The organism is Paenibacillus ehimensis NBRC 15659 (assembly GCF_004000785.1).
In the GTDB taxonomy this organism is placed as follows: Bacteria; Bacillota; Bacilli; order Paenibacillales; family NBRC-103111; genus Paenibacillus_G; species Paenibacillus_G ehimensis.
In genome coordinates, this window is sequence record NZ_BILX01000048.1 from 1 (window position 1) to 48,383 (window position 48,383).

General features: G+C 54.8%; 44 protein-coding genes. 38 read left to right on the plus strand and 6 right to left on the minus strand.

What is annotated here, in order from left to right; genetic code table 11:
- The 10 genes from PEH01S_RS22885 to PEH01S_RS22925 all read left to right on the plus strand — a co-directional run.
- The coding region (locus PEH01S_RS22885; RefSeq protein ID WP_174807162.1) for a D-aminoacyl-tRNA deacylase at positions 1-163 on the plus strand (163 nt) is incomplete at its 5' end.
- Between the two features lie 111 nt (positions 164-274).
- Complete coding sequence (locus PEH01S_RS34730) at positions 275-451, plus strand: hypothetical protein (RefSeq protein ID WP_161782260.1); 177 nt, start codon at positions 275-277, stop codon at positions 449-451.
- 198 nt (positions 452-649) lie between these two features.
- Positions 650-2,188, plus strand: coding sequence for a coproporphyrinogen III oxidase (locus tag PEH01S_RS22890; RefSeq protein ID WP_127488243.1), 1,539 nt, complete (start codon positions 650-652; stop codon positions 2,186-2,188).
- A 72-nt stretch (positions 2,189-2,260) separates the two neighbouring features.
- Positions 2,261-4,222, plus strand: a complete 1,962-nt coding sequence (locus PEH01S_RS22895) for an FAD-dependent oxidoreductase (RefSeq protein ID WP_127488245.1) — start codon at positions 2,261-2,263, stop codon at positions 4,220-4,222.
- 459 nt (positions 4,223-4,681) lie between these two features.
- The gene (gene hisS, locus PEH01S_RS22900) at positions 4,682-5,944 is read left to right on the plus strand and encodes a histidine--tRNA ligase (RefSeq protein ID WP_127488247.1); all 1,263 of its coding nucleotides are present in this window, start codon (positions 4,682-4,684) and stop codon (positions 5,942-5,944) included.
- Positions 5,945-5,985: 41 nt separating this feature from the next.
- Positions 5,986-7,773, plus strand: a complete 1,788-nt coding sequence (gene aspS / locus PEH01S_RS22905; protein WP_036714252.1) for an aspartate--tRNA ligase — start codon at positions 5,986-5,988, stop codon at positions 7,771-7,773.
- Positions 7,774-7,805: 32 nt separating this feature from the next.
- Entirely contained in the window at positions 7,806-8,558 is a 753-nt protein-coding gene (locus PEH01S_RS22910) for a tRNA threonylcarbamoyladenosine dehydratase (RefSeq protein ID WP_127488249.1), read from the plus strand.
- A gap of 138 nt (positions 8,559-8,696) precedes the next feature.
- The gene (locus PEH01S_RS22915) at positions 8,697-9,482 is read left to right on the plus strand and encodes a hypothetical protein (protein WP_025850288.1); all 786 of its coding nucleotides are present in this window, start codon (positions 8,697-8,699) and stop codon (positions 9,480-9,482) included.
- A gap of 3 nt (positions 9,483-9,485) precedes the next feature.
- Positions 9,486-9,950, plus strand: a complete 465-nt coding sequence (locus PEH01S_RS22920; protein WP_127488251.1) for a hypothetical protein — start codon at positions 9,486-9,488, stop codon at positions 9,948-9,950.
- A gap of 134 nt (positions 9,951-10,084) precedes the next feature.
- Complete coding sequence (locus PEH01S_RS22925) at positions 10,085-11,338, plus strand: replication-associated recombination protein A (protein WP_127488253.1); 1,254 nt, start codon at positions 10,085-10,087, stop codon at positions 11,336-11,338.
- Between the two features lie 59 nt (positions 11,339-11,397).
- Here the strand turns inward: PEH01S_RS22925 and PEH01S_RS22930 are convergent, their stop codons facing one another.
- Positions 11,398-12,078 (minus strand): sensor domain-containing protein, encoded by a 681-nt coding sequence (locus PEH01S_RS22930; RefSeq protein ID WP_246063043.1) that lies wholly within the window; start codon positions 12,076-12,078, stop codon positions 11,398-11,400.
- Between the two features lie 258 nt (positions 12,079-12,336).
- Between PEH01S_RS22930 and PEH01S_RS22935 the strand changes: the two genes are divergently transcribed.
- The 4 genes from PEH01S_RS22935 to PEH01S_RS22950 all read left to right on the plus strand — a co-directional run bounded on the left by PEH01S_RS22935 (position 12,337) and on the right by PEH01S_RS22950 (position 16,793).
- A complete protein-coding gene (locus PEH01S_RS22935; RefSeq protein WP_246063045.1) occupies positions 12,337-13,716 on the plus strand; it encodes a hemolysin family protein in 1,380 nt (459 codons plus the stop codon).
- A 148-nt stretch (positions 13,717-13,864) separates the two neighbouring features.
- On the plus strand, positions 13,865-14,491 hold the full coding sequence (locus tag PEH01S_RS22940; RefSeq protein ID WP_127488257.1) for a YhbD family protein: 627 nt from the start codon (positions 13,865-13,867) through the stop codon (positions 14,489-14,491).
- Positions 14,492-14,536: 45 nt separating this feature from the next.
- Positions 14,537-15,259 (plus strand): polymer-forming cytoskeletal protein, encoded by a 723-nt coding sequence (locus PEH01S_RS22945; protein WP_025850282.1) that lies wholly within the window; start codon positions 14,537-14,539, stop codon positions 15,257-15,259.
- Positions 15,240-16,793: an MDR family MFS transporter gene (locus tag PEH01S_RS22950; protein WP_025850281.1), complete on the plus strand. Its 1,554-nt coding sequence runs from the start codon at positions 15,240-15,242 to the stop codon at positions 16,791-16,793. The genes PEH01S_RS22945 and PEH01S_RS22950 overlap by 20 nt, the downstream gene beginning before the upstream one ends.
- A 115-nt stretch (positions 16,794-16,908) precedes the next feature.
- On the opposite strand, the gene mnmA is transcribed toward PEH01S_RS22950, so the two are convergent.
- Positions 16,909-18,000: a tRNA 2-thiouridine(34) synthase MnmA gene (gene mnmA, locus PEH01S_RS22955; protein ID WP_127488259.1), complete on the minus strand. Its 1,092-nt coding sequence runs from the start codon at positions 17,998-18,000 to the stop codon at positions 16,909-16,911.
- A gap of 174 nt (positions 18,001-18,174) precedes the next feature.
- Between mnmA and cymR the strand changes: the two genes are divergently transcribed.
- From cymR to PEH01S_RS23040, 17 genes are all read left to right on the plus strand, one after another.
- Positions 18,175-18,597 (plus strand): cysteine metabolism transcriptional regulator CymR, encoded by a 423-nt coding sequence (gene cymR / locus PEH01S_RS22960; RefSeq protein WP_025850279.1) that lies wholly within the window; start codon positions 18,175-18,177, stop codon positions 18,595-18,597.
- A 38-nt stretch (positions 18,598-18,635) separates the two neighbouring features.
- Positions 18,636-19,787 carry a cysteine desulfurase family protein gene (locus PEH01S_RS22965; protein ID WP_025850278.1) on the plus strand — a complete coding sequence of 384 codons (1,152 nt, stop codon included), beginning with the start codon at positions 18,636-18,638 and terminating at the stop codon, positions 19,785-19,787.
- A gap of 35 nt (positions 19,788-19,822) precedes the next feature.
- A complete protein-coding gene (locus PEH01S_RS22970; protein WP_127488261.1) occupies positions 19,823-20,344 on the plus strand; it encodes a PRC-barrel domain-containing protein in 522 nt (173 codons plus the stop codon).
- Between the two features lie 10 nt (positions 20,345-20,354).
- Entirely contained in the window at positions 20,355-20,552 is a 198-nt protein-coding gene (locus PEH01S_RS22975; protein WP_010497085.1) for a hypothetical protein, read from the plus strand.
- A gap of 193 nt (positions 20,553-20,745) precedes the next feature.
- Positions 20,746-21,816, plus strand: a complete 1,071-nt coding sequence (locus PEH01S_RS22980; protein ID WP_025850276.1) for an AI-2E family transporter — start codon at positions 20,746-20,748, stop codon at positions 21,814-21,816.
- 262 nt (positions 21,817-22,078) lie between these two features.
- Complete coding sequence (locus PEH01S_RS22985; protein ID WP_127488263.1) at positions 22,079-23,359, plus strand: ArsB/NhaD family transporter; 1,281 nt, start codon at positions 22,079-22,081, stop codon at positions 23,357-23,359.
- 32 nt (positions 23,360-23,391) lie between these two features.
- Positions 23,392-23,676: a hypothetical protein gene (locus PEH01S_RS22990; protein ID WP_025850274.1), complete on the plus strand. Its 285-nt coding sequence runs from the start codon at positions 23,392-23,394 to the stop codon at positions 23,674-23,676.
- A 386-nt stretch (positions 23,677-24,062) separates the two neighbouring features.
- A complete protein-coding gene (alaS, locus tag PEH01S_RS22995; protein WP_127488265.1) occupies positions 24,063-26,684 on the plus strand; it encodes an alanine--tRNA ligase in 2,622 nt (873 codons plus the stop codon).
- A gap of 77 nt (positions 26,685-26,761) precedes the next feature.
- Positions 26,762-27,025 (plus strand): IreB family regulatory phosphoprotein, encoded by a 264-nt coding sequence (locus tag PEH01S_RS23000; protein ID WP_025850272.1) that lies wholly within the window; start codon positions 26,762-26,764, stop codon positions 27,023-27,025.
- Positions 27,026-27,275: 250 nt separating this feature from the next.
- Positions 27,276-27,698, plus strand: a complete 423-nt coding sequence (ruvX, locus tag PEH01S_RS23005; RefSeq protein ID WP_025850271.1) for a Holliday junction resolvase RuvX — start codon at positions 27,276-27,278, stop codon at positions 27,696-27,698.
- Positions 27,699-27,704: 6 nt separating this feature from the next.
- Positions 27,705-28,031, plus strand: a complete 327-nt coding sequence (locus tag PEH01S_RS23010; protein WP_025850270.1) for a DUF1292 domain-containing protein — start codon at positions 27,705-27,707, stop codon at positions 28,029-28,031.
- Positions 28,032-28,100: 69 nt separating this feature from the next.
- Positions 28,101-28,397 carry a DUF1292 domain-containing protein gene (locus PEH01S_RS23015; protein ID WP_036689997.1) on the plus strand — a complete coding sequence of 99 codons (297 nt, stop codon included), beginning with the start codon at positions 28,101-28,103 and terminating at the stop codon, positions 28,395-28,397.
- Between the two features lie 85 nt (positions 28,398-28,482).
- Positions 28,483-29,541, plus strand: coding sequence for an endolytic transglycosylase MltG (mltG, locus tag PEH01S_RS23020; protein WP_174807163.1), 1,059 nt, complete (start codon positions 28,483-28,485; stop codon positions 29,539-29,541).
- A gap of 35 nt (positions 29,542-29,576) precedes the next feature.
- On the plus strand, positions 29,577-30,518 hold the full coding sequence (locus PEH01S_RS23025; protein WP_127488267.1) for a peptidase U32 family protein: 942 nt from the start codon (positions 29,577-29,579) through the stop codon (positions 30,516-30,518).
- Between the two features lie 33 nt (positions 30,519-30,551).
- On the plus strand, positions 30,552-31,841 hold the full coding sequence (locus tag PEH01S_RS23030) for a peptidase U32 family protein (protein ID WP_127488269.1): 1,290 nt from the start codon (positions 30,552-30,554) through the stop codon (positions 31,839-31,841).
- Positions 31,842-32,258: 417 nt separating this feature from the next.
- Positions 32,259-34,436 carry a methyl-accepting chemotaxis protein gene (locus PEH01S_RS23035; RefSeq protein WP_025850266.1) on the plus strand — a complete coding sequence of 726 codons (2,178 nt, stop codon included), beginning with the start codon at positions 32,259-32,261 and terminating at the stop codon, positions 34,434-34,436.
- Between the two features lie 117 nt (positions 34,437-34,553).
- Entirely contained in the window at positions 34,554-36,377 is a 1,824-nt protein-coding gene (locus tag PEH01S_RS23040) for a peptidoglycan D,D-transpeptidase FtsI family protein (protein ID WP_127488271.1), read from the plus strand.
- Between the two features lie 80 nt (positions 36,378-36,457).
- Here PEH01S_RS23040 and PEH01S_RS23045 read toward each other — a convergent pair whose 3' ends face one another.
- Both PEH01S_RS23045 and PEH01S_RS23050 read right to left on the minus strand, forming a co-directional pair.
- Positions 36,458-37,735, minus strand: coding sequence for an ATP-binding protein (locus tag PEH01S_RS23045; protein ID WP_246063044.1), 1,278 nt, complete (start codon positions 37,733-37,735; stop codon positions 36,458-36,460).
- Between the two features lie 138 nt (positions 37,736-37,873).
- Complete coding sequence (locus PEH01S_RS23050; RefSeq protein WP_127488273.1) at positions 37,874-38,947, minus strand: metallophosphoesterase family protein; 1,074 nt, start codon at positions 38,945-38,947, stop codon at positions 37,874-37,876.
- 213 nt (positions 38,948-39,160) lie between these two features.
- On the opposite strand from PEH01S_RS23050, the gene PEH01S_RS23055 reads away from it, so the two are divergent.
- From PEH01S_RS23055 to PEH01S_RS23065, 3 genes are all read left to right on the plus strand, one after another.
- The gene (locus tag PEH01S_RS23055; RefSeq protein ID WP_127488275.1) at positions 39,161-40,576 is read left to right on the plus strand and encodes a HEAT repeat domain-containing protein; all 1,416 of its coding nucleotides are present in this window, start codon (positions 39,161-39,163) and stop codon (positions 40,574-40,576) included.
- A 238-nt stretch (positions 40,577-40,814) separates the two neighbouring features.
- A complete protein-coding gene (locus PEH01S_RS23060) occupies positions 40,815-42,044 on the plus strand; it encodes a DUF2157 domain-containing protein (protein WP_127488277.1) in 1,230 nt (409 codons plus the stop codon).
- Positions 42,037-42,576: a GDYXXLXY domain-containing protein gene (locus tag PEH01S_RS23065; protein WP_025850260.1), complete on the plus strand. Its 540-nt coding sequence runs from the start codon at positions 42,037-42,039 to the stop codon at positions 42,574-42,576. Before PEH01S_RS23060 ends, PEH01S_RS23065 begins: the two co-directional genes overlap by 8 nt.
- Before the next feature lie 87 nt (positions 42,577-42,663).
- Here the strand turns inward: PEH01S_RS23065 and PEH01S_RS23070 are convergent, their stop codons facing one another.
- Entirely contained in the window at positions 42,664-43,548 is an 885-nt protein-coding gene (locus tag PEH01S_RS23070; RefSeq protein WP_036714247.1) for an RNA polymerase sigma-70 factor, read from the minus strand.
- A gap of 262 nt (positions 43,549-43,810) precedes the next feature.
- Here PEH01S_RS23070 and PEH01S_RS23075 point away from each other — a divergent pair, with 262 nt between their 5' ends.
- Positions 43,811-44,683, plus strand: a complete 873-nt coding sequence (locus tag PEH01S_RS23075) for a lipoyl protein ligase domain-containing protein (protein ID WP_127488279.1) — start codon at positions 43,811-43,813, stop codon at positions 44,681-44,683.
- Between the two features lie 15 nt (positions 44,684-44,698).
- On the opposite strand, the gene PEH01S_RS23080 is transcribed toward PEH01S_RS23075, so the two are convergent.
- Positions 44,699-45,427, minus strand: a complete 729-nt coding sequence (locus PEH01S_RS23080) for an alpha/beta hydrolase (RefSeq protein WP_025850257.1) — start codon at positions 45,425-45,427, stop codon at positions 44,699-44,701.
- A gap of 216 nt (positions 45,428-45,643) precedes the next feature.
- Here PEH01S_RS23080 and pdhA point away from each other — a divergent pair, with 216 nt between their 5' ends.
- The 3 genes from pdhA to PEH01S_RS23095 form a co-directional block, all read left to right on the plus strand.
- The gene (gene pdhA / locus PEH01S_RS23085; RefSeq protein ID WP_025850256.1) at positions 45,644-46,714 is read left to right on the plus strand and encodes a pyruvate dehydrogenase (acetyl-transferring) E1 component subunit alpha; all 1,071 of its coding nucleotides are present in this window, start codon (positions 45,644-45,646) and stop codon (positions 46,712-46,714) included.
- Between the two features lie 19 nt (positions 46,715-46,733).
- On the plus strand, positions 46,734-47,714 hold the full coding sequence (locus tag PEH01S_RS23090) for an alpha-ketoacid dehydrogenase subunit beta (protein ID WP_025850255.1): 981 nt from the start codon (positions 46,734-46,736) through the stop codon (positions 47,712-47,714).
- 34 nt (positions 47,715-47,748) lie between these two features.
- The coding region (locus PEH01S_RS23095) for a biotin/lipoyl-containing protein (RefSeq protein WP_174807164.1) at positions 47,749-48,383 on the plus strand (635 nt) is incomplete at its 3' end.

A 48,383-nucleotide genomic window follows, 5' to 3' on the forward strand; every position in this document is an offset into this window, starting at 1 on the left:
GGCCGCACGCCCCGAGCTAGCGGAGCCGCTCTACGAACGGTTTAACGGCATGCTGCGCGAAGCGGGTCTTCATGTGGAGACCGGGCGGTTCGGGGCAATGATGGACGTGTCGCTCGTCAACGACGGACCGGTCACGCTCATTGTCGAAAGCAAGCAGAGCTAACTTTGATACGAATAAGCAAGGCTCGGGCGGGGGACAATGAGAGATAAGACAGCCTGCGAAGATTTCATCTTGTGCGGCTGCTGTCCGACATCTAAGGAGCCTGGGCATATTATGTACAGATCGCCGAAAGAACAAAGCTTACTGATGCCGGAACTGCAACTTGTTTCCGGCGGTCTGGCAGAGGCGGCGGCACTGCAATCGTCCGGGATGGACGATACGGAAATCCGTGCCGATTTCTCTTCTTCCAGCGAGCAACTGAAGCGGACGGCGCGCAAATCGTTCCGCTGACCAAAAGACGGGTCGTTTTCGTGGATTGAGCGAAAGCGGCCCGTTTGTTTCATTAAGCGGCCAAATATGCTAAACTATTGCTAGTTTTGTTCCAATTTGAAACTTCTTGTGCGGCAGTCCCGTCTTAAAAGAGACGAAGCATTTGTTTCGGCATCCGGCGGCTGACTTGCACAGACGAATAACGGAGGATGGAAGGCATTGAAAATCGAATTCGAGCGTGTCGGTTTCGGTGAACAGGCCAATGAGCTGTTTCATATATGCAAGCTTTTTTTCGAAGAGGTCGAAGCGGTCTACGAGAGAACGGACGATGCGCGTCTGCATGTCCGCGTCGAGGTGGAAGCCGATGAAACAAAGCGTTTGATCAGGGCCAAGGTCCGACTGACCGACCGGGAGACGGGAGCCGCTTACGAAGCCGGGCATGAGCGGGCGATGGATGCACGGGACGCCGGACATAAACGCACCGTCAAGCGGTCGGTCGGTTATGGGCTGCTTCAGGTGCTTCGCGAGTATACCGGACTGGAGCAGGCATGGGGGATTTTGACCGGCGTGCGTCCGACCAAGCTGATGCATAACTTGATGATGAAACAATCGATCGAAAGCTGCAAGCAGACGCTGCGGGACGAGTATCTCGTCACCGAACCGAAAGTGGAATTGCTCGCCGGAATAGCCGAACGCCAGTTGAAAGTGATCCCTGATTTGTTCCGTTTGGACCGGGAAGTAAGCATTTATATCGGGATCCCGTTTTGTCCGACCAAGTGCGCTTACTGTACATTTCCGGCCTACGACATTCGGGGAAATAACGGGTCCGTTGAAGCGTTCCTGGAAGGACTGCACTATGAGATTCGCGAGATGGGCCGCTGGATGCGGGAAGCCGGAGTCGGCATCACGACGATTTACTGGGGCGGAGGAACGCCGACGAGCATTACGGCCGAGCAAATGGATGGGCTGTTCGTCACCATGCACGAATCGTTCCCGGCGATGGACCGTGTCCGCGAGCTGACCGTCGAGGCCGGTCGTCCGGATACGATTACCGAGGACAAGATCGAAGTCATGAAACGGTGGAAGGTCGACCGGATCAGTATTAACCCGCAAAGCTTCACGCAAGCGACGCTTGATGCGATCGGACGGCACCATACGGTGACGGAAACGATCGACAAGTTCAAGCTCGCCCGGAAACTTGGGCTGAACAACATCAACATGGATCTCATTATCGGACTGCCGAACGAAGGAATGGCCGAGCTGCAGAGGACGCTTGACCAGACGGCCGAGCTGCTGCCGGAATCGCTGACGGTTCATACGCTCTCCTTCAAACGCGCTTCCAAGATGACGAAGAACAAAAGCGAGTACGAGGTGGCGGAGCGGGACGAAATCGCCGAGATGATCCGCTCCGCCTCCGAGTGGACGGAGCGGCACGGGTACAAGCCGTATTACATGTACCGGCAGAAAAACATTTTGGGCAATCAGGAGAATGTCGGCTATTCGCTCGAAGGCTTTGAAAGTCTGTACAACATTCTGATGATGGAAGAGCGGCAGACAATCATTGGACTCGGCTGCGGCGCGGTAAGTAAAGTGCTTTATCCGAAGGTCGAGCATGAAGAGGGCTACGAGCAGCGCATCGAACGATTGCCGAATCCGAAGGAGCCATCCTTCTACAACGAGGCTTACCAAGAGTATGTCGACAAAAAAATCAGGCTGCTGAACGATGCGTACGGTGTTCAAGCCAGCCAGCCGTCATAAGGCGGCATAACGAATCATGCTTCGTTATTTTCAAATGATCGGGTTTTAATCATAACATGGCAGAGGTGTATTATGGCAGGGAAATCGAACTATTCCGGAGGCAGTGCAAAAGGCTACGTATTTGTAATCGCACTGATCGTTCTAATTGCGGCTGGCGCCGGAGCATGGCACTATTGGAAAGCAGGGGGGACGAAGGCCGGAACGGACAGCGGCCATCGAAAGGCCGCCCAGAAGCTGGCGGAAGTTAAAACGGTAAGTACTCCAAAAGACAGCTATGACGTGATTGTGGCCGGTACCGACCCCGAGGGAGTGGCGGCGGCCATTTCCGCGGCGCGCAACGGCCAGAAGACGCTGCTGGTAGACGGAAAAGACCGCGAAATCCTGGGCGGACTGATGACTATCGGCTGGTTGAACAGTCTGGACATGAACTATGAGCCGGACAAAGGAGTGCTCCATAAACGGGAAATGCTCAACAAGGGCATCTTTGCGGAGTGGTACGGCAAAATCGAAGGAGATTCGTTCGATGTCGTGACGGCGGCCAATGCCTTCAACGAGATGGTCGCTGCGGAGAACAATATCGACGTGCTGTTGAAAGTCAAATCGATGGAGCCGATCACTTCCCCTTCGGGAACGGTTTCCAAAATTACGGGCATGAAACTTACCTTGGCTGACGGCAGCGTCAAAACCGTCCAGACCAAGGCGCTCATCGATGCAACGCAGGATGCGGACATTGCGGCAGCCGCAGGAGTTCCTTATACGACGGGGCGCGAAGATCTCGGCGACAAGAAGGCGCGCATGGCCGTGACGCTCGTCTTCCGGTTGAAGAATGTTACGCCGGCCGTATGGGAGAAGGTCCGCAAGCGTCTGGATGGAGATAACGACGCCGGAACGGGCGCGAACGAAATGAGCGCTTGGGGCTATAAAGACATGAAGGATTATCCTGCGGTTAATAAAGATCGCGTGCGGATGCGGGGCTTGAACATCGGACGTCAGAACAACGACACGATGCTGATCAATGCACTGCAAATTTTCGGAATCGACGGAACTGACCCCAAATCGCGTGAAGAAGCATTTAAGCTCGGCAAGGACGAGCTTCCTAATATTGTGAAATACATGCAGGAAAAGTATCCCGAATTTGCCGGCATTGAGCTGGACGCAACAGCGCCGGAGCTGTATGTGCGCGAAACGCGTCACATCCAAGGCGAATACCGCCTTAGCATTATCGACGTGCTTGAAAACCGCGATCAATGGGACCGCATCGGTTTCGGCTCCTATCCGGTCGATATTCAGCGCATGTCCCCTGCGGACACCGGTGCGGTCGTGACCGTACCTCAACAATATGCGGTGCCGTTCCGCAGCATCGTCCCGCTCAAAGTGGACGGGCTGCTGGTCGTCGGCCGCGCGGCGAGCTTTGATTCGCTGCCGCACGGGACCGCACGCGTCATTCCGGTGGGCATGGCGGCCGCCGAAGCGGCCGGAGCGGCAGCGAAGATCGCGGCGGACTCCGGAATCACGTTCCGCCAAATGTCCGCCAATAAGGATGCCATTACGAAGCTTCAGGATACGTTGAATAATCAGGGCATGGTGCTGAAGCCGTTCAGCATTAAGGCGCAGCCGTTCATGGAGCATAAAGCGTACGAAGGATTGAAGGTAGCGGTCACGCTCGGTCTTGCAACGGGCGGATACGACAATAACTTTGCGCTGGACAGCAAGTCCAATCAGCAGCGGCTGGTCAACCTTCTCTTGGGAATGCGCAAATTCAAGCCCGAGGCGATGGCCGGGAACCCGGGAGAGGCGCTCGCCAAAGGCACCGATCCGAAGACGCTGCCGGTAACCTTGGATCAAGCGGCGCATATGATCGCCCTTCTGTTGAAGGTGGAAACGGCGCCGGAGCAAGCGCTGCAGACGCTGCAGAGCAAAGGATTGCTTAATGCTGCGACATTGGACGGCTTTGCGAACAAACAGGAGCTGACCAACGGCGACACGTATATGCTGATGAAAGACGTCTATAACGCGCTGAAGGCGGCAAAATAATCCGCATGGAAACTTGCAAGCATGCATATGTTTTTTCTTGACTTTGGATACCTTCGCGGGTAGAATAAATTCTAATTCCATGTCATATCTTATAGATCCGTTGATGGGACAAAGTAATTCGAACCTTGCGTATCCAGAGAGGGAAGCCCAGGCTGCAAGCTTCCTTATGCGAATCGGACGAACAGACCTCCCGGAGGACGAACGGGGAACCCCGGCCAGACGAAGGCGTTCATGCCGGTGCCGGATAGTAGTCGTTTGCGGCTGGCGGACGTTACCCGCTTGAAGAGTGTGAGCGAGTTATTTTGCGTAAAGCCGGGCCCGGCAGCGGAAGCTCGTTCGAATCGTGGGTGGTACCGCGGGAGACTTTTGGTTAAGTACAATCTCTCGTCCCTGAATTTGTTCAGGGGCGGGAGTTTTTTTATTTGTGCTGAAATGCGACAGAAAGGAGTCTGGGCTTACATGAGCATTCAAAAACCAAAGGGCACGCAGGACCTGCTGCCCGGCGAAATCGAGAAATGGCAGTACATTGAGGCGAAGGCCCGGGAGCTGTGTCTGCGTTTCAATTTTCGCGAGATCCGTACGCCGATGTTCGAGCACACGGAGCTGTTCCAGCGCGGCGTAGGAGAGACGACGGACATTGTCGAGAAGGAAATGTATACCTTCCTCGACAAAGGGGACCGCAGCATTTCGCTTCGTCCCGAAGGAACAGCGGGGGTCGTACGCTCTTATGTGGAAAACAAGCTGTACGGCGAACCCGATGTCAGCAAGCTATATTATATCGGTCCGATGTTCCGGTACGAGCAGCCGCAGGCCGGCCGTTACCGCCAGTTTCACCAGTTCGGCATCGAAGCGTTCGGTTCGGTGGACCCGAGTCTCGACGCGGAAGTGATTGCGCTGGGTTATACGTTTTATAAAGAGCTTGGACTAAAAGACGTCACGGTGGAAATCAACTCCGTCGGCAACCCGGCTGTAAGGGCCGTATACCGCGAGAAAATTCAGCAGTTTTTTGCTCCGGTGAAGGAGAAGCTGTGCAAGGACTGTCAGTCGCGGTACGACCGCAATCCGATGAGGATTCTCGACTGCAAGGTCGATCAGAAATACGGCGAAGGCGCACCGACCATCCTCGAATACCTGGATGAGGAATGCCGTACGCACTTCCAAGCGGTGCAGGAATATTTGACTGCGATGGAGATTCCGTTCCGTATTAATCCGCGGCTGGTCCGGGGGCTGGATTACTATACGCACACCGCGTTCGAGTACAAAGCGGCCGGTATCGGCGCGATCGATACGATCGGGGGCGGCGGACGATATAACGGCCTTGTCGGACAAATCGGCGGAACCGACCAACCGGGCGTCGGCTTCGGACTTGGGATGGAGCGAATTCTGCTTGTGCTTCAGGCGCAGGGGGTTGATATTCCGGCGGCTAAACCGTTGGATGTGTACTTGATCGGCCTCGGCGAAGCCGCAGAGCGAGAATGTGTGAAGCTGCTGCAAAATCTTCGTCTGGCGGGACTGTCCGCGGAAAAAGACTACTTGGGCCGTAAAATCAAAGCGAAAATGAAATCGGCCGACCGGTACAACGCGGCTTATGTCGCCATTCTTGGCGACGACGAGCTTGCGAAGGGCGAAATTACCTTGAAAACGATGGCTACCGGCGAACAAGAAACGCTGTCGCTCTCCGATCTCGTGCAGACGCTGCGCGAGCGGGCCGGGCAAGCTTAACGATAAACGATTTTTATCATACTTTGGAGGTAACGAACACCATGACGACGATGTTAAAAACGCATCATTGCGGCACTTTGAGCAAAGCTAATGTGGGACAGACGGTAACGCTGAACGGTTGGGTCCAGCGCCGCCGCGACCTTGGAGGGGTATTGTTCATCGATCTGCGCGACCGGAGCGGGATCGTGCAAATCGTCTTCAACCCGGCTTTTTCCGGCGAAGCGCTTGCAGTAGCCGACCGGGCACGCAACGAATACGTGCTCGCGGTACGCGGGGACGTCGTAGAACGGGATGCGGAGACCGTTAACCCGAACCTTCCGACCGGAGAGATCGAAGTTCGGATCACCGAGATCGAAATATTGAATGCCGCGAAAAATCCGCCGTTCTTCATCGAAGACGGGATCGAAATCGACGAATCGCTGCGCCTCAAGCACCGTTATCTCGACCTGCGCCGTCCGGAAATGCAGCGTACTTTAATGCTGCGCGCCAAAGCGGCCAAAGTATTCCGCGACTATTTGGACGAGAACGGCTTTGTCGAAGTGGAAACGCCGATTTTGATCAACAGCACGCCGGAAGGCGCACGCGATTACCTGGTGCCAAGCCGCGTTCACCCGGGCGAATTTTACGCGCTGCCGCAGTCGCCGCAAATCTTTAAGCAGCTGTTGATGGTAAGCGGCCTTGAGCGATACTACCAAATCGCCCGCTGCTTCCGCGACGAAGACTTGCGCGCCGACCGCCAGCCGGAATTTACGCAGGTGGACATTGAGACGTCGTTCCTGTCGCAGGATCAACTGCTCGAGATGATGGAGAAGCTCGTCGTACGCTTGTTTAAAGAAACGGCCGGCGTCGACATCGAAACGCCGTTCCAACGCATCAGCTACGCGGATGCGATGGGCAAATACGGCTCTGACAAGCCGGATCTTCGTTTCGGCCTGGAACTGCAGGACGTGTCGGACATTGTCGCGGAATCGGGCGTCCAAGTCTTTGCGAACGTCATCAAAAAGGGCGGTCAAGTGAAGGCGCTCAATGCCAAAGGCTGCGCCGCTTGGAGCCGCAAGGAAATCGACGATCTCGGCGTATTCGCCGCACGCTACGGGGCCAAAGGGCTGGCGTGGATGACGTACAAAGACGGCGAGCTGAAAGGGCCGATCGTGAAATTTTTCAACGAGCAGGAGCTGGAGCAGCTTAAGCAGCGTCTGGAAGCCGAGGAAGGCGACCTGCTGTTGTTCTCCGCCGATACGAAGAAGGTCGTTGCCGACGTGCTCGGAAACCTTCGTTTGAAAATCGGCCGTCAATTGGGACTTATCGACGACAGCAAATTCAAGTTCGCGTGGGTGATGGACTTCCCGCTGCTCAGCTACGACGAGGAAGCGAAGCGCTACGTGGCGGAGCATCATCCGTTCACGCGCCCGAAAGAAGAAGACATGCATTATTTCGACACCGACCCGGGCCAAATTCGTGCGCAGGCCTACGACCTTGTGCTGAACGGCTACGAAGTCGGCGGCGGCTCCATGCGGATCTATCAGCGTGAAGTACAAGAGAAAATGTTCGCTACGCTTGGTCTTTCCGAGGAAGAAGTGCAGGAGAAATTCGGCTACCTGCTGGAGGCTTTCGAATACGGTACGCCGCCTCACGGGGGTATCGCCTTCGGGTTCGACCGGCTCGTGATGCTGATTACCGGCCGCACCAACCTGCGCGAAACGATTGCCTTCCCGAAAACGGCCAGTGCAACGGACCTGTTAACGGGAGCTCCGGGTCCCGTGGATGCCAAGCAGCTTGAGGATCTATCCATTCGTTTGGCGCTCAAGCAGCCTTCGGCCAAAGCTTAAGACCCGAATAAGAGGAGAGTGGACAGTAAGCCATGCTGCATCAATTTTCCCGTACGGAGCTGGCGATCGGCCCGGAAGGGCTTGAGGTTATGAAAAATAGTACGGTGGCGGTTCTCGGCATCGGCGGCGTCGGTTCGATCGCCGCCGAAGCGTTGGCCCGCACCGGCGTCGGCCGGATCATCATGATCGACAAGGATGTGGTCGACATTACGAATGTGAACCGGCAAATTCATGCTTTGGTGACGACGGTCGGCCAGCCGAAGGCGGAGCTGATGAGAGACCGTATCCTGCAAATCAACCCGGAATGCGATGCCGTCGCCCTGCGCATGTTTTATACCGAAGAAACGTATGAGCAGCTGTTCGGTTATCCGCTGGATTATGTGGTGGACGCCTCCGATACGATCAGCTACAAAATCCATCTGATCAAGCAATGCCTGCAGCGTAAAATTCCGCTCATTTCCAGTATGGGCGCTGCCAACAAGATGGATCCGACCCGGTTCCAAGTGGCGGATATTTCCAAGACGACCGTTGATCCGATGGCGCGGGTGATTCGTCACAAGCTGCGGAAAGAAGGCATCAAGAAGGGCGTCAAAGTCGTTTTTTCGACGGAAGAGCCGATCAAGCCGCGGGTCGACGTCACACAGCGGATCGTGCCGGAGAATGCGCCTGAAATTCGTAAAGCGCAGCAACCGCCGGCCAGCAACGCGTTCGTTCCGCCCGTTGCCGGGCTGATCATGGTCAGCGTCGTTGTCCGTGACCTGCTGGCTAAGGCCGGACTGAAGTAGCGTAGTCAGCAGTTCAACATAAAGAAAGCATCCTTTGCAGCGAAAATGCGAAAAGGATGCTTTTTTTGTCATTTTTGGGGCAGGATAGAAAAAGGGAGCGTAAACGTTCTTTCATTCTTTTTAATCGGAGTGCAGACCATGGAACGAAGCCCAGCTACGGGAAACTACAGGCGTTATTTGGCTTATTTCGGAACCCTGAATATCAATATGCTGCATTTGCGCAAGCCTTGGGTGATCGCTTGGTGGTCGGCCGCGTTCCCGGGATTCGGACATTTGCTTCTTGGCAGCCAAATCAAAGGGTTTATCTTGATTTTGTGGGAAGTTGGGATCAATATGCAGTCGGGAATCAACAAATCGATGGTTTGCTCTTTTACGGGTCGGGCCGACCTGTCGAAGCAGATGCTGAATCCGCGTTGGGTGCTGCTGTATATTCCCGTCTATATTTATGCCATCTGGGACAGCTACCGCAAAACGATTGAGCTGAACAAGGAGTGGGTGCTGGCCGAGTGGGAGCATGCGCCCATTGTTTCCTTTAAAATGGGCGGTATGTCTTTGAATCATTTGGACAAAAGCTCGCCCTGGCTCGCTATGGCTTGGTCCATGCTCATGCCGGGGCTTGGACAGTTGTATCTCCGCCGCATTCCTGTCGGCTTTTTTCTGCTGGCCGGGTGGATTACCTTTATGTATCTCTCGGGTGTTGCGGAAATCGTGCTCGTCTCCTTGGAAGGAAATTACATCCAGGCGTGGCACTCGATTCATTCAGAGTGGGCCTTGTTTATGCCTTCTTTTTACTGCTTTGCGGCTTATGAGGCCTATGTGTATTCGGTCGAATACAACAAATTATTCGACAAAGCCCAGAAGCAGTGGCTGGAGCGCAGCTATGGAACGCTGCGTCCCAACTTCTGCCGGGCAACGGGACGGTAAAAGATGTACATCGTTGCGACTTTTCGGCATTCGTCAGAGCTGGAGCTGGCCATCTGCGAATTGGAGCGGCAAGGTATCCTTGCCGAAGCGATTGCTGCGGTTCCGCTCAGAGCAAATGGCCCGCAGGAGATACGGGTATTCGATACGATCCGCCGCTCGGACGGGATCAGCTTGCTGGACGGCCCCGCTGTAACCGGCACGATCGGTTCCGTACTGGGAGCGGCGCTGGGCTTCGGCTGGGCCATCGGTCCAATTTTCGGCGGTTTGCTCGGGCTTGCGTCAGGCGCCGCTCTTGGCTTTGCCTTGGATTGGCTCATTAACTTCAAGCGGCGAAAAAAACGCAAGCGGAGAGAACATGGCGCGGACGTCGTCATGATTGTAGAGTGCAGTCCTGATCAAGCATCGGAAGTCCGGCACATTATGGAGCGTTGGCTTGCCCTCGGAATTGGCCAGCTTGGGTCGGGCTGAGCCCCATACCTTTGTAAATCGTGCAAAGTGCTTTTATAATAAAAAGCATGGGTCATCTGTTCGCGGCACCTATAGCGGACTCTGGGGCCTGTGCTTTTTTTGCGAATATTCAGGATTGGCGGTCAGAGGAAACCATGGACTTATTCGATTACAACCGGACGAACGAATACAAGCCGCTGGCGGAAAGAATGCGCCCGCAAAATCTGGAGCAATTTTTCGGGCAGAAGCATTTGCTTGGCGAAGGCAAGGTGCTGCGCCGGCTCATCGAAACGGACAAGATCGGCTCCATGATTTTGCAAGGCCCGCCTTCCAGCGGCAAAACGACACTTGCCACGATCATCAGCGGAATGACGAGCTCGCATTTTGAGAAATTGAACGGCGTCTCGCTTTCGGTTTCGGATCTGCGGGAAGTCGCCCGAAAAGCGAAAGATAATCTAAAGCTCTACAATCAGCGGACAATTTTGTTCCTGGATGAAATCCATGCGCTCAAAAGCAACGTGCAGGAGTCGCTGCTGCCTATCGTCGAAGACGGAACCATTATCTTGATCGGTGCAACGACAGAAAGCATCGCACATGATATCATACCGCCTCTTGTCAGCCGCTGCCGCGTGTATCGGCTCGAGGCGCTGCAAAAGGACGACCTGGAGCAAATTCTTCGTCAGGCATTGGCGGACCCCGAAAGAGGGCTGGGCGGGGAGTATCAGATTTCAAAGGAAGCGATGGATTATTTATGCGACGTCTGCAACGGCGATGTGAGAAATGCCTTGATCGCCTTGGAAACGGCTGCCTATTCGCTGCACGATTCACAAACGATCGAGCTGCAGACGATTCAGGAATCGTTCGAGTCCCGGATCAATGCGATAACCCATACGGATTTTTACGACATGACATCCGCCTTTTGCAAGTCGCTCCGCGGCGGACAGACGGACGCGGCCATCTATTGGCTGGCGCGTATGCTGTATTCGGGTGTAGACCCGCTGTACATCTGCCGCAGAATCGTCGTTCATGCGACGGAAGATGTGGGCATGGCCAATCCGACCGCACTGCAAATCGCATTGGCGGCGAAAGACGCCGTCGAATTTGTCGGCATGCCGGAAGCGCGAATGGCTATCGCCGAAGCTGTCGTGTTCATTTGCGAGAGCCCGAAAAGCAATGCGGTCTATAAAGCAATCAACGGAGCTCTCGATTACGTCAAGCAGACGAAAGCTTACGAGGTCCCCGCAGATGTCCGCGACGGTACAAGAACTTATACGAATCCTATCGATCATCCGAACGCCCGGAACGAATACCTTCCTCCGGAAGTGAAGGGCAAGCGATTTTATCAGCCGCAAAATAGCGGAGTGGAGGCGAAGATTTTCGCGAAATATAATAAGCCTGCGGCAGAGTAAAGCCGCAGGGTATACCGGCAGAGGTCCAAGATGGAACATTTCCGGGGAAATAAGTCCGCTTAGGCCCGCTGCAGCGGAGCGCCTCCGGCTCTTCCCCGGGCCGGATCGGAAATTTCGACAGCGATGCGCCCGAAAAATAAGGCGCTTTGACGGATTAATTTATGGGTCACGGGCAGAAGCAGCAGACCGATGCCTGCATAAATAAGCGAGATTTGAAGCGAACTGAAATCCGTCGGAAGCAAACGGGTGAACAGTTCCCTCTCGAAAATATCAATGCCGATCGTTTGCAGTAAAATCGTATAGACGAGCGGCGACACCAAGAGTGCCATGTTAACGGCTACGACCGTGACAGCAAGCGTAAACGAAAGGATGCCCAAAGGCAGCTTGACGATTTGGAACAGCAGCCCTACGTAAGTTGCCGGGTCGGAAAGCTCCGCGCTTAACTGGGCGAAGAGACCTTTTCTGCCATGCTGTCCTGGTTCGAAGTCATCCGATCGTACGGTAGCTGTGACAGTCGAAGGGGATTGAAGCAGCCGGTCGGCCAGCCTTGCATCCAAAACGGTCATGTGCTTGGCAAAACGCGCTGTCATAATCATAAGCGGAAAGCCGACGAACAGCGGCATCAGTCCGATGGACAAGACGACACCGACGATCGTCAGCGTAAATCCGATAATGCCTTCGGGAAGAAGATAAAGCAAATAGTAAAAGGCTCCGATAAATCCTGGTTTTTGCGTATTCAATGGTTCCACATCCTCGTATCGTTTTGAACCCTTTGACGTTCGTGCCGGGTTTACCCCTTCAATTTTTCATTTTTAGACTCCCTTCCAAAAGCTTGCTTGCGACAAGGCCACCTTGTTTTTTCGTTCTAGTCTTCGAGCATTGCGTATAGTGTAGTAATGGATCCGCGAATTCGCCAAACTCCGGACATCATGCGGATCACATGGGTACATCCGAGGGAGGTGCGCCTATTCGCCTTGCGCGGGCGGGTAGGCGGAGCGTTGATTAACGATCCGTTATCGCTTATTTGGGGCGTCATCCTTGCGCTGACTCTGGTAGCACTGAACGCCTTCTTTGTCGCTGCCGAATTCGCGATGGTGAAAGTGATGTACAGCCGGTTGGAATCCCGCGTGCGCCCGGAATCCCGACAAGTTCGTTCAACCCGGTTTCTGATGCAAAAGGTCGATGCTCACTTATCAGCCTGCCAATTCGGCATCACGCTCACCTCGCTCGGACTTGGCTGGGTCGGCGGGCCGGCAATCCAAGCGCTGCTTGAACCGGTGCTCAGACTTCTGCACCTGCCGGAGCAGGTAATCGGGACGATTGCTTTTTTGATTGCGTTTTCGTTGATAGCGGTGCTGCATATGACGTTTGGGGAGCAGATTCCCAAAGCCTATGCCATTCGTAAATCGGAGCAGGTGATACTGTTATCGTCTGTGCCGCTTATCGGCTTTTACAGAGCGATGCGGCCGTTGCTTTGGTGTGTGAACGGCATTTCGGCCTGGCTGCTGCGCCTGACGGGCATCGCTTCCTCTGTGGAGTATCGGACCGCCCACACGGAAGAAGAAATCCGGGGGCTGATGAAAGAAAGTAACCGCAGCGGATTCATCGACAATACCGAGCTGGAGCTCGTCGACAATATTTTCGATTTCACCGAAACGTATGCGCGAGAGATTATGATTCCGCGCACGGAGATGATCTGCTTGTACGCAGGACGCTCCTACGAAGACAATAAAGCGATAGCGATCCGCGAGATGCATACGCGTTATCCGGTATGCGACCCGGACAAGGACAGCATTATCGGATTCGTGCACATGAAAGATTTGCTCATTGCGGGGAAACAGCCGGAAACGATCCGGACGATCCTCCGTCCGATCACGAAAGTTCCGGAAACGATGCGTATAAGCGAGCTGCTTAAATTTATGCAAAAGAAGAAGACGCAGATGGCGCTGCTCATCGACGAGTACGGCGGGACTTCCGGCCTGGTGACCTTTGAGGATATCATTGAGGAAATCGTGGGTGAGATTCAGGATGAATTTGATGAAGAACGGCCGCAGATCGAGAAGCGGGCCGATCATTTGCACTCGATTGACGGGCGGATGCTGATTGAGGAAGTCAACAGCTATTTCGGGCTCTGTATCGCGTCCGACGATTACGATACGATCGGCGGATGGATGTACGCTCAAGTGGAAATGCCGCCTAGGAAGCAGCAGTCTGTCCTCTCGGAAAACCGATTCCGGTTTATGATCGAGGAGCTCGATCATTTGCGGATTTCGCGGATTTTGGTTGTCCGGCAGGAGCAGGCCGGCGGATCATCCTGCGAAAACAGGAGATCGGCGGATGGACGGGAGCGTACACAAAGGAAGGACAGGGGGTCTTAAAGCGAACACAAGCGAGCATACAATGGTGTAACGAAACAAACCTCACCTATTCTCCTCAAGAAAGGCTTCGATCAGGAAGCTTTTTTGTTTTATGATTTACAATGTAACAATGTTATGTTACACTTAATGTCGTAAGGAGGCGTTGAAGGTGACGGAACGGGAGTTGATCTCCAAAAAAGATTTGCTTGAGCTGACAGGCATCTCTTACGGCCAATTATACCGCTGGAAACGAAAAAATCTCATTCCGGAAGAATGGTTTATCCGAAAGTCGACATTTACGGGGCAGGAGACCTTTTTTCCGAAGGACAGCATTTTGGCCCGGATTGATAAAATCGTAAACATGAAAGACGATTTGTCGCTGGATGAGCTGGCAGACGTGTTTTCCCCGAATTTGAGCGAAGTTGCCCTTGGGCGTTCGGAGCTGGAAAAACGCAACATTGTTACGAAAGAGACGCTCGATTTTTACATCGAACAGCAGGGAACGAGCGCGGTCTACGATTTTGAAAAAATAATATGCATGTATGCGCTCGACAAGCTGCTGCAAACCGGAGAGATGACGTTGGAGGAAGGGAAAGGCCTGATTCAGACCATGGGGGAGCATTATCCGAAGCTTCAGGGCAAAACCGGCGAGCTGATCTTTTTTCGAAAGATGGGCATGTCCGGCTTCGTGATTGCGACAAGTCCGGGCGAAGTGTATTTCGAGCCGCGGGTCAGGGTGGTAGCGCGGATTTCGATCGCTGAGTGCGCAGAGGAATTGAAAATTAAATTATCGTAACGAGCTTACGAAACTATAACATGCAGCAAGTACGGAGGGATAACTATGGACAGCAGCAACCGCCGCGATCTGATTATTTCCGGCAGCGGCTCTTCCTCGGGCGGAAGCTACCGGAACGTAAAAATTAACGGAGAAGGCAAAATTTACGGCGACATCGATTGTTTCGAGTTCAGGACGAACGGAGTCAGTGAAGTATCCGGGCAAGTGAAGGCAAAGCTGGTTCAAGTGAACGGCCAGTGGTCGATGAAAGGCGCCGTCGAAAGCGAGGAAATTAAAGTGTACGGGGGGGCCAAGCTGGAAGGGAACGTGTCGTATCTCGATTTTAAATGCCGCGGCAGCGCCCGGGTTCAAGGGGACATGAACGGCGACCGGATCGATCTCGAAGGGGATTTGACCGTCGCCGGAGACTGCGAGGCGGAAACGTTCAATGCCAAGGGAGCGTTCCGGATCGACGGATTATTGAATGCAGGCGTTATCGATGTTTCGCTTTACGGCGCCAGCTCCGCGCAGGAAATCGGCGGCGAGGTGATCACGGTGCGCAAAAAAGGCTTCAGGTCGCTTCTCACGCCGTTTTTGCCGATGTTCGATGCGAAGCTGGAGGCCGAAACGATCGAAGGCGACGAAATTTATTTGGAGAACACGACCGCCAAAGTCGTCCGCGGCAGCCGGATTACGATCGGCTCAGGCTGTGAAATCGATCTGGTCGAATACAAAGAAAGCTTGAACCCGTTCAAAGGAGCAAAAATTCATGAGCACAGACAAATCTAACGGGAGCCGCCTTGGCTTCGTCGTCGCCGGTCTCTTGCTCGGCATCCTGATGGCGGCGATGGACAATACGATCGTAGCGACGGCGATGGGGACGATCGTCGCCGAGCTCGGCGGATTGGACAAATTCGTCTGGGTGACATCGGCTTACATGGTGGCCGAGATGGCGGGGATGCCGATCTTCGGCAAGCTGTCCGATATGTACGGTCGCAAGCGTTTTTTCGTTTTCGGCTTAATCGTATTTTTGCTTGGCTCCGTTCTGTGCGGCACCGCAAGCAGTATTACCGAGCTCAGCATTTACCGCGCCATCCAGGGCATTGGCGGCGGCGCGCTGATGCCGATTGCGTTCACGATCATTTTTGATGTGTTTCCGGCAGAGAAGCGGGGCAAAATGTCGGGATTGTTCGGCGCGGTTTTCGGGCTGTCCAGCATCTTCGGACCGCTGTTGGGTGCCTATATTACCGATTATATCGGGTGGAAATGGATATTTTATGTCAACGTGCCTATCGGTCTGCTTGCCCTGCTTTTTATCGTCCTATGCTACCGGGAATCGCCGGTGCATGCCAAACAGCGGATTGACTGGTGGGGAGCGGTCACGCTGGTGGGGGCGATCGTATGCCTCATGTTTGCGCTGGAATTAGGCGGCGGCACCTATCCTTGGACATCGGGAACGATCCTTGGTCTGTTCGCCGGGTTCGTCGTATTGTTCGGCGTGTTTCTATTTGCGGAAACCCGGGCCCGGGAGCCGATCATTTCCTTTGCGATGTTTCAAAACCGTCTGTTCGCTTCCAGCAATCTGGTGGGCCTGTTCTACGGCGCGGCGTTTATCGTGGCGACCGTCTATATTCCGATCTTCGTCCAAGGCGTGTTCGGCGGGAGCGCCACCAATTCGGGGCTTATCCTTCTTCCGATGATGCTGGGGACGGTCGTGACCGCGCAGTTGGGCGGTTTTCTCGCCGGCTCCGGAAAAATGTCTTACCGTGGCGTCATGCTCATTTTCTCCATTTTATTCGCGGTGTCCATCCTGCTGCTTGCTACACTGACACCGGATACGCCGCGGTATTTGGTAACGCTGTTCATGATCCTCGTCGGCCTCGGTACGGGCGCCTCCTTCTCCGTGCTCGGCATGTCGGCGATTCACGGCTTCGAGGCGAAGCAGCGCGGCTCGGCCAGCTCGACGATGTCGTTTGTACGCTCGCTCGGAATGACGATCGGAATTACCGTGTACGGAATTATTCAGCGAAACGATTTGGAATCGTCGTTAGCCGATACGTTCGGCGGTGCCGGAGCGCCGCAAGGGATTAGCCTGAAAGATCCGCGCGACCTGCTGTCGCCGGCAGCCCGCAGCGCCATCCCGGCGCCGGTTCTGGACAAAATTACGGCTGCGCTGTCGACGTCGATCTCGCACACGTTTCTGTGGGCGTTGATACCGGCTGCGCTTACGATTTTGTGCGTCTTATGGATGAGCCGGGAAAAAATGCACATTTCCCGGGAACCTCGGGAAGTAGCCTCCGAACAAGCTGCTTCGCATACGTAAACTTCATAGTGCAGTATACGGAGCCTGCTGAGTAATTTCAGCGGGCTTTCGTTTATAAAAATAGGAGCTTCCGGTTCACACCGAAAAGCTCCCTTTTTTTACACATGATTCAGCCTTACTGCAAAATCTTGTCGATGATCGCGCCGCCGAGACAGACCTCCCCGTCATAGAAGACGACGGATTGTCCGGGTGTCACCGCTTTTTGCGGCTGGTCGTACACGATTTCGCAGCGGCCGCCTTCGCCGAAATGGACCGTGACGCCTTGGTCGGGTTGACGGTAGCGGAACTTCGCCGTGCAGTGCAGCGGCTCTTTAGGCGGTGCGCCGGCGATCCAGTTCAAATCGGTCGCACGCAATCCGGTCGAGTAGAGCGCCGGATGCTTCTCGCCTTGAACGACATACAAAATATTGTTTTCCAAATCCTTGCCGGCAACGAACCAGGGCTCCCCGCTGCCCGAACCGCCGATGCCGAGGCCTTGGCGCTGACCGAGCGTATAGTACATCAGGCCGTCGTGCCGTCCTTTGACCTCGCCCTCCAGCGTTCTCATCTCTCCCGGCTTGGCAGGCAAATAGCCGCTCAGGAATTCCTTGAAGTTCCGCTCGCCGATGAAGCAGACGCCGGTGCTATCCTTTTTCTTCGCCGTCGCCAGCCCCGCTTTTTCAGCGATGGCACGTACTTCCGGCTTCGGAAGATGGCCGATCGGGAACATCGCTTTGGAGAGCTGGTATTGGTTCAGCGCGTGCAGGAAATACGTCTGGTCCTTGTTGCTGTCGACCCCGCGCAGCAGCCGGTATTTGCCGTCCCGCTCCTCGACGCGCGCGTAATGGCCTGTAGCGATATAGTCGGCGCCGAGCTCCAGAGCTTTGTTTAAAAACTCCCCGAATTTGATCTCCCGGTTGCACATCACGTCGGGATTCGGGGTCCGCCCTTTGCGGTACTCGTCGAGGAAGTAGGCGAACACCTTATCCATGTATGGTTTTTCAAAATTTACCGTATAATAGGGAATGCCGATTTGGTCGCAAACGCGGCGTACGTCTTCGGCGTCCTCTTCCGCCGTGCAATGCCCGAATTCGTCGGTATCGTCCCAGTTCTTCATGAACACGCCGATGACCTCGTACCCTTGTTCCTTCAGGACAAGCGCGGATACGGAAGAATCGACGCCGCCCGACATCCCGAGAACGACTCGTGGTTTTGTTGTCATGGTCATTTACCTCGCTTCTATACCTGTACATCATCTGTACATTAAAAGTATTATACAATCAAATCAAGAAAGAATAAAATTTTTCATGAATATGCCACGGTTTTTCTCCCAAATTACAAGGTTTTATGTTACCATAGAAACGATACAAAAATGTATGAAATGTAAACGAGGTGCTACAAGTTGAAGATTTCCACCAAAGGCCGCTACGGACTCACGATCATGATGGAGCTCGCGACGAAGTTCGGAGAAGGCCCCACCTCACTGAAAAGCATCGCAGAAAAGCATCAGCTTTCCGAGCATTACTTGGAGCAATTGGTTGCTCCGCTGCGTAACGCAGGTCTTGTAAAAAGCATTCGCGGGGCATATGGCGGATATATTTTGTCCAAATCGCCCGAAGATATTTCCTCCGGCGACGTGATTCGGGTTCTGGAAGGTCCGATCAGCCCGGTCGACTTCACCGAGGAAGACGATCCGGCCAAACGCCAGCTCTGGATTCGGATCCGCGACGGAATCGCGCAGGTGCTTGATTCAACGACGCTGCAGGATTTGATTTCTTACAAAGACGAAGGAAATCAGAATGACAGCTACATGTTTTACATTTAGACCGCTTTGAAATCCTCCTGACAGATGTGGTGAAAGCTTTGGAGCTCATTTATTTAGATCACGCCGCCACAACGCCCGTACTTCCCGAAGTCGTGGAAGCGATGCTTCCCTATTGGACCGGGGCGTACGGGAACCCCTCAAGCACGCATCAAGCCGGTCGGGAAGCCAGAATGGCGCTTAGCGCCGCCCGGGACCGGATCTCCGCTTTTGTCGGCTGCGCGCCGTCCGAGCTCGTGTTTACAGGGAGCGGAACGGAAAGCGACAATATGGCGCTGTTCGGTGCGGCTGAGGCGTACCGGGAACGCGGCCGGCATATCATAACGACACAGATCGAACATCATGCCGTTCTTCATGCTTGCGAGCGATTGGAACAGCTTGGATACGAAGTGACTTATGTACCTGTGGACCGATTCGGCCAAGTTTCGCCGAACGATGTGGAAGCGGCCATTCGGCCGGATACGATCCTGATCAGCGTCATGTACGGCAATAACGAAGTCGGTACGCTCCAGCCGGTCGAAGCGATCGGACGCCTTGCCAGGGAGCGCGGCATTTGTTTTCATGTCGACGCCGTTCAAGCGTTGGCTCACGTGCCTATCAATCTTCGTGAGCTGCCGGTAGATTTGATGAGTTTTTCCGCGCATAAACTGAACGGTCCCAAAGGGGTCGGCGCGTTATATATAGCCAAAAACATTCGCGTCATACCGCTGCTCTACGGCGGCGCTCAAGAACGGAAACGCCGTCCGGCGACGGAGAATACGGCAGGCATCGCAGGTTTTGCAAAAGCCGTAGAAATTTTTGACCGGAATAGGTATGAAGTGCAACAAAAGATGGAAAAACTACGTCAAGAAATGGTCACCGAATTGGAACGGCGTCTGGCCCCCGGGCAGTTTGTCGTCAACGGTCATCCGACAGAGACGCTTCCGCACATTTTGAATGTCAGCTTTCCCGGTGTTTCCACCGAGACGATGCTGATGAATCTTGATCTTGCGGGAGTGATGGCTTCCAGCGGCTCGGCTTGTACGTCCGGCTCCTTGGAAATCTCTCATGTGCTTAAGGCGATGAGGCTGCCGGATGAGGTGACGCAATCGGCCATCCGATTCAGCTTCGGACCGGGCAACGACTCCGGGCAAATGGCTGCCGCTGCAACGGCCGTTGAAACCATTATCAGCCGATTACGTACTAAAGGATAGGCAAATTCCGATTTGCCGGCTGGGAGAGAAGCTCGTTGAGAAAAGCGCGCGATGTTATCGGATTGCCGGTCATTTGCGTAGAGACAGGGAAACAAGTGGGCAGCGCCAAAGACCTGTTGCTGAACGACAGATGGGAGGTCGAATCGGTGCTGCTCGAAGCGGGGCATTGGTTTTCCGAAGCCACGTGTATTGAGAGAAAAGACGTGATAGCGATGGGCGACGACGCTGTTACGATTGCCGCAGAACAAGCCGTCCGCCCGCTGAATCCAAGCTCCGCTTGCAGGGCGCTGCTGTTTGGTGAGCGCAAGCTGAAAGGACTCCCGGTCATTACCGTCAATGGGCAGCAGCTCGGAGTGATCGAGGACGTTTATTTGGATGCGGATGGGGGCATAAAGGTAATAGGTTACGAATTGACCGAAGGTTTCATCTCGGATCTAACGGAAGGGCGCAGATGGCTGCCGATGCCGGATGCGGTCAAGGTCGGCGACGACGCCTTAATTGTTCCCGTTCACGCCAGCGAAGCGCTTCAAGAAATCTTCGGACCAAAAGAAGAATAGGGTGATACCGATGTTACGTTGTCCAAATTGCAATTCCAAGGATATTGGAAAGATCGGCTCCCATCAGTTTTACTGTTGGGGCTGTTTTATCGAACTGACTGTGAACGGGGAAAAAATGTCCGTATTCCAAGTGGAGGAAGACGGCACGCTTAGCTCGCTCGACGATTTGTTTTTTGAAGAAGAAATGCCCGAGCTTCATGCCAACTGACGGATGCTCCGGAGACCCGACCGGGAGTTCCGGCTCAAGCATCATCGTATATCTTGCACCGCTTTCCTGAACGCTACAGGCGTCTCGGGACAAGCGGTTTTTTTATGCGCTGGGTTAAGAGCCCCGACTTGTACATATACTGTAAAAAGGCAAACTTTTCGATATAAGTCAGGTCGAGGTAAAGGGGGGCGCTATGGACCGGTTCCCAAAACAACGGCTGCTCGTCGGGATGATTTATACGCTGCTCGGTTTGATCATTCTGTACATGCTTCTGCAGCTCCGTCCGATGCTTGCGGGTTTGTATGATTTTTTGAAAAAAATTTTGACGCCCTTCGTGATCGCGCTGATCATTTCTTATGTGCTGAATCCGGTGGTGACGCTGCTCGGCGCCCGAAAAGTGCCGCGGACGATGGCCGTGCTGCTCATTTATGCCGTTTTCATTACTTCGGCGACGGTCGTGCTGATGAACCTCATTCCGATGTTCGTGCGGCAGCTCGCGGAATTGAACGATAAGATGCCCGACGTGGCGTTTAAAGCGCAAAGCGTGGTGAACGGCTTAAACGGACTCAACTTTCTCCCGGATAGCGTACGGACGGGCATACAGCAGTCGCTTTCCAAGCTGGAGAACGGCATCTCGCTCGCGATCGCGGACTACATTAACGGCATCGGCAGCACCATCAATACGGTTTTTCTTCTTTTCATCATTCCGTTTGTCGCGTTCTATATCCTGAAAGATTTTCAATTGATCGAAAAAACGACGCTGGCGATCGTGCCGAAAACGCACCGCAAAGAAATCGTGTCCATGCTGATGGATATCGATATGGCGCTCGGCAACTATATCCGCGGCCAGTTTATCGTATGCATGATCATCGGGCTGCTCGCCTATATCGGGTATTGGCTGATCGGCATGCCTTACGCGCTGCTGCTGGCCAGCGTCGTTGCGGTGTTTAACATTATCCCGTACCTCGGTCCGTTCCTCGGGGCGGCGCCGGCGTTGATCGTGGCGTCCACGATATCCTGGAAGATGGTGCTGTTCGTCGCTCTCATCAATACGACATGCCAAATCTTGGAGGGCAACGTCATCTCGCCTCAAGTGGTCGGCCGTTCGCTCAAGATGCATCCGCTTGTCATCATTTTCGCGCTGTTGGTGGGCGGGGAGCTTGCGGGGGCAGTGGGCCTCATCCTGGCGGTTCCGTTTTTTGCGGTGATGAAGGTCATTCTGCAGCATGTATTTATGTATTACATTCATCGGAGGACGACGTGAGTATTTTTTAAAAAAAATTTTGTATCGGGCGAAACCAAGCGACCACTTGTGCGTATATATAGGTTGGCAATGGCGGGGGGCGTGTCTTCGATTCCGGCCTTTGACCGGATGCCTGCTGTATTGCTCAAGAAAAAGTATATAAACGCGTTGATTTTCGGAGGAGCCTGTCACCAAGGGCTTCTTTTTGCTTTTTTTAGGTCAATGCGGTAGAGCGTCACAGGCTGTCGGCACCAATAATTTGCATCGGAGAGAGGGTTTTGTTATGGATCAACAAGCACTTATCGCTATCGGATTGTTTGTGGTAGCGTATGGTTTCATCGTCTCGGAAAAAATTCACCGGACGATCATCGCCATGATCGGCGGCATTCTGATGGTCGTTCTGGGCGTCGTAAGTCAAGAAACGGCGCTGCATCATATCGACTTCAATACGCTCGGCCTGCTTGTCGGCATGATGATTATCGTCGGCATTACCGCGGAAACGGGACTGTTCAAATATATTGCGGTCTGGTCGGCCAAAAAGGCGGGCGGGCACCCGGTCCGCATCTTGATCGTGCTTTCGCTGGTAACGGCAATCGGCTCGGCGTTTCTCGACAACGTGACGACCGTGCTGCTGATGGTGCCGGTAACCTTCAGTATCACGCGGCAGCTGCGGGTGAATCCGGTTCCGTTTCTGATGTCGCAAATTCTCGCTTGCAATATCGGCGGCACGGCGACGCTGATCGGCGATCCGCCGAACATCATGATCGGCAGCGCGGTGAAAGAGCTGACTTTTATGGCGTTCATCAACAACTTGGCGCCGATTGCGGCCATTGTCCTCGCGGTCACCATTCCGTTCTTCGTTCTGTTTTACCGCAAAAAGATTCGCACGACAGAAGAGCTGCGGCTAGGATTGATGAACATGAACGAAAAAGCGGAAATCCGTGATCCTGTGCTGTTAAAAAAATGCCTTGCGGTGCTTGGGCTGACCTTAATCGGCTTCTTCGTTCACCAGATCGTCCATTTGGAATCGGCGACCGTAGCGCTCGCCGGCGCGTTCCTGCTTCTGCTGTTGACCGGCGAGCATTTTCTGGAAGAGGCGTTTCAGCGGGTCGAGTGGACGACGATCTTCTTCTTCATCGGCTTGTTCGTATTGGTCTCGGGCTTGATCGAAACCGGGGTCATCGCCGCCTTGGCGGACTACGCGGTCGGAGTCACGGGAGGCGATGTGACGAAATCGGCCGTTCTGATCCTCTGGCTTAGCGGAATCGCTTCGGCCTTCCTGGATAACATTCCGTTCGTGGCCACGATGATTCCGATGATTCAGGAAATGGGCACTATGGGAGTCAGCAATCTGGAGCCGCTTTGGTGGAGTCTGGCGCTCGGTGCGTGTCTCGGGGGGAACGGCTCGCTGATCGGTGCAAGCGCCAATCTGATCGTAGCCGGTATGGCGGCTCGGGAGGGCCATCCGATTTCGTTTATGAAATTTTTCTTCATCGCCTTTCCGCTCATGCTGCTGTCAATAGCTGTTGCAAACGTATATATATATGTGAGATATTTGATGTAACAGCAGTCGTTCAACCGAAGGAGGCTTCACCTATGCTGCATTATGAATACGACCGTGAGCTTCTGACCATCGAAGAGCAATCGAACGGACAAGATGTCGAGTTCCGGATGAAGCTCCATCGCCCCGACGCCGATGTCGAGAAGGCCGTCAAGCGGATTCGCGATTATTTCGACGACAACGATGTGATCACGGACGTCTTATTTTACGCCCATGAAGATGCCGAATATCAATGGATTGTCCGCCACGATTACTACGAGGAATTCGTGATCAGCCTGTTCAAGCACCGGCTTGTCCGGCGCATGGCTTGGGAGCAGTAGACGGTCTGTTGACAGTCCGCTGCCCGAAAGCTATAATTTGGGTGAATAGTGCTTATTTTTAGGCACATGAAAGCGTTGATGAAATTTAAGTACGTCATAGTCCATTAGCCAGAGAGAAGGTTTTGGAGGCGTCGCGCGGCAAGCTTGCTTGCAGTCTCACACCTCCAGCTGAGAAAACCTTTCTAATGAAGGATGACCGAACGCTCATTTCGGAGCGCGGATTCAAAAAGTCCGCCGGGCGGGCCCGTTATCGTCCGGACAGAGGAGATTGTGAAGGCGCATCCATGCTGCCGCACAATAACCAGGGTGGTACCGCGAGCAAATCGTCCCTGTTTCAGGGGCGTTTTTTTGTATTAAAATGAAGTGTCGGGAGGAAAATGAACCCAATGAAAGCAAGTGAAATTCGCGCAAAATGGTTGAAGTTTTTTGAAAGCAAAGGCCATACGATCGAACCCAGCGCTCCGCTCGTGCCGCATAACGATCCGTCGCTGCTGTGGATCAACGCCGGCATGGCGCCGCTGAAGCCGTATTTCGACGGCCGCGTCGTCCCGGAAAATCCGCGGATCGCGAACTCGCAGAAATGCATCCGTACGAACGATATTGAGAACGTCGGCAAAACGCGCCGTCACCATACGTTCTTCGAGATGCTCGGCAATTTCTCCATCGGCGATTATTTCAAGGAGGAAGCGATCACGTGGGCCTGGGAGTTTCTGACGAGCCCCGAGTGGATCGGCTTCGATCCGAACCGCTTGTCCGTCACGGTATATCCCGAGGATACCGAAGCGTTCGAGCTGTGGAACAAAAAGATCGGGCTGCCGGAGGAGCGCATCTACAAGCTGCAGGACAATTTCTGGGATATCGGCGAAGGTCCTTGCGGCCCGTGTACGGAAATTTTCTACGACCGCGGCGACAAGTATGGCGATCTCAGCGATCCCGAGTGCTGGCCGGGCGGAGAGAACGAGCGCTTCCTTGAAGTATGGAACCTTGTCTTCTCGCAGTTTAATCATAACAAGGACGGCAGCTATACGCCGCTTCCGAACAAGAACATCGATACCGGCGCCGGCCTGGAGCGCTTCGCTTCCATTCTGCAGGATGTCGATTCGAACTTCGACACCGATCTGTTCCAGCCGATGATTCAGAAAACGGCCGAGCTTGCCGGCGTGACTTACAAGCAAAACGAAGAGTTCGACGTGGCGCTGAAAGTGATCGCCGACCATATCCGTACGGTCGCATTCTCCGTCGGCGACGGCGTGCTTCCGTCCAATGAGGGCCGCGGCTATGTCATCCGTCGTTTGCTCCGCCGCGCGGTACGGTACGGCAAGGTGCTCGGCATGGACAAGCCGTTCCTGTATACGCTGACTCCGATTGTCGGCGAGGTGATGGGCGTCTACTATCCGGAAGTGGTCGCAAAACGCGAATTCATCGAGAAGATCATCCGAATCGAGGAGGAGCGCTTCCATGAGACGCTGTCCGACGGCCTTGCGATTTTGGCCGAAATGGTCGACAAAGCCCGCCAGGAAGGCAACTCGGTCATCAGCGGCCCGGATGCGTTCAAGCTGTATGATACGTACGGCTTCCCGTTCGATCTGACGGAGGATTTCGCTGCCGAGAAAGGAATGACGGTCGACCGCGCCGGCTTCGATCAAGCGATGCAGGAGCAGCGCGACCGTGCACGCGAGGCCCGCAAGGAGACCGACAGCATGAAGGTGCAGGGCGGTCCGCTGGCCGATTTCACGGTTAAAAGCGAGTTTGTTGGATATACTGATTTGGTAACTGCTGCTAAAGTGATCGCGATCGTGCACGAGGACCAGTTCGTCGATCTGGTCGGAACGGGCGAAACGTGTCAGGTGATTTTGGATCAAACCCCGTTCTATGCCGAAAGCGGCGGCCAAGTCAGCGACCATGGAACTATGACCGCTGGCGATACGGTGCTCAAGGTCGAGGACGTGGGCAAGGCGCCGCACGGACAGCACGTGCACACCGTTGTCGTGGAAGCGGGCGTGCTGCGCAAGGGTGATACCGTTCAGGCAACGGTAACGCAGGATGTGCGCGAAGATATCATCAAAAATCATACGGCTACCCACCTGCTGCACAAAGCGCTCAAGGAAGTGCTCGGCGAGCACGTGAACCAGGCCGGATCGCTTGTTGCGCCGGAGCGCCTGCGCTTCGACTTCTCGCACTTCGGAAGCATTTCGGCCGAAGAGCTGCAGGATATCGAGCAGCGGGTCAACGAGCAAATTTGGAAAAGCATTGAAGTCGAAATTTCGCTCAAACCGATTGCCGAAGCCAAGGCCATGGGGGCGATGGCGCTCTTCGGCGAAAAATACGGCGACATCGTCCGCATCGTGCAGGTCGGCGGTTACAGCCTGGAGCTGTGCGGCGGCTGCCACGTGCGGAACACGAGCCAGATCGGCTTGTTCAAAATCGTCAGCGAGTCCGGAATCGGCTCCGGCGTGCGCCGGATCGAAGCGACGACGGGACGGAACGCCTACCAATATTTGGACGGGCAGCTGCAGCTGCTGCGCGATGCCGCAAGCCTGCTGAAATCGAACATCGGCGACGTGCCGAAACGAATTGACGGCTTGTTTGCGCAGCTTAAGGAAGTGTCGCGCGAGAACGAATCGCTCAAAGCGAAGCTCAGCGGCATTGAGGCAGGTTCGCTCACCGATCAGGCGAAAACGGTGGACGGCGTAACCGTGCTTGCCGCTCAGGTGAGCGCAGGCGATATGGAGACGCTGCGCAATATTGTCGATCAGATGAAAACGAAGCTTGGCTCGGCTGTGATCGTACTCGGAGCGGCTGCGGAGGACAAGGTCAATCTGGTTGCGGCCGTTACACCGGATCTGGTGTCGAAGGGCTATCACGCCGGCAAGCTGATCAAGGAAGTCGCTTCGCGCTGCGGCGGCAGCGGCGGCGGTCGTCCGGATATGGCGCAGGCCGGCGGCAAGGACGCTTCCAAGCTGCAGGAAGCGCTGCAAAGCGTGGAGCAGCTCGTCGCGGCAAAATAATAATTTTGCCGTCAACAGGAATTTTTAGGATCATGGCGAATATGTGAGTATTGATTAATGCAGGGGGGTGCCTCTAAATGAGTTCGATGGATAAAACGATGAAGTTCAACGTAAAAGCGGAAGAGATCGAGACCTCGCCCAAAGAAGTCATTCTAGCGGTGTACGACGCGCTGCAGGAGAAGGGGTACAATCCGATTAACCAAATCGTAGGCTATTTGCTCTCGGGGGACCCGGCTTACATTCCGCGTCACAACAATGCGCGCAGCATCATCCGCAAGCGGGAGCGGGACGAATTGATCGAAGAACTGGTTCGTTCCTACCTGCAGCACTATAAATCCTAAAAGTCCGGTGAATGCTGCGGTGGGGGCGGAATCGTTCTGGAGAAGCGTTTGTGGTCGCCTTTGTCTCCGGATTCTAACCTCTCAAAAGGTTATCTGATCCAAAAATCCGGAGCCGGGGTCCCCGCAAAGTAGTCGATTTTACTTCTTGGATTGGACTTCACTTTGTGGGGGAGAGCAGCGACCGGAAGAATGATCCGCTCTCGCAGCGGCCTATTTTTCAACGGACTTAGCTACCAGACTGGAGAACCTCATGCGCTTGATGGGATTGGATTACGGGGACAAGACGATTGGCGTCGCCGTCAGCGACGAGCTCGGTTGGACCGCGCAGGGGCTTGAAGTGATCCGGCGAACGACTGAGGAGCGCGATATGGCCCGGCTTCGGGAGCTTATCGGGCAATACGGTGTCACGGAAATCGTCGTCGGCCTGCCGAAAAACATGAACAATACGATCGGTCCGCGTGGAGAAATTTGTATCGCATTTTCAGAGCAATTACATGAAACCCTACAATTGCCGGTGCATTTGTGGGATGAAAGGCTGACAACCGCGTCCGCCCAGCGCACGCTGCTCGAGGCGGACGTCAGCCGCAAGAAACGAAAGCAGGTCATCGACAAGATGGCGGCCGCGCTAATTTTGCAAGGATATATGGATGCCCAATCCAACTCGAAGAGGTGAATAACGGTGACGGACAAAGATCAAGGTTCCAATCAGGAGCAGCTGCAGGAAGAGCCCGAAATTATTTACATTCCCGACGAAGAAGGCAACGAAGAAGAATTTGAAGTCATCATGAAGTTCGAAGTGGACGGCTCGGATAAAAAGTATATGATGGTTGTTCCTGTCGATGCCGACGAGGAATCCGATGAAGTGTATGCGTTCCGCTATGAAGAAGACGGCGATGATCTGCAGCTGTACACGATTGAGGACGAAGAAGAATGGAATATCGTGGAGGAAACGTTCAATACGCTGATGGACGAATTCGACGACGAGGAAGAAGAATCGTCCAAGTAAGACGGCGTCCGGCCTCCCGTCCGGGAGGCGCGCCGGTTGCATAAGGAGGCTGGCACGTTGAATCCAAATATGGAAGCGACGCCGACCCGTCAGTTGCGGGAAACGTTCGGAGATGATATTATTTTGTATGACGAAGAGCAGGAATCCGTCGTCTATCGTATCGTCTCCGAATTGATCCTGGGCGATCAAGGGTATGCGATGCTTGAAAAAGCGAAGCCGGGCAAAGAAGACGAACCGGAAATTTACCGTGTGACACGGAAAGATGACGGGGAGCTTGAGCTTGAAACGATCGAAGACGACGATGAATGGGAAAACGTCTCCGAGCTTTTCGACGAATTGACTTTTCCGGCTGACGAACAGTTGTAGCTTACAACTTTTTTCTTAAGGAAGCCTGAGCGGAGATGATCCGCTCTTTTTCGTTTGTTTGCGGAGATGTAAAAGGAGCGGCGCCGTGAAACGGGTATGGATTTGGGGAACAATAGGAATGGTTGCAATGGTGGCCGGAGCCGGGACAGGGTTTGGTTGGTATGTGACCCGCTCGCTTCAGCCGATGCCGGCTTCGGAGACGGAGCAGCGCATTTCGCTGCCGCCGGGCACCGGAACGGGTCAGCTGGCTGCTGAATTGGAGAACAAGGGGATTATTCGCAGCGCCCGCGTTTTTACGTGGTACTTGAAATACAAGCAGGAAGGCGGCCGTTTCCAAGCGGGCGAGTACGCTATGACGCCCGGGCTGTCGCCGGACGAGATTATCGAACGTCTTAACCGCGGAGATACGGTTAAGGAAGCCGGCATCCGGCTGACGGTTCCTGAGGGCTTTACGGTGCGTCAGATCGCGGAAAAGCTGCAGCAGCAGGAAGGCGTTGACCTGTTGCAGTTCATGCACCTTGTCCAGAGCTACAAGGGTCCGGAAGGCTCCGCAGCGGCGCAAATTCCGGCCGACACGTCCTTGCGGTCCCGTCTCGAAGGCTATTTGTTTCCGGAAACGTATGAATGGAAAAAGGGTACGAGTCCGCAAGAGATGATCGAGACGATGACGGAGGAGCTGGACAAAAAGCTCGGGCAGCTGCCGCAGGATTGGAAGCAGACCTTGGCCCGGCGCGGCTTGACCGTGCATCAGATGCTGACGCTGGCCTCGCTCATCGAGCGCGAGGTAGTTGTTGAAGACGAGCGCGCACTCGTCAGCGGCGTGATTCATAACCGCTTAAAGCAGGGCATGCCGCTGCAAATCGATGCGACTGTGCAGTATTTGTTCGACAAACCGAAGGAACGGTTGTTCGAGAAGGATTTGCAGATTCAAAGTCCTTATAATACGTATTTGAATAAAGGACTGCCGCCCGGACCGATTGCAAGTCCGAGCCTCGCCTCGATCAAAGCGGCGATTTATCCGGCAGAGACCAAATATTTGTTTTATGTAACCAAGAAGGACGGAACCAAGGCCCATTTGTTTGCGGAAACGTTCGAGCAGCATAAGAAGAATATTGCGGAGAGCGCCAAAAGTGCCAAGCCGTAAAGCTTTACCATGTGAGGAGAAGGTGAGCAGGACAGATGAAAAAACCGGAACTGTTGATTTCGGCCGGATCGTCCGCAGAAGCGAAGCGGTATATCGAGGCAGGGGCGGACGCCGTCCTCGTAGGCGAGCACCGCTTCGGCCTGCGGCTGCCGGGGGAAATAACGGCAGATGAGCTGGCATCGCTCGCTTCGTGGGCGCATGAACACGGAGCCAAAGTGTACGCAGCCGTCAACAATATTATGGATAACGATTTGCTGCCCGAGCTGGAGAAGTATGTGGGCCGGCTGCAGCAATCGGGTGTCGACGGTATCGTCTTCGGCGATCCGGCCGTGCTGATGGCGGTTCGCAGCTCCGCGCCCGGCATGCGTTTGCATTGGAACGCGGAGATGACCTCCACCAACTATGCGACGGCTAAATATTGGGCAAGCAAAGGGGCGGCCCGCATGGTGCTGGCCCGCGAGCTGAACCTGGAAGAGACGCTGGAAATTGCGCGCCAGCTTGATGGCTCGATGGAAGTGGAAGTGCAGGTGCACGGCATCACGAATATTTATCATTCGAAGCGTAGCCTGCTGACCAACTATAAGGAGCATCAGGGGCGTCCCCAAGAGCTTGAAAAGCTGGAGCTGGATAAAGAGGAAGGCTTGTTCCTGATCGAGCAGGAGCGGCCGAACGAACGATATCCGATCTATGAGGATGCCAACGGCACTCATATTATGAGCTCGGATGACATCTGTATGCTGGACAGCCTGCATGAGCTAATGGAAGGCGGCATCGACAGCTTTAAGCTGGAGGCGCTGCTGAAATCGCCGGAGTATAATGAAGCGGTTGTTCGCGGTTACCGGCAAGCGATAGATGCGTATACGGCGAATCCGGACGGCTATGAGTTTCAAGAGGAGTGGCTGGAACCCATCCGCGCGCTGCAGGATGAACGGCGCGAGCTGACGTACGGATTCTTTTTCAAAGAGCAGGTTTATTAATACGATCCCAACAGATAAGCGAGGTGGAATATCATGACATTGTTGAAGCAAGAGCTGCTCGGCAAGCGAGTGCGGTTCGAGAAGCCTGAGCTGCTCGCGCCGGCAGGAAGCTTGGAAAAGCTGAAATTCGCCGTTCATTACGGGGCGGATGCGGTTTATATCGGCGGGCAGCAATACGGCTTGCGGTCGAACGCGGACAACTTCACCTTCGAGGAAATGCGGGAAGGGGTCGAGTTTGCGGAGAAATACGGCGCCAAAGTATTCGTCGCAACGAATATTTATGCCCACAATGAAGATTTGTCGGGCCTGGAGGATTATCTTCGGGGCATTCAGGATGCGGGTGTGCATGCCATCATCGTGGCGGACCCGATTATTATCGAGACGTGCAAGCGCGCGGCTCCGAAGCTGGAAATTCACCTGAGCACCCAACAGTCCACCATGAATCGGCAGGCCGTGCAGTTCTGGAAAGAAGAAGGCATTGACCGGGTCGTGCTTGCTCGCGAGGCAACCATGGAAGAAATCGTCGAGATCAAGACGCACGTCGATATGGAGATCGAAGTCTTCGTGCACGGGGCGATGTGCAGCTCCTATTCGGGACGGTGCGTCCTGTCGAATCATTTTACGGACCGCGACTCGAACCGCGGCGGCTGTTCGCAGTCCTGCCGCTGGAAATATGATTTGTTTGCTACCGAAGAAGAACTGAACGGACCGCAGATCGGGATCAAGGAAATTCCTCTGTTTCAATCGGGTGACAATCCGTTCTCGATGAGCTCGAAGGATCTGTGCATGATCGAGCATGTCCCCGAGCTGATTCGCGCCGGGGTCGACAGCTTTAAAATCGAAGGACGCATGAAGAGCGTTCACTATGTGGCCACGGTCGTCAATGCGTATCGTCAGGCGATCGATGCGTATTTTGCCGATCCGGAGCATTACGAGATGAAGCCGGAATGGCTGTACGAGATTCAGAAGGCCGCTAACCGTCCGCTCAATACCGGCTTTTTCTACGACCGTCCGGGGCATGAGGACCACATCTTCGAGCCCGAGGACAAGGCGGCTCCGTACGACTTTGTCGGCGTTGTGATGGAGTACGACGAAGCGACGCAGACCGCGCTCATTCAGCAGCGGAACCATTTTAAACCAGGGCAGGAAGTCGAGTTCTTCGGTCCGAAGGGCACCTTCTTCAAGCAATCGGTTGGCGAGCTGCACGATGAAGAGGGCAAATCGCTCGACGCTGCGCGGCATCCGCTGCAGCTCATCCGGATGAAGGTGGAGCAGCCGGTTCGTCCGTTTGATATGATGCGCAAAAAAATGAGAAATTCGTAAATTGCCGTGGCATAACCGCCGCTTGACGAGGCTCCGTCCCTTAGGGACGGGGCTTTTTTGCGTTTGCAGCATAATCCAAGGTCAGGACGATTGGGTATAAAAGCCGATTTATCCCGGTGTGAAAAGTCGTTCTAATGGCCCAAGAATGCGCCTTTGGTCATGCAGTCGCATTTTTTGTTAAAATATCTATAACATTTTACCTACTTGGTCCCGATATAGATAAAGATAATCTCTTTTTATAATTAAAAGTTTATATATTTCGTAAGACGATTATGAATTGAGGCGGTGGAACTAATATTTTTTCGATCGCAACCCGATGAACTAGAGGGAATTTGACATTTCATGTCGAATACCAAGATTAACCGGTTAAATGCTTGCATAATGACCAAACTAATACATATCTAGGTGGTGTTTCCTGTGAAGGATCAATGGTCTTCACTTAAAGCCAGCCTGCAAAAAGCCGGCAAATCGTTGAAAAATAGGCTCTCCAATTCGTCCGATCCGAATCATCCCCAAGCTTCGCGTGCTTCTAAAGTCTTGGATTCGGTGAAGGAAGTAGGTCTTATGAACTTGTTAAGATCAGTAGGGGGTAAGCTGTTCCTTATCTTTTTTATCAGCATCTTGTTTTTCGTGTTGACCGTAGGTCTGACTTCTTATAACATCTCCAAAGGAGTTATTCAGAGAAAGGTGGCCGATGCGTCGGAAGGCACCATTACGCAAGCCGGGCAGAAGCTCGATCTGCTCTATGCCACCTACGAAGACTTGTCGATGCAAATTTTGCTGGACGAAGATTTGAAAAAGCTGCTTTCGGATATGGAAAACGTGAACAAAAACAGCTACGATTTTCTCCAACTCCGGCAAAAGCTTGGCGACAAGCTGAACGTTTATTCCTACTCGAACAAAACGCTGAAATCGATTTATCTGTTCAAAGCGAGCGGGGAACCCGTGGCTTCGGCCGGCTCGGCAATGAATAAAGAAAGTCTGGCGCAGGAAGATTGGTTCAAAAAGATCGTCGAAGCCAACGGCAAAGCGACCTGGCTGGAATCCAGGGCGAAGGGCTACTCCGATTCGCTCGGCAACGCGGGTACAGCTTCGTTCGGCTTGGGCCGCGTGCTGAAGAATACGACGACCAATGCCGTACAGTCCGTGCTTCTGTTGGAAATCAATCTGGAGGCCGTTGGAAAAGAGCTCAGCCAAATCTCGATGGGCGAAGGCGGAAAAACGGTCATCGTCGCACCTGACATGAACTACATCTACAGCCATGACGTTGCGGAAATCGGCAAACCGAGCGATTTTGGGTTAACAAAGGAAGCCTTTGCCGAAGACAAAGGAAAGCTGCAGAACAGCCAACACGACATGCAGCTCGTTTATTTCAAATCAGCCAAAACGAATTGGCTCTTGGTCGGCGCGATGCCGGTGGCGGAGCTGGTGAAGGATGCGGGGGTCATCTTCGGGATGACTTGGCTGATGGCCTTTGTGGCGATGATTATCGCGGTTGTGATCGGATACTTCATCGTACGAATGATCGGACGTCCTGTCGTACAGCTCCGCAACTTGATGAAAGAAGGGGAGCAGGGCAATCTGAAGGTACGGATGACCGTCACGAGCCAGGACGAGATCGGGCAGCTCGGTCAAAGCTTCAACCAGATGATGGAGAAAATTACGACGCTGGTGCAGCAGACGAATCATTCCGCTCAAGAGGTGCTGCAAACGGCGGCGAGCTTATCGGACGCTTCGAAGAAAACGGCTACGTCGGCTAAAGAGATCGCCGTCGCTACCGAAGAAATCGCCAGCGGCGCATCCAGCTTGGCTGTAGAATCCGAGCGAGGCAACGAGCTGACGCACAATATCGGCATGCAGATGAAGAGCGTGGTCGACGCCAACATCGTCATGGGGTCCGCGGCTTCGGAGGTTCAAGCATCAAGTAAGCAAGGGATCGAGTATATGTCCGAGCTGATCGGCAAAACGAACGCAACGGAAGCGATGACCCGTTCGATGGTCGAGAAGGTTGATAACCTGAAGGAAAGCACCCGCTCCATCCGCAAAATTCTGGACGTGCTCAGCAACATGACGAAGCAAACGAACATTTTGTCGTTGAATGCTACGATTGAAGCGGCCCGGGCCGGTGCGGCGGGGAAAGGCTTCATGGTCGTTGCGGACGAGATCCGCAAGCTGGCCGATCAATCCAGACAATCGATCGCGATCGTCGGCCAAATTACCGAAACAATCCAGAAGGAAATTGACGAGACGGTTAACGTGCTTTCGCAGGCTTATCCAATTTTTCAGGAGCAGATCGAATCCGTGAAAGAAGCCGATTCGATCTTTAAGCAAGTCGATTCGCAGATGGGCGAATTCATTGAACGGTTGTCCGAAGTAACGGAGTCGATCAGCGAGCTTGAAGCGTCGCAGATGGTGCTCAGCGATGCGATGTCCAACGTCAGCGCCGTGGCCGAAGAATCGTCCGCGACATCGCAAGAGGTGGCATCCTTGAGCTCGGAGCAGATGAGTATCAGCTCCGGTCTCGTGAAGCTGTCCGACAGTCTCGAAGAGCTGTCGAATTCGTTGAAGGAACAGTTATCGAAATTCCAAGTGTAAGGCAAGTTTGCACGGCGTCTTCTCTCTCGGGGAAGGCGCTTTTTGCTTAGGTCGTTTGCAGTGGACGGTTCCTGACCATACTTGTATCATCATACAAGGTGCTGGCAGGTGCTCGGGATGGACAACGGATCAAAGCTGCAAAAGAACCGGATTTTTATCGTATTGCTGTTGGTTATCGGGGTATTGACCGCTTGGAATTTACGGTTGCTCTGGATTCAAGTGGCGGCCTCCCGAAGCTGGACGGAACGAAAGATCGACTTGGTGGAAAATTCGGTCATTCAGCGGGCTCAAGGTCTTGTGCTCGATAGCGGGCGGGGCGATTTTACGGACCGGAACGGCGTTCCTTTGACGGGAACTCCGCAGAAGGCGTTGATCGTTTTCCCGATTCATGAAGAAGAGGCGGCAGGGAACGATACCGCTAACGCGATGGACCGGGTGGCAAGCATCATAAACGTCCCGCTTTCCGCTTGGCAGTCCTTTGTCCGGCCGTTGAAAGGTCCGGCCATCTGGTCCGTGTCCGGACGCCCGGTCTCTTTGACGGACGCTCAGGCGGCCAAGATCGAGGCTTTAGGCTTGAAATCCGTTCGGGCGATGACCATCAAGCAGCGCTACGCCGAACGGCAGCCGGCAAGCCAAGTGCTCGGCTTTATCGGACAAAATCCCGAGCGGATTACACGGCAGTTCACCGACCAATTCCATAAAGGGGAGCTGCAGCTTACGAGCAGGATCGGCAATTCCGGGCTGGAAAAAACGTTTGAGCCTTGGCTGCAGGGCATCGGGCCGTCCTCCGTCTCGCTTTTTACCGACGGCTTGAAGCGTCCGCTGCCCGGACTCGATATGCGTCAACTCGCTCCGAGCAATCCTTACTATCCGCTTAAAGTCATCACGACACTTGACTCCGGGATCCAGCTGCAAATCGAACGGGCCCTGGAACGCTTGCACGTGACGGAAGGCGCCGTCGTCGTATTGGATATTCGGAATGGGGATACGATCGCGATGGCCAGCACGCCCGCGTTCCAGCCGGATCATGTCGACCCGGCTCAAGGAAACTGGAGCAACAAGGCATTAAAAGCGGTCGCCCCCGGATCGATTTTTAAAACCGTAACCGCCGCGGCTGCCTTGGAAGAGAAGGCGGTCAAAGCGCAGGAAACGTTCGATTGCGAAGGAACGCTTGGAAAATACGGCTTCACCTGCTGGAAGAAGGAAGGGCACGGTACGCTGACGTTGGAAGAAGGCTTCGCCCAATCGTGCAACATCGTGTTTGCGAAGGCGGCGCAGCGGCTTGGGGGTGACAAGCTGGAGGCTTACGCGCGCAGGCTCGGGCTGGAAATGCCGGTCGGCTGGAGCGGAGACGTGCTGCGCCGGAAGGGCTTTCGCCAATGGGATGCCGAGGAGCAGGGGCAAATCTACGCTGCCGCTTCGGACAAAACGGATGAAGGCGCGCTGGTGCAAACGGCCATCGGACAACGTGACGTGTTAATAACGCCGCTGCAAGCGGCTAATTTGATCGTAACGCTTTACAACCAAGGCAAGGTAGCATCGCCGCGAATCGTACAGGAAATCCGTTTTCAGAACGATCGGTTATATCAGTCGTTCCGGCCTCATGAGCTTGTGCACGCGGCTAAACCTATTAAGCCGGCGACGGCGAAGCGGCTGCTGGGCTGGATGACCGAAACGGTGGAGCGCGGCACCGGGAAGGCGCTGCGGTCGGCGAAATGGGGCTTGGCCGGAAAATCGGGGACGGCGCAAGTTAAGTTAACAAACGGACAGCCCGGCGAAAATCATTGGTTTATCGGCTACGGTCCCACGGAACAGCCTCGCTATGCCGCTGCGGTGCTCGTACAGAACGTCCCGGAAGGGAGCAGCCATAAGGCTATCCCGCTATTTAAGGAAGTGATGGATATTTTGGCTGACAGCTCTAAGAAGAAAAGTCGGTCATGAAATGACGGGTGACGAGGGTATTGAGGGAGGCTGCGTTTCGCGAGATGAACCGTGAAGACTCAGCCTTTTTCGATGAGGGGTTAGTGATAGGTAGAGGAGTGCAGGGATGGAATTAAAATGGAAAAGCAGGTGCCTTTGCCCACTTCGCTCGTCACGTCAATCCGGCCGTGAATATGTTGAATGGCCCGATAGGTGACCATCATGCCAAGGCCGGTCCCTTTGCCGCGGGTCGTATAGAACGGCGTGCCGAGCCGCCCGACTTCATCCTGCGTCATGCCGATCCCTTGGTCGATGATGTCGATGCACACCGTTTGATTTTGCAAAACGCCGACGATCTGCAGCTTTCCTCCGCCGGGCATCGCTTCAATGCCGTTTTTGCATAGGTGCATGATGCATTGCGCGAACTTATCCGGATTGGCGCTGATCATCAGCTTGTCCTGCAGGTGCGTTTCTATCTTTACGCCCCGAAGGTCGGCATATGACTGCAGCGTTTGGACCGTCTGTAAAATAAGCGGCTTGGCGTCCAGCAGCTCGATCTCTTCCAGCTGGGGCTTGGCGAAGGATAAGTAATCGTTGATGATCGCCTGCGCTTTATCGACTTCTTCCAAGACCATCTGGCTGTAAATTTGCCTTTTATCTTCCGCCAGGTCGGTTTGACGCATCATTTGCACGAACCCGCGGGCAACCGTCATCGGATTGCGGATTTCGTGGGCGAAGGAGGCGGCCAGCTCGCTGAGCATATTCATTTTATCGTTATGCTGCAGCTGCTTGCGCAATTCGATATTTCGCTTGATCTGCCTGATGATATAGACGACAAGTCCGGCGGTAAACGATTGGATAAGGCTGAACAAGGCGAAAAACAGGAAGAAGTAGCCGGTAACCGGGATATGCTCCAGCCACAGTGAGTACAAGGCGACAAATGCCGTAATCAATGACAAAGCGAATCCGATTCCGGCCGCGGTCGCGGTATGGAGCAGCCGGGCCGCCTCGACGATCCGGCGTTTGCAGTACCACAACAGAATGAGATTGAAGCCGAGGGAAATCGGCAGCGTATAAATGCCGTACCGTTCCGACTTCCAATGATAGGCCATAATTATGGCGGCTGCGCCGAGAGCCGGTAACGGGCCGGCATAAAAAAAGCATAAGGCGAGCGGAATCAAGCGGAAATCGAACAAATATCCGGGGGAGAGCTCGAACGGATGCATCATGCTGACCAAAGAGGCGACCGTGCAGAGGACGGTAACGATGATCTGGTTCGTACGCACGTTCACATGCTGCAGTCGGTCAATCCAAAACAGATGATACAGCATGACCGGCGTGATCACGATAAGCATGTTTAACAGCAATTGGTGGAGCAAGTTCAATGTCATCACCTTTTGGCAGCGTGTTTTGAGAAGCCTCTCCGGCCCTGAGTCAAGTGATTGCTTACTGCGGATTGCGTCGATCGCTCGGAAGACAGACGTTCTTCATAAGGAATGATGCTGCAAATCGTCCGTTTAGGCGTTGGCTGGAGCTGCGCCTTTCAGCGGCACCGTCCAGACGGCAGAGTCGATCCACGAACGATCGGAGAATTCCCGTCCTTTGACCACAACTTTGTCACGGTAAACCTGCACATACATGCCTTGCGACGGCGCTTTGGCTTTCCCGTCGGCTTTCGGGCGCGTTTTGCCAACCGAGGCGTTGTTGAACCAATGGAACGTGTTCTGCCGGTTATAATGATCCTCGCCTTCGAAATTGCGGTGAGAATGCCCGGACAGCACGAACACGTTGCGGTACGGCTCAAGAATGGCGCGGAACCGCTTGGCGCGTATCAAGCGGTGCGAGCCGCCGTCCGTGCCGGGTTCGGGCAAAGGCTGGTGAATGAAGACGAAAGCCGGACGTCCGTCTTTGTGGACTTTCATCGTCTCCTCAAGCCAAGCGAGCTGTTCGTCGGAATACCAGGCGCCTTCGCCGACCTCCGGCTTTTCCTGCACGTAGACTTCCTGCGACAGCAAAATCAAATGAACGCCGTTGACCCACACGTCGAAATAAGGTTTCTCGTAGCCGAAAAACTTCAGGAACCGCTCTCTGGACATGGCATCGGTTTTGCCGTTCGGCATCGTTTCCGTGGAAAAGGCGCCGGCGGACGTCAGCCAAATATCGTAATAATCGTGATTCCCCATATTGGCGTAAACCGGAGGGAGCTTGTAAGCGTCCATGACCGCTTTCAGCCGCTTGTATTCGATCGATCGGCCGAAATCGGTCAGATCGCCGCCGAGCACGATCGCATCCACATCGGATTCGAACGAGCTGACGTCTTTCAGCGCCATATGCAGCTTTTTTTCCATCGTATCGTCGGCTACCGAGATATGCAAATCGCTGAGCAGGAAAAAAGAAAGCAGCAGCGCAGGGTCTGCGGCTTGGCCGCTCGTCTTGTCTTTCGGTTGTGCACTCTCGGCGGCGTTGGCCGTAGGCAAGGTTGCCGCTGTGGGCATCTCTTTTTCCAGCATGCGGGAAGCGGCGTATCCGCCCCCGGATAGGACGGCAAGGAAAGCGAGCATGCGTTTGACAAATTGTCGTCTGGACATCATATGGGACATTTCCCTCCGGTGTGTGGTCAAAATAGCTATTCTACCATTATATCGGACCCTTTGTAAAAATAAAATATGCGTAAGGAATGGAATTAGCGTCGGAAAAATCCTTATTTTTGTGCAAATCCGGATTATCTTCCTGCATGTGCGCGGCCCGGCTTCTTTTTTATAATGAGGGCATCGACATACTTCATTTCCTGGGAGGGAAAAGGAATGGACCGTCCAACCCATGTTTTGTTGACCGATGAGCAGATGAGAACGTTTATAACCGAAGGCTTTCTCATCTTGCAAACGGATTTCCCCGAATCGTTTCATCTTGCACTGACGGATCAATTGAATCATGTGTACGAGCATGAAGGGAATCCGGGGAACAATCTGCTGCCGCGCATTCGCGAATTGCAGAAAGTATTCGATCACCCGGTCGTTACAGGAGCGCTGACCAGCGTGCTCGGGCCGAATTATATGCTGCACGCGCACCGTCACGGACATTATAACGCTTCTCCCGTGGCCGGCGGCTGGCATAAAGACAGCTATTGGGGCTACAAAAGAATGCGCAATCATCATCCGTGGTGGGCGATGATCATGTATTTTCCGCAAGACACGCCCGTGGAGCTCGGACCGACAGGCATCATGCCCGGCACGCAAAATTATGAGAGCCGGATCTTCGAAGCGGACAATCCGGAAGGCGAGGCGGTAGCGAGCGGAAAAGCGGGTACTTTTGCGCTGATCCATTATGACATCTGGCACCGGTCCACTCCGAATCTTCTCGGACGGCGCAGATATATGCTCAAGTTCGAGTTCATGCGGACGGAAGCGCCGCATGCGCCGAGCTGGCATTGCCGGGAAGCCGAATGGAAACGCCCGGCCTCGTTCAGTACGCCGATGGTGGAGCATGAAGCGATGTGGGAAGAAACGTGGAATTGGTTATCCGGCCGGCTGGGGAGCTTGGCGCGCACTCTCGCTTCGGGAGGAGTGGAAGCGGTTCACGCGACGGCGGCAAAGCTGGAAGATCCGTACGAGCCAAATGCTTTGAACGCCGCATACGAACTCGCAGGCATGGGTCCCGAAGGGGTGGAGGCCTTGATGCGCGGTCTGCTTCACGATCATGTGAAGGTTTCCCGCACGGCGGCTTACGGCTTGGCGGTTGCCGGGGCCGAAGCGGTTGCGCCGCTCGAACGGGCGCTTGGCAGCGGGCGGGACGAAACGGTCGTCCATGCGGCCTTTGCGCTCGGCGAATTGAGGCACCTGGCGGCGCAAGCCGTACCGTCGCTGATCAAGCTTCTCGATCATCCGTCCGAACCGGTCCGGCAGACGGTCACCGAGACGCTCGCGATGATCGGCGCGCCCGCGGATCAGATTGTCTCCGCCTTGATCCGCTGTCTTCAGGATGAAGACGTTCAGGTCCGCTTCATGGCCGGCTTGGCATTGGCCCGCGTCGGGGCGGCCGGGGAGGCTGCGGTACCGCAGCTTGCGCAGGCGCTGGATGACGACAACCGTTACGTTCGGGCGCATGCCGCCGAAGCGCTGCATTACATCGGCACCGACCCGGCAAAGGACGCGCTGATCCGGTTCCTGCTCAACTCCCGCTGGTGTCCGACAACAACGCCGCAGAGCACTTTTTATCCTTAATCTTTACTTTGAATCGACCTCGTCCTGCCTAAGCGGGATGGGGTTTTTTCTGGTTTATTGACCGGATGGGACGGGTAAAGAAGGATGCGACCCGAATTGAATGATGTGCTTGTTTTTTTGGTGGGGAACGAATGTTCGGAGTACTAGCGGAAGTTAGTACTTCTTTTTCCTTCCGGACGGGATATACTTGAGGTATCAACACTCGCATAAGATTTTAAGCAAAAAGGGGTGCATTCCTATGAGCCGAAAATGGTTGGAGAAAGAAACCCCGATTTGGGTGGAGCGGGGCATCGTAACCCGCGAGCAGGCCGATCAGCTTCTAAGCATGTACGAATCGAAAAATCATGCCGTCGGCCTGCTGCCGATCCTCGGAAGCATTTTGGTCGGACTGGGCATTCTCAGTTTTATAGCCGCCAACTGGCAGGATATTCCGCAGCTTGTCCGCCTTGCCATGATCGTGGTGCTGATGGCCGGCTTTTACGCCGGAGGCGAGCTGGCGCTGCGGCGCGGCCACGATAAACTGGGCATCGCGCTTGTCAGCCTCGGGGTCGTCAGCTTCGGAGGAGGCATCGTGCTGATCGGCCAAATGTTTCACTTGGTCGCTTACAACGCGGGAACGTTTATTTTGTGGGCAAGCGCGGGAATGGCCGCGACCTTTATATACCGTAGCCGCTACTTGTATTTGTTAAGTCTGCTTCTCTTTGATATTGCCCAATGGTACAGCGTAACAGAGTTTGATTCCTTCAGCTATACCGCGTTCGCGCTTCTGGCTGCCGGTCTCGGGTTTTACGGCTGGAAATGGCGTCATCCGCTGCTGATCTGGTGCTTCAGCTTCAGCGTAACGGTGCAGGCGCTCATGTGGGCGGTCGCCTCGGACGTGCCGTTCCTCTGGATGTTTATTCCGGCCATGGCGCTTTACGTCCTCGGCGATTGGGTGAAGGACGAACGCCATGGAGGCTATGCGCTGCAGACGGCTCCGCTGGCCGCAGCATTTATTTTTGCGATCGCCATGGTGATGATCGGACATGAACGAGGAACCGTCGACGACGGCTGGCTGCTTCCCCAACCGCTCTATTACTTTGGGGCGCTCCTCCTTCTCTTTGCTGTCTCGCTGGCCGGCAAGCTGCGGAACGGCCGGGCGTCCAGCGCATTCGAATGGATTTTGCTCGCTCCGTTCGTTTACTTGCCTTCCGGCGTCGACGTCCTCTACCTGCTCGCGCTGTTTTTCTTCTCGCTGTACGTGCTGTGGCGCGGCTATGCCGAGGAGTGGAGGTTCAAGATCAACTTCGGAACGGTTCTGTTCATCTGCAGCACGATGGTGGCTTACGGCAAGCTGACCTGGGATTTTATGGACAAATCGCTGTTTTTCATTCTCGGAGGCTGTATCCTGATCGGCTTGAGCTGGTTTCTGAACCGGCGGAAGAAACGGTTTTTCGACGATACGAAGGAGGGGAACAGACATGTCTGACAAAGCGGTAGCCGGCGGCAGCCGGCGTGCTCTGCTAACGACCGCCATCGTCCTGCTGCAGACGCTTGTGCTGAGCGGAATCGCCATTTCCTTCTATGCGATTGGCTGGTTCGGAAAAGACATCCGCGTCCGAACGGTGCCGGTGGACCCGCGCGATTTGCTGTACGGCGATTACGTGACCCTCGGTTATGAGATCAGCCGTCTCAACCCGTCGCTGTGGAAAGACACGGCACGGAAGCCGGAGCGAGGCCAACCGGTCTACGTGGTTCTGACGACGGGAACGGACGGCATCGCCCAGCCGGTGGCTGCCTATGGCTCAAAACCCGCGCCGCAGGAAGGCGAAGTCGTGCTGAAGGGGCGGATCGACTATAGTTGGAGCGAAGAGGTTTTCGTTAAATACGGATTCGAAAAATATTACGTGCCCGAGGGGACCGGCAAATCGCTTGAGGATAAGGCCAGCCGGTTGATCGTGCACATGAAGGTTGCGCCATGGGGCCAAGCGAAAATCGAAGGGCTTGAAGAACGGTCGTAGCGCCGCTGCCTAAGATATGAAGAAACTCGGCTTCCCGCAGTCAAGGGGAAACCGAGTTTTTTTGTCTTTTGCAGCTGGGGCAGCAGTTTAAAGCTCCGGGGGTTCCGGCAGATAACTCAGCTTATCCGGATTGTTTACGAAATACATCGCCCGGATGCGCGTGCCTTCGAATTCGAACAATAAAGCGATACGGGAGCGGGAACCGTCAACCAGCAGTCCGGCTCCGCCGTTGAACGAGACGGGGACGCTTCGCGTCAGGACGGTGCCTTTGGACGCTATGCCGACCAGGAAGGCGGCGATCCGGTCGGCGCCGAGAATGGGCCGCAGCGCCGCGCGCACCTTGCCTCCGCCGTCGGAGTGCAGGACGGCATCCTCCGTCAGCAGGTGGATGAACTGAAGCACGTCTCCCGTGCTGACCGCGCGCAAAAAGCTGCGGACGAGGGATTGCGATTCCGGCAGGCTCGGCTGGGGGGGAAGTGCCTCCGCCACGTTCAATTTTTGCTTCAGACGGCTGTACGTTTTGCGGCAGGCGGCTTCGCTTTTGTCCAGCATGTCTGCGATTTCTTTATAGTCGTAATCGAACGCTTCGCGCAGAACGAAAATCGCCCGTTCGACCGGGTTCAACTGCTCCAGCAGCAGCAGAAAGGCAAACGAAATATCGTCGTTCCTCGTCGCCTGCTGCAGCGGGTCTTCTTTGTCCGGGGTTTGCAACGGCTCGGGAAGCCATTGCCCGACATACACTTCCCTGCGGGCGCGGGCCGATTTGAGCTGATCGATACAGCGGCGGGTAACGGATTTGCACAAATACGCCTTCGCGTTCTGAATCGTGCCTGGGTCTGTCCGCGATACAGCCAGAAACAGATCATGAATGATATCCTCCGCTTCGGATACCGACCCCAGCATCCGGTAGGCGATCGAAAACAACAGAGGTTTATATTCGGTATACCAGTCTTCCAGCGGAAGCTGCGTCATTGGCGGATTCTCCTTTGCGGTAAAAATGGAACTTGCCCGGCTTCGGCCCGGTTCGCTCATAAGTAAATAAGACGAAGCGGCGGGCACGTTTGTGACAGTCCTTTCCATTGTAGCACGGATCGCTTTCAGCCAGCTTAGAAATCCGGGCCCGGCTCAAGCGCATTGAAGCCGGATACTTGCAACGGCCGTCGGACCCTTTTAGAATGAGGGTAGTTTAGACGAGCCCGCGAAGCGGAATCAGGAAAGGAGCGGGTTAGCCGCTATGGACAAGCAAGAGATGACGCAGCCGCAGAAAAACGGGCTTTCCGATCTGCTGCTGCTGGATCGTTCGCATGAGTTCACGGAGCAGGACGTGCTGTATCCGTTCGCGTTGGAGGAGCTGCTGTGCAAGCATGTGGGCGAAGGCGGAGCGCCGCTGTGCCATCTGTGGCGTCACCCGCGCGCGTTCGTCATGGGGCTGCGCGACAGCCGGCTGCCCGGCGCGGCGGAAGCGGCCCGGTATCTGGAGGCGCAGGGCTACAATGTCGCGGTCCGCAATTCGGGCGGCGCGGCGGTGCCGCTTGATCTGGGCGTCGTTAACGTGTCGCTGATCTGGCCGAAGCGCCGGGCCGGGGAAATCGACTTCCGCGACGACTTCGAACGAATGTTCGAGCTGATCCGGCTGGCGCTTCAAGCGACCGGATGCGAAGTGCGCAAAGGGGAGATTGAGGGGGCTTACTGTCCCGGAGATTACGATCTGAGCATCGCCGGCCGCAAGTTTTGCGGCATCGCCCAGCGGCGGCAGGCCCATGCGTACGTCGTGCAGGCGTTCGTTATTGCCGGAGGGACCGGGGCGGAGAAGGCGCGGCAAGCGCGCGAGTTTTACGAGCGGGCTTCCGCCGGCGCGGAGAACATCGATTATCCGCGGGTGACGGTCGACAGCATGGCCAGCTTGGAGGAGCTGACGGATCTGGGCGGCGGCGCGGCGCTCAAGTTCATCGAGGCGGTGAAGCGGGTCGTGCGCGAGCGGCAAACCCCCGAAGGGCTGAAACGGGCGACAGCGGGATTATGGATCCCGCAAGCGTCTCAAGTGCGGGAAATGGCGTCCCTGCTCCGCGAGCGTTACGGCATTCGGGGGAAGGAATCGCACGAATAAAGCCTTGTAACGAATTCAGGTCAAAAATCGCTTCAGCATGCCCGGCAGCTCGTTTTGCCAGAAGCCCCAAATGTGTTTTCCCGGCTTTTCTTCATAATGCAGCGAACAGCTTCTCGTGACGAGGAGCTGTTTTGTTTTGCGGTTCGCCTCCACGAAATCGAATGTTCCGCGCTCCGTCGTCACTTCCGTTTCGTCGAGTCCGATGACCATGGACAGCTTCAGCCACGACAAGTCGTCCTCGGCTTCGATCCGCTCTTGCGTTGAATGTAAAAATGCGCCGGACAAGGATATAACTTGGCAAAAAAGGCTACGATAATCTAAGGCAAGATGCAGGGAAACGGTGCCGCCGAGCGAATCGCCGGCCAAGATCCGCTCGTTCAAATCGGCGCGGACCGGGTAATGATCTTGTATAAACGGGATCAGCTCTTCGGCAAAAAATGCGCAGTAGGCGGCGAAGCGCTCTCCCTCGGGCGCGTACTCGGAAGTGCGGACCGTTTTGTCCACATCCACGCCGACGATGATGGCGGGCTCCACATTGTCATCGAATATAAGCCGGTTCATCGTTGTGGCAATGCGGCCGAAATTGAAAAAATCTTCGCCGTCCTGGCAATAGATAACAGGATACGACAACAGTTCGTTGTAGCCAGGCGGAAGGTAAACGCGCAGCGGTCTTTCCTGCCCGAGAGCGCGGGAAGCTACGGTTTCTTTTACAATAGTGCGCTTGTAGTATAAGCTGTCGTCCATGTGACAAACCTCACAGTGTATTATAATAGTTTTATGGATTTTATTAATCTGTATTATTATTTTTTATGAACTGTTATATACGCCTGATCGAAAAGAAATCATATTTTACAAGTATGTTCTTGTGCTATTCACTAAAACAGGTTTATAATAATACTATAACAGAAACACCCCAATTTCGACATCCCTTCAAAATCTATCGCTGAGGTGAATATGGAAATGAGCAAGCCTTATGTTGTGGGCGTACAGGAAGTGCAGCCGTTGTCCGTTCTGGGCACCGACGGTACCGTAACGAATCCCGAAGCTATGCCGAATCTGACGGATGACCAATTGAAAGAATTAATGCGCCGCATGGTGTTCACGCGTACGTGGGACCAGCGCGCTGTCAATTTAACGCGTCAAGGACGCCTCGGATTTTATGCGCCGGTTTCCGGCCAGGAAGCGACGATGGTCGGCAGCGAATTCGCGCTGAACAAAGACGATTTTATCTGCCCGGGCTACCGCGACATGCCGCAAATCGTATGGCACGGCCTGCCGATGTACCAAGCGTTCCTTTATTCGCGCGGGCATCAGCACGGCGGACAAATTCCGCAAGACGTGCACGTGCTCATGCCGCAAATCATCATCGGCGCGCAATATTTGCATGCGATGGGCGTGGCAATGGCGTTCAAGCAGCGCGGGGAGAAACGCGTTTCCATCACCTACACCGGGGACGGAGGTTCCTCTGAGGGCGATTTCTACGAAGCATTGAACTTCGCGGGGGCGTTCAAGCTGCCGGCGATTTTCATGGTGCAAAATAACGGCTACGCCATTACGACGCCGTTCTCCAAGCAGACGGCTGCGCTTTCCGTAGCGCACAAAGCGGTAGCTGCCGGTATCGAAGGCGTACAAGTCGACGGGATGGACGTGCTCGCGGTAGTCAAAGCCGTTCAAGACGCAGCGGAGCGCGGACGCAAGGGCGAAGGCGCAACGCTGATCGAGGCGGTTACTTACCGGTTCCTGCCGCACTCCATGTCCGGGGACGACCCGTCCAAATACCGCACGAAAGAAGAAACGGCTGAATGGGAGCTCAAGGATCCGCTGAACCGCTTCCGCGCGTACCTCGTTTCCAAGGGCCTGTGGTCCGAAGAGGAAGAAGCCAAAGTCGTCGAGGAGGCGAAAAACACCGTCGCCGAGCAGATCAAGAAGGCCGAAGAAACGGAAAAAATGACGGTGCCGGGCTTGATCGACAGCATGTTCGAAACGACGCCGCAGCATTTGGAAGAGCAAAAAGCGGATTACTTAGCGTAAAGGGGAGGAACTTTCAGCCATGGCTCAAATGACAATGATTCAAGCGATCAAGGACGCGATGCGAGTCGAGCTCCAGCGCGATCCGAACGTGGTCATATTCGGGGAAGACGTAGGTAAGGTCGGCGGCGTATTCCGCGCAACGGAAGGCCTGCAGGCCGAATTCGGGGAAAACCGCGTATTCGATACGCCGCTTGCGGAATCCGCAATTGGCGGGATGGCGGTCGGGATGGCCATTCAAGGCTTCCGTCCGATCATGGAAATCCAGTTTGTCGGCTTTATTTTCGAAGCGTTCGACCAAATCGCCGTTCAGGCGGCGCGCATGCGTTACCGTTCCGGCGGCCGTTACAACGCGCCGATTACGATCCGTACGCCTTTCGGCGGCGGCGTCAAAGCGGCCGAGCTGCACACCGACCCGCTGGAAGGGCTGATGGTACAGACGCCAGGTATTAAAGTCGTCGTGCCGTCCAACCCGTACGATGCGAAAGGGCTGCTCATTTCGGCGATTCGCGACAACGATCCCGTGTTCTTCATGGAGCATCTGAACTTGTACCGCTCGTTCCGCGCGGAAGTGCCGGAAGGCGAATATACGGTACCGATCGGCAAGGCGAACGTCGTTCGCGAAGGCTCGGACGTTACGATCATTACTTATGGCGCGATGGTGCATACTTCGCTCAAAGCGGCCGAGGAGATCGAAAAAACGCGCGGCGCGAAAGTCGAAGTCATCGACCTGCGCACGCTGATGCCGCTGGACATTGACACGATCGTCGAGTCGATCAAGAAAACGAACCGTGCGATCGTCGTGCAGGAAGCGCAAAAAACCGCGGGTATCGCCGCGGAAGTGATCGCGCAAATCAACGAGAAGGCGATTCTGCATCTCGAAGCGCCGGTGCTGCGCGTAGCTCCTCCGGATACGGTTTATCCTTTTGCGCAAGTCGAGGATCAATGGCTTCCGAATCCGGCCCGTATCGTCAAAGGCCTGAATCAAGTATTGGATTTCTAATATTTTACTAAGACGCAAGGACGGTGAGCGACCGATGGCAAACTTTGAATACCGCTTTCCCGAGCTGGGCGAGGGCATCCACGAAGGCGAGATCGTGAAATGGCACGTAAAACCCGGCGATACGGTAAATGACGAAACGATCCTGATGGACGTTCAAAACGATAAATCGACGGTGGAAGTACCTTCTCCGGTAGAAGGGAAAATCATCGAGCTCAAAGTCTCCGAAGGTACGGTATGTACGGTCGGCGACGTGATCGCCGTCATCGAAGTGACCGGCGAGGTGCCGCAGCAGGCCCATGGCCACGGCGAAGCGCCGAGCGCTGCGCAAGCGGCGACTCCGGCGGCAGCGCAAGCGGAAGCTTCGGCTGCGCAGGGCGGCGCAGAAGCCGAGTGCGCGGTTGGCGGCGCCGTAGCGGCGAACGTGAACGCCGCGAAGCTGGATACGCCGATGGCGGGCGGAGCCCAAGCGGCAGGCAGCGCGCGCGAAGTGCTCGCGACGCCAAGCGTGCGCAAGCTGGCGCGCGAGAAGGGCGTTAACCTCGCGGAGGTTCCCGCGACAGGCAAGAACGGACGCGTGACGCGCGAGGACGTGCTCGGCTTCGTTTCCGGCGGCGGCGCGCCGAAAGCGGCTGAAGCGCCGGCGGCAGCGGCTCCGGCGGCAAGCGCGGC

What these genes read in the sequence shown, in the direction of transcription:
- PEH01S_RS23060 (WP_127488277.1), top strand. Translation starts at nt 40,815, where the DNA reads ATGAGCCGAAAATGGTTGGAGAAAGAAACCCCGATTTGGGTGGAGCGG.
- PEH01S_RS23055 (WP_127488275.1), top strand. Translation starts at nt 39,161, where the DNA reads ATGGACCGTCCAACCCATGTTTTGTTGACCGATGAGCAGATGAGAACG.
- PEH01S_RS23030 (WP_127488269.1), top strand. Translation starts at nt 30,552, where the DNA reads ATGACATTGTTGAAGCAAGAGCTGCTCGGCAAGCGAGTGCGGTTCGAG.
- PEH01S_RS22920 (WP_127488251.1), top strand. Translation starts at nt 9,486, where the DNA reads ATGTACATCGTTGCGACTTTTCGGCATTCGTCAGAGCTGGAGCTGGCC.
- PEH01S_RS22895 (WP_127488245.1), top strand. Translation starts at nt 2,261, where the DNA reads ATGGCAGGGAAATCGAACTATTCCGGAGGCAGTGCAAAAGGCTACGTA.
- PEH01S_RS22975 (WP_010497085.1), top strand. Translation starts at nt 20,355, where the DNA reads ATGTTACGTTGTCCAAATTGCAATTCCAAGGATATTGGAAAGATCGGC.
- PEH01S_RS23070 (WP_036714247.1), bottom strand. Translation starts at nt 43,548, where the DNA reads ATGACGCAGCTTCCGCTGGAAGACTGGTATACCGAATATAAACCTCTG.
- alaS (WP_127488265.1), top strand. Translation starts at nt 24,063, where the DNA reads ATGAAAGCAAGTGAAATTCGCGCAAAATGGTTGAAGTTTTTTGAAAGC.
- ruvX (WP_025850271.1), top strand. Translation starts at nt 27,276, where the DNA reads ATGCGCTTGATGGGATTGGATTACGGGGACAAGACGATTGGCGTCGCC.
- PEH01S_RS23075 (WP_127488279.1), top strand. Translation starts at nt 43,811, where the DNA reads ATGGACAAGCAAGAGATGACGCAGCCGCAGAAAAACGGGCTTTCCGAT.
- PEH01S_RS22915 (WP_025850288.1), top strand. Translation starts at nt 8,697, where the DNA reads ATGGAACGAAGCCCAGCTACGGGAAACTACAGGCGTTATTTGGCTTAT.
- PEH01S_RS23050 (WP_127488273.1), bottom strand. Translation starts at nt 38,947, where the DNA reads ATGATGTCCAGACGACAATTTGTCAAACGCATGCTCGCTTTCCTTGCC.
- PEH01S_RS22950 (WP_025850281.1), top strand. Translation starts at nt 15,240, where the DNA reads ATGAGCACAGACAAATCTAACGGGAGCCGCCTTGGCTTCGTCGTCGCC.
- PEH01S_RS23090 (WP_025850255.1), top strand. Translation starts at nt 46,734, where the DNA reads ATGGCTCAAATGACAATGATTCAAGCGATCAAGGACGCGATGCGAGTC.
- PEH01S_RS22945 (WP_025850282.1), top strand. Translation starts at nt 14,537, where the DNA reads ATGGACAGCAGCAACCGCCGCGATCTGATTATTTCCGGCAGCGGCTCT.
- hisS (WP_127488247.1), top strand. Translation starts at nt 4,682, where the DNA reads ATGAGCATTCAAAAACCAAAGGGCACGCAGGACCTGCTGCCCGGCGAA.
- PEH01S_RS34730 (WP_161782260.1), top strand. Translation starts at nt 275, where the DNA reads ATGTACAGATCGCCGAAAGAACAAAGCTTACTGATGCCGGAACTGCAA.
- PEH01S_RS23065 (WP_025850260.1), top strand. Translation starts at nt 42,037, where the DNA reads ATGTCTGACAAAGCGGTAGCCGGCGGCAGCCGGCGTGCTCTGCTAACG.
- PEH01S_RS23040 (WP_127488271.1), top strand. Translation starts at nt 34,554, where the DNA reads ATGGACAACGGATCAAAGCTGCAAAAGAACCGGATTTTTATCGTATTG.
- PEH01S_RS22925 (WP_127488253.1), top strand. Translation starts at nt 10,085, where the DNA reads ATGGACTTATTCGATTACAACCGGACGAACGAATACAAGCCGCTGGCG.
- aspS (WP_036714252.1), top strand. Translation starts at nt 5,986, where the DNA reads ATGACGACGATGTTAAAAACGCATCATTGCGGCACTTTGAGCAAAGCT.
- PEH01S_RS23000 (WP_025850272.1), top strand. Translation starts at nt 26,762, where the DNA reads ATGAGTTCGATGGATAAAACGATGAAGTTCAACGTAAAAGCGGAAGAG.
- PEH01S_RS22980 (WP_025850276.1), top strand. Translation starts at nt 20,746, where the DNA reads ATGGACCGGTTCCCAAAACAACGGCTGCTCGTCGGGATGATTTATACG.
- PEH01S_RS22990 (WP_025850274.1), top strand. Translation starts at nt 23,392, where the DNA reads ATGCTGCATTATGAATACGACCGTGAGCTTCTGACCATCGAAGAGCAA.
- PEH01S_RS23080 (WP_025850257.1), bottom strand. Translation starts at nt 45,427, where the DNA reads ATGGACGACAGCTTATACTACAAGCGCACTATTGTAAAAGAAACCGTA.
- pdhA (WP_025850256.1), top strand. Translation starts at nt 45,644, where the DNA reads ATGAGCAAGCCTTATGTTGTGGGCGTACAGGAAGTGCAGCCGTTGTCC.
- PEH01S_RS23015 (WP_036689997.1), top strand. Translation starts at nt 28,101, where the DNA reads ATGGAAGCGACGCCGACCCGTCAGTTGCGGGAAACGTTCGGAGATGAT.
- PEH01S_RS22985 (WP_127488263.1), top strand. Translation starts at nt 22,079, where the DNA reads ATGGATCAACAAGCACTTATCGCTATCGGATTGTTTGTGGTAGCGTAT.
- mnmA (WP_127488259.1), bottom strand. Translation starts at nt 18,000, where the DNA reads ATGACCATGACAACAAAACCACGAGTCGTTCTCGGGATGTCGGGCGGC.
- PEH01S_RS23025 (WP_127488267.1), top strand. Translation starts at nt 29,577, where the DNA reads ATGAAAAAACCGGAACTGTTGATTTCGGCCGGATCGTCCGCAGAAGCG.
- PEH01S_RS22910 (WP_127488249.1), top strand. Translation starts at nt 7,806, where the DNA reads ATGCTGCATCAATTTTCCCGTACGGAGCTGGCGATCGGCCCGGAAGGG.